Below are 56,588 nucleotides of genomic sequence, written 5' to 3'. Positions count from 1 at the left end.
CACGCGCAGCTGACCGTCCCCGGCCCGCAGATAGCGGAGCTGCCCGCCGCCTCCCGGGACAGCTGGCGGGAGGATTTCGACGGCAGCACGCTTGACCCGGAGCTGCAGACCCTGCGCATTCCGTTCGACGACAGCCTCGGCTCGCTGAGCGTGCGCCCGGGGTATTTGCGGCTTTACGGCAACGACTCGCTCAACTCGACCTTTACCCAGTCGACCGTGGCACGCCGCTGGCAGCACTTCGCCTTCCGGGCAGAGACGCGCATGCAGTTCTCGCCGGTTCACTTCCAGCAGAGCGCCGGGCTGACCTGCTACTACAACAGTAAAAACTGGAGCTACTGCTTTGTGGACTACGAAGAGGGGCAGGGCAGAACGATCAAAGTGATCCAGCTTGACCACAACGTGCCGTCGTGGCCGCTGCATGAACAGCCGATCCCGGTACCGGACAGCGCAGAGAGCATCTGGTTACGGGTTGACGTGGACACCCTGGTTTACCGTTACAGCTACTCGTTTGACGGTGAGACGTGGCACACCGTGCCGGTGACGTATGAAGCGTGGAAACTGTCGGATGACTACATCGGTGGGCGCGGCTTCTTTACCGGCGCGTTTGTCGGCCTGCACTGCGAAGACATCAGCGGTGACGGCTGCCACGCTGACTTTGATTACTTCACCTACGAACCACTCACGAAATAGCGGCTCAGGCCGGGTAACCCAGCGCGCGTGAGAGCTGGAGCCCGGCCTGCTGAAGCTGCTCGCGGAAGCTGGCCAGTTCGGCGTCATCCACCCGCGACGTCAGCGTCGACAGACTCAGGGCGGCAATCACGCGGGATTCATGGTTCCACACCGGTACCGCCACGCAGCGCACGCCCTGCTCGTTCTCTTCGCGGTCGAAGGCATAACCCTGCTCGCGGGTCTTGGCGAGGGCCTCCAGCAACGCGTCGCGGGAGGCAAGGGTGGAAGGGGTATAGGTGGTGTACTGATAGCCCTCAAGCAGGGCGTTCAGCTCGGCCTCGCCAAGCCAGGCAATCAACACCTTGCCGATGGCGGTGGCGTGAACCGGCAGCCGACGACCAATGCGCGAATAGGCGATAGCCGCCAGCTTGCCTTCAATCTTCTCGATATAAACGCCTTCACGACCGTCCAGGATCCCCAGATGGGTGGTCTGCCCGGTACGCTGCGACAGCTCCGTCAGCCAGCCTTTGGCCTTCTGACGTATATCGATTGAGCCCACCACAAAATGGCCGCGCTCCACCAGCTTCATGCCGAGGCGATATTTACCGTTTTCCGGGTTCTGATCGATATAGCCGTGAAGCTGCAGGGTTTTCAGCAGCGAGTGGAGGGTACTTTTGCTCAGCCCCATCAGTTTGCTGATGTCGGTGATCTTAAGCTCGGTGGCCTGCTCGTTAAACAGGTCGAGGATCTGCAACGCACGTTCAACAGACTGAATAATCGGCATAATGCTGGTATGTCCACGCAGGAATTAAGGCGAAAACGTACCTTTTTCAGGCGGAAAAATCAATGAAGTGGCGCCGGTTTACGCCCTCTCCCGGTGGAAGAGGGCCGGGGTGAGGGCACAAGACCGCAGAGGATCACTCCCCAAGCGTCGCCACCATCACCGCCTTAATGGTATGCATCCGGTTTTCCGCCTGGTCAAACACAATGCTCGCCGCCGATTCAAACACCTCGTCCGTCACTTCCATTCCGCCGTGCAGATCGAACTCTTTCGCCATCTGCTTACCCAGCGTGGTCTGGTCGTCATGGAATGCCGGCAGACAGTGCAGGAACTTCACGTCCGGGTTACCGGTCAGCGCCATCATCTGCGCGTTCACCTGATACCCGCGCAGCAGGGCAATCCGCTCGGCCCACTTCTCTTTGGCCTCGCCCATCGATACCCACACATCGGTATAGATGAAGTCCGCCCCTTTCACGCCGGCCGCGACCTCTTCCGTCAGGGTGATCTTCCCGCCATTCTTCTCCGCCAGCGCGCTGCACTCCGCCACCAGGCGCTCTTCCGGCCAGCAGGCTTTCGGTGCCACCAGACGCAGATCCAGCCCGGTTAACGCTGCCGCTTCCAGCATCGAGTTACCCATGTTGTTACGCGCATCGCCCGCATAAACCAGCGTCATCTCGTTAAACGCTTTGCCCGGCAGGTGCTCCTGCATGGTCAGCAGGTCCGCCAGCAGCTGCGTCGGATGGAACTCGTTGGTCAGCCCGTTCCACACCGGCACGCCCGCATACTGCGCCAGCGTTTCGACCACGTCCTGGCCGTGACCGCGATACTGAATGCCATCGTACATCCGCCCGAGTACCCGCGCGGTGTCCTTAATTGATTCTTTATGCCCAATCTGGCTGCCGCTCGGCCCTAAATACGTGACGCGCGCGCCCTGGTCAAATGCGGCAACTTCGAAAGAGCATCGTGTACGGGTTGAGTCTTTTTCGAAGATGAGCGCGATGTTTTTGCCAGTAAGCTTTTGTACTTCCTTACCCTTTTTTTTATCGGCTTTAAGCTGAGCGGCAAGGGTCAGCAGGGAATTGAGCTGTGCAGGGGTAAAATCGAGCAATTTCAGAAAGTGTTTCTTGTACAGATCAGACATTTTATCCTCACATGGCAAACGCCACTTATTGAATTAAAATTCACTTTATATGTCTAATTATTCATTTGCAACCCCGTTTCACAAATCTTTCCAACAAAGGTGGAGGCAAACCCGTCCGTGTGTGAAAATAGAAGTATCTGCCGCACTTTAAAGAGGAATGAGCCATGGCAAACCCGGAACACCTGGAAGAGCAACGCGAAGAGACGCGCCTGATTATCGAAGAACTGCTGGAAGACGGTAGCGATCCGGACGCGCTGTACACCATCGAGCACCATTTCTCTGCTGACGATTTCGACGCGCTGGAAAAACTGGCGGTAGAAGCTTTCAAACTGGGTTACGAAGTGACCGAGCCGGAAGAGCTGGAAGTGGAAGAGGGCGACACCGTCATCTGCTGCGATATTCTGAGCGAAGGCGCGCTGAAAGCAGAACTGATCGACGCTCAGGTCGAACAGCTGATGAACCTGGCCGAGAAGTTTGAAGTGGAATACGACGGCTGGGGAACCTACTTCGAAGATCCGAACGGTGAAGACGGCGAAGAAGGCGACGACGAAGATTTCATCGACGAAGACGACGACGGCGTGCGTCACTAAGCGTTTCAGGCGGTGGCGCGTGCCACCGCTTTTTCAAGGCAGAACCATGGATTACCCGCAGATACTCTCCCCCGTTCTTAACTTCCTCCAGTGCCCGACCCCGCAAGCATGGATTGATAAAGCCCGCGATCCGGCGATGCTGCCGCTGCTGCTCACCGACCACATGGTGTGCGAGCTCAAGGCCGCCCAGACCGCGCTGCTACTGGTGCGCAAATACGTCGCCGACGAAAGCGGTGCCGACGCGCTGCTCGACTGGCTCAAACCCTACGAAGCGTTCACCTTCCGCGAAGGCCCGGAACCGGATTTTGTGGCCCTGCACAAGCAGATTGGCAAAAGCGTCATGCCCAAAACCGACGATCCGTGGGGCCAGGCGCTTATCGACAGCATGGTGCTGCTGATCAAAGAAGAGCTGCACCACTTCTGGCAGGTGCGCGAGGCGATGCTGGCGCGCGACATTCCGTACGTCAAAATCACCGCCAGCCGCTACGCCAAAGGGATGCTGAAAGCGGTGCGCACGCACGAACCGCTGACGCTTATCGACAAGCTTATCTGCGGTGCCTACATCGAAGCCCGCTCCTGCGAGCGTTTCGCCGCGCTGGCCCCGTTCCTCGACGACGACCTGCAGAAATTCTATCTCTCGCTGCTGCGCTCGGAAGCGCGCCACTATCAGGACTACCTGACGCTTGCCCAACAGGTGAGCGACGACGATATCTCACCGCGCATACAGCTTTTTGGCGAAATTGAAGCCACACTTATCTCGACACCGGATAACGAGTTTCGCTTTCACAGCGGCGTGCCGGTGTAAACCGGCATAGCGAAAAGAAAAGGATGCGAGATGAATAAAACGTGGATCCGTATAGTCGTGGTGACTCTCCTGGCCGCCGTCGTGGCGTTCTGGGTCTACTTCGACAAACAACGCCAGCACACCCCCGAACAGCAGCTTGATACCACCCTCAACGCAATGCCCGCCTGGCAGGTGATAAAAGAGCAGGAGCCTGTGCTTCATCAGCGCATTCTTGACCAGATGGCGGCCCTGCAAAAAGCCGGCGAGCCGGAGCAGAAGATTATCGACACCATCCAGCCGCAGATCCTGCATCTGCAGATGTCGCGCCTGCAAAACGCGCCGGACGCTAACGTGGTGAACTATATGACGATCAACATGGAGCAGACCGCCGCCATCCAGAAGGTGAGCGACGACGCCTGTTTCCGCTTCCTCTACCCGGCGGTAAAAGGGGGCGTCAACCCGATGCGCATGCTGGATAAAGACCTGATGACGCGGCGCATGCAGGCCGACGCCGACATGATGCGCGCGGCCTACGGCAAAAATCGCCACACCGTGACCCCGGAAGAACGCGAAGCCGCGGTGACGGATGTCCGCCCGATTATGAAAACGCTGGCCGACAAGTACGGCGAGGACATCCAGCTACTGCAGATGCCGGAGAAGGCGGTGGGCAAAGAGAAGCTCTCCTGCGACATGGTGCAGGAGATGTGGGCGAAGGTGCTGGCGCTGCCAGAGCAGAAGGCGGCAGGCGTGATTCGGCTGGCGGTTTCCGAGGTAGAATGACAGGGCGCTGGTTTTTTGGGCACTTAGCGTAGGTTTAGCGCGTCGCCGCTTGCATGGCGGCGCGCGACAGGTATAATCCACAACGTTTCCGCATCCCCTTCAGTGCCGAAGTGGCGAAATCGGTAGACGCAGTTGATTCAAAATCAACCGTAGAAATACGTGCCGGTTCGAGTCCGGCCTTCGGCACCATCGGAACATCAATAGACGTCAACGGACGTCTTTTTTTGTGCCTGAAATCCGCGCCACGCAAGGCTTTCCGCGATTCTCCTTTCAACAGAAGTCAATCTGAGTCAACCCACATCAAGTCGCTTGTGAGTATAGAACCGAGTATATATGCTGGTTCGATAATGGTTGTGTACTCACAGCGGCACATGGAAGGAGAACTTTTATGGCTCTGACAGATATCAAAGTGCGTTCTGCGAAACCGCAGGAAAAGGAGTACACCCTTGTCGATGGGGATGGCATGTTTTTGCTTATTCACCCTAACGGCTCAAAATACTGGCGGTTCCGTTTTCGCTTTGGTGGTAAGCAGCACCTGATGGCGTTTGGTGTTTATCCTGAAACGTCATTAGCTGATGCTCGTCAAAAGAGGGAAGAGGCCAGAAGGCTTGTTGCTGCTGGAATCGATCCTCGCGAGCATAAGCGGGCTGTAAAAGAGAAGCAGGCAAAAGAGGCCATTACCTTTGAGTCTGTTGCCAGAGAGTGGCATGCAAGTAACAAGAAATGGTCAGAGGAACACAGTCGACGGGTGCTGAAGAGCCTGGAAGATAATTTGTTCCCAGCAATTGGGAAGCGGAGTATTGATAGTTTTAGTACTCGCGATCTCCTTGTTCCTATCAAAGTAGTTGAGGCTACAGGGCGTCTTGAAGTAGCTTCGCGTCTTCAGCAGCGTACCAATGCGATTATGCGTTATGCAGTGCAAAGCGGTTTGATCGATTACAATCCTGCTCAGGAGATGGCTGGGGCAGTTGCTTCAAGTAATCGTGTCCATCGACCAGCACTTGAACTGAAACGCTTACCTGAACTACTCCACCGAATTGATAGCTACAACGGACGGCTTTTAACCCGTCTGGCAGTTGAGCTTACGTTATTAATCTTCATTCGTTCCAGTGAATTGCGCTTTGCGCGTTGGTCTGAAATCGATTTAGAAACGGCAATGTGGACAATACCGGCTGAACGAGAAGCTATAGAAGGTGTTAAGCATTCACAGCGTGGCTCGAAAATGCGTACGCCTCATTTAGTACCGCTGTCTCGTAAGGCATTAGTATTCCTTCAACAGGTCCACAAGATCAGTGGTGATCGTGACTTTGTTTTCGTTGGCGATCATAACCCTCATAAGCCCATGAGTGAAAACACGGTGAACAAGGCACTGCGCGTCATGGGATATGACACGAAGGTTGAAGTTTGTGGGCATGGTTTCAGAACAATGGCCTGTAGCTCGTTGATTGAATCAGGGTTGTGGTCGAGGGATGCTGTAGAGCGGCAAATGAGCCATATGGAACGTAACTCAGTACGTGCGGCTTACATTCATAAGGCCGAGCATTTGGACGAGCGCAGGTTGATGCTGCAATGGTGGGCTGATTTTCTGGATGCGAATCGGGAGAGTGGGATTACGCCATTTGACTATGCGAAGATCAATCGGGGTAATAGTATGTGAGTTATTTACGAATGTACATTTAGGTCTAATATAAAAGCTGCTGAATAATTTAAGCGGGGTGGGGCAGCAGTGTTATCACCGGGTCAATTCTTTGCATTGAGTTGCATCGACGGGAACTCCGCCCCAAGTCAATCAATAAGTAATGCATTAATCAGGTTATTGCGTTGTTGAGCGTAGAAATATGATGCAGTGGTATGCAAATTATATTGGTGAATTGAGGGGGGATTGGGCTGTGGTGGAGGGGATGTTCGAGACGATTTTAATAAATAGCCATTCAGCGGAAAAGGTGGGTGTTTATTATCAGGACTCAGCGAGTTTTTACAGTGATATATTTCATCGCAGCCAGCAAATAGGAAGCTTTGAAAGTCACATCCTGGTAGTCTTTAGCTAACAAACTTTCACTTTCTTCAAACCGCTCAACAAATGCTGCAACTTCACTCGGATTGATGCGACTAATATTGTTTTTCCCATTTCTGACAAACAGCTTTTGCTCTTCAGCATACAGAGTGAAAGGCATTTTTTTCGCACTTGTAAACAGTTCAACTGGTTGAGCGAAATACTCCAACATTAAATGGTAGAAATCTTTATAAACCATGATTACTGCTCTCTCATCACTTTATCTCCCAGGAAGTACAGGGTTATTTGGTTGCTCATTATGAGCCATCAGAATCTCATCACCAGAAAAGCAGTGGAGGGAACCTTGCCACTCGCCTTTTACCAACTCACCCGATTCAAGGTCAAAGGGTACACACCATAGAGATAAGTCTTCGTCGAAACGGAACACTGGCAACGGTGTAGCAAAGTACTGATGACGCGGATAAATCAGCATCATATGGCCTTTCCCATGGAGATACTTTTGCCCATAGGCGAACATCTGATGCAAGTCTGTCTGGCTGATTTCATACTTTCTCAGACTATCATCAGCTCTGCTATCTAATAGTTTCCATTTAGCATCGAGAACCACCGTTTGCCCGCCTGTGATAAGAAAGTCTGGTTTAAGCATGAACCATCGTTGAGATGACTTTTCGCTAACAGGAACATGCTCTAACAAGTACCGGCCCTTAGCCTGTTCTATGAGCAGGTAATCATGATGCAACGCTCCAGCCAGACAGCATCCTACCCAGCCTTCATATAACCTATCCATAGGGAACAACAGAGAAATTCCCTGATGGGATCCATGTTGAAAATCTGGATTCATCTGCTCAAGAATGAGCTGGCACCACGGCTTTATGGCACGATAGCCGAGGAGATATTTGCTGTCACTCCATTGCCTCATTGGTTGTGTTGTACTGCCACAAATAGGCTCTATGCCATCAAGTTGGTGGCTAAGTGAATTTGCCTGTCTCCAGCTCTGTCCTTGTTTGGTCATTTTAAACGCCCAATCCAAAGCCGTCCTTAGCAGGCGGTTTTCGATGCGCTGAGGGGAAAACTCGGCATAGCGCACATGAAAATGTGTGCCTCTGCCCGGAGGCATTCTCATTTGCGCAGTGACATTCAATTGACCACGAATAAACGCACTATGTTCATCCTCACTGAGGTGATAATCGAAACGCAGCCCTTTGCGCACTAAATCAGCAAGATGCTGCAAAAACTCACTGATTATCCATTCATGTAGAGGCTGATCACTCCGTTGCAATACCGCCTGATTCGCCTCACGGGGTGTAATCCCTAAAGATGTGCTTAGCATTCGGCGTAAAAGCTGACGTAGGGGGACTATCTCAGATGGCGCTTCAAATGTGGTTTTTGGCAGAATTTCAATTGACTCGCCATTGGGGGATTGTAGATAACCGACATAGCCTCCCAAACGCAAAAACCGCTTTCCTTCCCGGCTGAGAATTTGAGAGGTACCACTCCACGTTTGTTGCAATTGCTCAAGCCAGGAAAAGGTTGCCTCAGAGACAATTCCCAAATCCATACCGGCTGGTTGAGAGTTATCACAAGTCAGCAGAGCATATTCCCGGACCTGGATCATCATGCGACAATACCCTGATAAGCTTCTGCCGACGTGAAAGCATGTTCATTGATACGGAAACGCCTGTCAGACAAGCTATCCGCAATTTCTTTCGGGAATAGTGCAGAAAATGATGGTAGTTGTGCTGACTGCTGCAACAGAATAAAACGGTTTTCTTTCGCTTTAACCGAATCATTCAACACCCAACCAATGCGTTCATAATCATCAAAGAAATACTCTCTCAGCAATGGAATGATTTTGTCCTGGAAGATGCTGGCAAGACAGGCTTCGCGGTCAGCGTTATTTTCTAATTTCTTTAGCGGCATAAAGTAAGCATGGCCAATCGTATGCTCACTATCCAATAGCGCTTCGATTCGCTGATTAATACACGTTAACAACGTTTCGACATCAACGCCAAACGCAGTGACCCCAGCTAACAACTCTGGTCGTGCAGGCATTTCTTTAAAGTTAAAACGGCGTCTTAACGCAAGGTCCATCTGAATTAACGACTTATCGGCCGTATTCATAGTGCCTATTACATAGACATTCCTGGGTACGGAAAACAGCTGTTTAGAATACGGTAACATTAAGGTGCGGGCATCTTCGGCACCCAATCGTTTATCGGGTTCCAATAGAGTAATCAATTCACCAAAGATGCGGGCAATATTACCACGATTTATTTCATCGATAATGAGTACATGCGGCAATGCTTGATTATCACTTGTTTCAACAGGAGCCAGTAGTTGAGACAGTTTTTCCCTGTCAATTGAGGTGTCTCTCAACTCATATAACGTCATCTGTGAAAGTGCTTTTAAAAATAGCTGTTCTTTCGGTAAACTCGGCGAATAGGTTCGTAGCCAGTTGACTTTACGCATTTGATGATAACCTACGCGTTCATCATTAGGTAGATATTGATAATCGCCAGCGATCTCGGCAATGGCCCTAAACTTATGGTTGCCATCGGAAATAATAACCAGGTCACCATTTCGCATGATATTTTTAAACATATTGACCGCAGTCAACATGTATTCGCTTCGCTCAACCAGGCTATCACTCGCTCCATCTATGCGCAGTCGGACATCAGCCGCTGTCGTGCAGCCACTAAAATCAAGATTATCCCCCCAACCTAATAGAATATAATTGTTCTCAAGGCACTCATCGAAAATATAATCTTCACCGTCAAGAGTATTTCCAAGAGACATTTTCCAGATCCGTCGCCCATTCAAGGACAATGACTGAGTTGAACTACCACGCGTTTTAACTTCAGCATTCAGGCACAGCTGTTTAAAAATACCATCCACAACTTCGTAGCGAAGCGCGCCTGACTTTTCATCAGTCGTCGCGCGAATCCCTTCGATAAAGTCTTCATAGGAGAAGCTCTGGTGGAATGTGGTAAACATAATGCGCTGTTTTTCTACCAACGCCTTATAGCGTTCTTTTACCAACTCCCGTAAGTCATTGCCATGATGTGCGAGCGTAGCCTGTTGGTACCATGCATTATCCGCAATTTTGACCGCCATCTCGGTGGTACTGTAGGTTTTACCCGTGCCTGGTGGCCCAAAGAGAATCTGATTTAATGGATACATTGGCGATTGTTCCTTGTTTTGGTTATCTCTTTTTATTCCGGGTTGGGTGGTAAAAGATGGTTGGCCGCCCAGCAAAGCCACCAGCGCCTGCAACGCTTCAACTGACTCAACATCAGCCGCGAAACCATATTGGGATGTACCGTTATCTTTCGGATAACGGCGGTAACTGGTGCTTTTTACTTTTTCCCAAAGGCAGTGGATACCCTCGATGCGATCAATTTCCGCCTTTAAGGCGAGAGTTTCTGGTGCAAGAACCAATGGGCTCTTATTAACCACGCCGTCCCGGCTGCGTTTGACGTACAGATACTTTCCATTCCCGAGCGCATGTTCGGATGCATAGCTTGGCTCGAATTTTCCCGCCTCAAGCCGGTAACCCAATTCATTCAACGCCTGGTATATCTCGAAAGAATTCAGCATTTCCTACACCACTCCTTGATGAAAAAGCGTTAAGCCCCTTTCAACATATCAAACACCACGCGGGCAAAACCTTTCGCCAGTTCAGGGTTAGAGAGATACTGCACCATCATCTCCTGCTGGGCGTCGTTGCTGTCCATCACGGCATCATCAATGGCTTTCGGGAAATCGCCCAGCATCGCCTGTTCGCGGGTATTGTTCGCAATCTGGGTCATCACCGCCTGGTTTTCTGACAGCTTGTCGCGCACCGCGAAAGCATAATTGATCATGTCTTTATCAGTGAGATTATCGGTAACGAACAGCTCGTTCAGGCGAGCCAGGATATTCGACAGAAACTCTTCTTTCTTATCCTTCGGCTTCGCCGTACCGACATCATTCCCCGGTTTGATTTTATATTCCGCCGCATCTTCCTGTAGCTTCAAATGCTGCTCGTGAAGTTTCGACAGGCGATAATGGCTCATCTCCACGTTGCTTAAATCAATCTCATCTTCTTCGATACGCTGCTCATGCAGCAACGGACGCAGATGGCGGGCAAACAGGCTCAGCTTTTCCAGGTTCTTGTCGTCGTAATCGACGATTTGCGACATAAACTCGTAAAAACGGACAAAGCTGCCGAGATCTTTCTTGAAGATATCCAGCTTACTTTTTTCTTTTTCACACTCTTTGAAGGTGTTTTCCGCATTGGTGATCAGCACAACATCGCCGGTCTTCTTGGTACGTTCGAAGATCGCTTTGGCCTTTACATACTCGTCAATCGCCGAGGTATAGCGTTGCTTCCAGCGCTGCACCGCAGGTTTGCAGATATTGCTAATCGCCGCATTGGATTTGTTTTTGCTGAAGAACGCCTCACAGAATTGCTCCACTTCGTTCCACAGGAAAATACCGCTGGTTCGCAGCTTTTCAAACAGTTCAAAAACCTGTTGCGGGTCGCTGACATCCGTCAGTTCCGCTGTCTGGTAGTACGGCTGGAAAGCACCCAATATCTCGTCCGGCTCGTTATAGAAATCGAGCACAAAGGTGCCGGACTGCGCCTTCCCAGGATAAGTACGGTTCAGGCGAGACAGGGTTTGTACACACTCCACGCCGCCCAGCTTTTTATCCACATACATGGCACAAAGCTTGGGCTGGTCAAAACCAGTCTGGAATTTGTTGGCCACCAGCATCACCTGGTAGTCATCGGTATCAAACGCTTTGCGCATATCCCGGCCTTTCAGGCCTGGGTTCATATTGATCTCGGTGAACTTTTGATTGAGCAGCGCAAGGCTGTTGTGGTCATCTTCATGGAATTCCACTTCACCGGAGAACGCCACCATTGCTCTGATCTTGTCGTATTTTTGCTCGGCGATGTATTTATCGAACGCCAGCTTGTAACGCACCGCAGCCTTACGAGAACTGGTCACCACCATCGCTTTCGCCTGGCCGGCCAGTAAATGCATTACATGCCTACGGAAGTGCTCAACAATCACCTTCACCTTCTGCGACACGTTATGATCGTGCAGTGAGACCCACTGGTTCAGTTTGATCTTCGCTTTTTTGCTGTCTACCTCCCGGTCAGGATCGTCCAGCTTTTGCAGCAGCTTGTACGCCACTTTGTAGTTGGTGTAGTTCTTCAGCACATCAAGAATAAAGCCCTCTTCGATGGCCTGGCGCATGGAGTAAACGTGGAACGCTTCCGGCTTATTGGTTTTTGAAGCTGGTTCCTGCGGATTCGGGCGACGGCCAAATAGCTCCAGGGTTTTGGCTTTCGGCGTAGCGGTAAAGGCGTAATAGTTGAGGTTGTTGCTGCCGTTACGCGCGGCGACGGTGGCATCCAGAATATCTTCTGAAGACATCTCCACCTCGTCATCCGCTTCTTCGGTCATCAGCACTTCTTTCAGCTGACGCGCCGTAGAGCCACTCTGCGAAGAGTGCGCTTCATCGGCAATCACCGCGTATTTACGCTGCTTGAGGCTGACGCTGTTTTCAATCGCCTTCAGGACAAACGGGAAGGTCTGGATGGTGACGATAATGATCGGCTGTGAATTTTCCAGCGCGCTCGCCAGCTTTTCCGATTTTGAACCGTCGCCTTCTTTATTATTGATACGCCCGACCACGCCATCCTGATGCTCAAACTGATAGATGGTGTCCTGCAGCTGGTCGTCAAGCACGGTGCGGTCCGTCACCACTATCACCGAGTGGAACTGCTTCTCGCCATTTTCATCGTACAGGCGGGAAAGCTGATGGGCCGTCCAGGCGATGGAGTTCGATTTACCCGACCCCGCGCTGTGCTGAATCAGGTATTTATTGCCGGTGCCTTCCACCGTGGCGGCGGTGATCAGTTTGTTCACCACGTCCCACTGGTGATAGCGCGGGAAAATCAGGCTCTCACTTTTGTACTTCAGGCCAATGGCATCTTCTTTTTCGACAATTTGCAGATGCACAAAACTGGCAAGAATTTTCAGCAGATTGTCCGGCAACAGCACCTCATTCCACAGGTAGCTGGTGGCGTAGTCGTTGGCATCTTCCGGGATATCGTTCCCCGCACCGCCGTCATGGGTGCCTTTGTTAAACGGCAGGAAGAAGGTTTTATCGCCCTCGAGCCTGGTCGCCATAAACACTTCGTACTGGCTGACGGCAAAGTGCACCAGCGCCCCGCGTTTAAAAGTTAGCAGCGGCTCAGGTTTATTGGTGCCAGGATCTTTCGGCAAACGCGTTTTCTTATATTGCGTGATGGCGTTTTGCACCGCCTGCTTAAATTCAGACTTCAATTCCAGAGTCGCTATCGGCAGGCCATTAACGAACAACACCAGATCGATACGCCATTTCTTGGCCTTGGCACCCATCTCTTCAAATGCGGCATTCGACGCATGCGGGCTGTAAACCAGTTCCGGCACGATGCGGCAGATATTCTGTTTGTAGCGCGCAAGGGTTTCCGGGTTGAGGTTATGCTCCGGCTTAAACTGGCACAGGTAAAAACGCGCGTTGTGGCTTTTAATTCCATGGCGCAGCACGCCGAGCGTGCCGTAAGTGCGCGAAAGCATATCGGTGGCGTTGATATCCGCTTTTTTCAACTGAGCCACCAGCGCATCGAGGAAATGACGCTCGGTCTCAGTAGGATAAATTTTGGCAAACTTCTCCCACTCCTGCGGCTGTGTGGTCTGCACAAAGGTCAGCGCATCCTGTGAGTACAGCGCACGTTCGCGATCGTAGCCGTCGGTTTTGCCACGAATCCAGCCTTTTGCCTCCATCTGAGCGATCATCTCATTCTGGAAAATCAGCTCCTTGGTGCTGTCCATGCTCATGCGGTGGCCTCCTGTTGTTCCTCAACGTCCTGCGTGTTAGGGGCAACCCAGTCGCGGACGTCGATTTTTCCGGTGACAGCAGCGGAGATAAGGGCGGTGCGGCGTTCCTCCAGTAATTGGATTTGGACTACCGCTTTACTTTCTAAGACATCTAGTCTATTCAACTGAGCGTAAATATAGTCTGATATTATCTGTTGTTCGCTCAGTGTTGGAAATATTCCGAATACCTTTTCAAGGTTCTGAATAGATAGGCGCCTTAAAGCTGCTCCTTTTACAAAACTTTCTACCTGTTCTTTTACTAACGAGCTTTGCAGAAGCAAATCCATGAAGGCCGGTAAAGTTTTTTCTTTATCAGCCCGAATGATGATTAAGGATGATGCAACAACAAAGTCAACGTCGTCTGGCACAATTGCTGTTTGGCCTATAGTCCCATCTTTACTGAAGAGTATGTCGCCACTAAATGGTTTGCAGCCAGTTTTTACTAAATACTTATAACTCGCCGAACTGGTAAGTAAGGAGTTATTAAAATCAATTATCCCTTTCTTAATATCCTTAATTGAAACAAAGTAATGTTCACCTTCATTAGTATCAGGAGATATATGAGCACCATCCGTTATTGCGGAGCATTTGTATTTCAACAAACAAATATCCCAATGAGCTGGTACTTCCCCCAACCACTCAACACCAGAATCTTTCATCGGCACATCAGGGTTTAGCCCTTTGGTAACAGCATGACTAATCACTGCCTGACGTTTTTCTTTCAGTAATTCAATCAGTCGTTGTTGCTTCTCAATTAGGTTGTCGATTTTTGCGGTTTCGTGATCGAGGAAAGCTGCGATTACATTTTGTTCCTGAACCGAAGATAATGGTAGGCTGAGAGCACTGAACTGCTCATAGTTAATTGATTTTCCATCTCTTAAGCTATCCGTCGACGATTGTAATGCAGCAATAAAAGGCATGCATTTCAAAAGATAACGATAATAACAATAGCTGATCGGTTTAGAATTTTTCAATACAGTATATGCTGGCGATACACAGCCAGTGTACTGGCTATATTCAATACCGCCCTCAAAGCTACGTAAACTTATAACAAAATTATTAGCTTCTACATGTCTGAATGATTCCGTTCCTTTTAATGCAAGCATCACTTTTGATTCATTTAGTTGCATCATTAAGGATTGGGGAATTACACCATACTTTTGGCTTGCTGCGAGCTGCTCATCACTTTTATATGCCGGTGTACGCACGCTTTGAAACATGCGTTTTGCAGATAAGATTTCCCAATGGCTGGGGACCTCACCCAACCACTCAACCCCAGAATCCTTATACTCCGGATACGTCTTATACTTAGCCATCAGGAATGTACCTCCTGCAGCAGCTTCATAATCTCGGCACTGACCGCATCCAGATCGGCATCAATCTCTTCCAGCGGGCGCGGAGGCTGATAGACGTAGAAATGACGGTTAAACGGAATCTCGTAACCGACAATCCCCACCTCACCATCTTTCGCATCGCGCTTATCGGCGTTGATCCACGCGTCATTCACATGCGGCAGCACTTCAGACTCGAAATAGTTTTCAATCAGGTCACTGGTGGAGACTGCCGGATTCAGCGGCACGTTCTCGTTATCACGCAGCTCACCGTCCTGCTCAAACTCAACAACCTTGCCTTTGTACTCAAATGCTCCGTACAGCGGCTGAGCGGCTTCTTTCAGTACCTTCTTCACCACCGGCTCGGCATCCGGGTTTCTCGTAGTGATAGCATCGATAAACTGCTTGTTCTCTTTTGCATCCAGTTTCACGCCAGCCGCTTTGATGGCCCCTTTCAGGGTCAGCTGGAACTGGTTGAAGTCATTACTCACCAGCGTTTTGCCACCCGCCTGCGTACCCAGAACCGTCTGAATCTGCTGCGCTTTTTCCATCAAGGCGCGCTGCACCTGCCACAGCTTGCTGTCGAGCAGATCTTTAATCTGCTTCTCTTTAAGCTCAGCAAATTCAGCTTTAATGATGGCGCGCGCATCGGCTTCGAGTTCGGAGAAATCACCATAGGTCTCTTCCTGCCATTGGGCTGCGAATTCTTCATACAGACGTTCCATCGGCGCGTTAAACGGCTTCGGCGCAAAGCGCAGCGTCGCAATCGCTTCATCCGTCACTTGTGCAGATAAACGCAGCGGGCGCTCAATGGTCAGGCGACGATAGCCAAAGTCGGTGCTGTTGAAGATTTTGCTGGCGAAGGTTTTTGGCGCTTCGGTTTTAGCCGTGGCCGACTGACGACCACGGTTGGATTTTTGCTCGGCGGCTTTTTCCAGACCCAGTTCTTCCAGGGTTGTGGCATCCACTACTTCAAAATCACCAAAGGTCTGGGTGATCAGCTTGATATCGTCATCACCCATCAGGTTACGCTTGGAACCCAGCGATTTACGCATCTTGCCGCACAGATTAGTGCCATCAATCAGATGTACTTTGCCTTTACGCTCAGGTGCTTTCTTGTTGGAGAGGATCCAGACGTAGGTGGCAATGCCGGTGTTGTAGAACATGTCCGTTGGCAGCGCGACGATCCCCTCCAGCAAATCGGCTTCCAGAATGTAGCGACGGATCTCGCTCTCACCGCTGCCCGCACCACCGGTAAACAGTGGCGAACCGTTAAGGATAATCCCGATACGCCCGCCGTTGCTCACGGTGCCATCCACATTGTGGTTGTCGCGCATTTTGCTGATCAGGTGCATCAGGAACAGCAACGAGCCGTCGGATACACGCGGCAGGCCCGGTCCAAATCGACCGTTAAAGCCTTTCTGCGTATGTTCGTCGTTAATCTCGCCCTCAATCTTCTTCCAGTCGACACCAAACGGCGGGTTAGAGAGCATGTAGTCGAACTGGTCCTGCGGTAACTGGTCGTTAGAGAGGGTGTTACCCAGTTTAATCCGGCTGACGTCCTGACCTTTGATCAGCATATCGGCTTTACAGATAGCGTAAGATTCCGGGTTCAGCTCCTGGCCGAAGGCACGCATGACCGCGTTAGGGTTCAGTTCGTGCACATATTCCATGCCTGAAGAGAGGAAGCCGCCGGTCCCGGCCGTCGGGTCATAAATGGTGCGGATGATACCGGGCTGCGTCAGCGCTTCATCATCTTCCATAAACACCAGCGAGGTGGTCAGACGCACGATATCGCGTGGGGTAAAGTGCTCACCGGCGGTCTCGTTAGAGCTTTCCGCGAAACGACGAATGAGTTCTTCAAACACCAGGCCCATTTCATAGTTGGAAATGGCTTTCGGGCTAAGGTCGGTAGTGGCGAATTTCTTCACCACTTTAAACAGCAGATTGGCATCTTCCAGCAGGCCGACAAACTCGCTGAATTTGAAGTGCTCAAAGATTTCACGTGCGTCCGGGGAAAACGCCTGTACGTAGCTTTCCAGGTTGGCTTTGATGTCGTTCTGCCCCATCTTGCCCAGATCCATCTTCGAGGTGTTGAAGAAGGAGAACGTACTGGCGCGCAGCAGAAACTTCTCTTTGGCATCTTCTGGCAGTGGGCTGGTTTTTAATTCATCATACTTCGCCACCACCGCATCTTTGGTCTCCGCCAACACGCACTCAAGACGGCGCAGCAGCGTAAAGGGCAGGATCACGCGCCCGTACTGCGACTGTTTAAAATCACCGCGCAGCAGATCGGCTACCGACCAGATAAACGCAGCCGTTTGAGAAAAGTTAGTGTTAGTCATGAAGCCCTCGGAAGAGATCGCAGCCCAGGAGCAAAATGCTCGGGCAAAAATTCAGTTTTGGAATGCAATGCGCAAAATAATACCTGCTACAGGGAGTATCGCAACCGATATGGGACAAAGAAATGCTCAGTCTCAGGAGGGTAATCCAATATGTGGCAAAACGTGTAGCAAAAGGCTATTCGGCAATGGATGCGTTGTGCTTTCTCAAGTCTCACATGAAGTTCACTCGTTGGAGTGTAATCATTATCGAAGCCAGCAGTATTCAAGTCATAGATTAGCTCTTACTAGGGAGTCCAACATGGCCAGAAAGGTAGTACAGTTGGCCAAGCTTCTGTCGGATAAATAACCCTGCGTCGAGCATGAGCTGGCTTGGTAAACGCTGAGATAATACGGTAGCGAATCATTTTTCAGTTCGCTGAAAAAGGATGAATTATGAAACGGATCTATAAAGTTATGGATCTGGCCAGTCTGATATCTTCGATTAAACTGAGGTGTTCTACAACCGGGCCCTGTGTCACAGTCATCTCGATGGCGTCAGTCCGAAGGCCTCCGAACAGGCCTCGTCTTGAGGACTGGATATGTCTATGGGGGATGTACACTCTCTGCTCATAGCACGAAACGGACGAGCAAGCTTAGCTTAAGGTCCGCTGAGAGCGAAAATTGACATATTTGTTAAAGTTAATGGTTCGTTTTACGCCAGTACTAACGCAGCTGTTTTTCCATTTCAGGCGCTTAACGCTGAACCTAGCGGTAAATCGTAGAGTGATCGACGTTGACTCCACGTTCAGCCAGTATCTCCTGCAGCTCACGGATGATGTGGATGATGCCCGGCTGGATGAGATCCGTGGTCAGGTAGGCTGAAAAATCGTAGATGATCATCGCCAGTGGAAATAATAGCACGCTGCCATACCTGCCAAGGCGCCCCGAAAATGGCTTCATAAACGGGTTCTCCGTTTTTTGTTATTGAATGGTTATTATCAACTTAGCTCGTGCAGTTCCTTATCCATCGCAGGAGTCAGTCTGAGATCAAGAAATTCTACCTCCAACCCCTTGCGCTGAGGTGTACAACACATGATGCCCGTTTTTACAGGGCCCGTAGGGAAAGGGCATAAGCGAAGTAATGGCCAGTACTGTCCATCTGAGGAGTACTGCAGTCGTAACGCATCTTTTTTACGGGTCAGACGCAGCCAGAATTCCTTCGGATCCCCAGGAAAGAGTCCTGTAGCCCAGTCGGAATTTCTCATCGTGAGTACACTCCCGATTGCAGGTGCTCCATCGTTAAATTCGATGCCAGCTTTGAGCCAGTGCTGTTCTTCAGAGAGCATCATAATTCCGGCCTGGTCATAGAGTGTTGTGAAGTCTGCGCGGATCCTGACCTGAAAAGTAAAATCACCTGTTACATCAGTAGCGTAGATGTGGCCGGTAAAACGCTCAAACCCGTACCAAGTACGGTACCAGAAATCAGTATGCTCATCTGTGATTACCGACAGGGCGTTAACCAGTGTTTAAGATTGCCGTTGCTGTCGCTGCAGTACGCACAATATTTATCACTGGCACCGTGTGCATCGGGTGCCGACATCGGCATTCCGCAGGCCTGGCAGAACAGTTCATGTTGTGACATATGATGCTCCTTATGGTGATATCCTGATTAATAAACATACAGAATATGTATTGTGCAAGTGATGCATCAGATCAAAGCAAAGGCGAAGCTCCCGGTATCTCCGGTCAGAAATACCGGGAACCTGTTGTTACCTGGCGATGAGCGCGAACACGCCCCAGCCAAAGTATTCCCGCGCGTACGTTACGTGGCGTTTCGGCGAGATGTTTAGCTCGGCCCTGACTTCGGCGGCGAAGTCGTCGTCAGGATTGGCTTCCAGCCAGCGGCGCATGTTCAGCCATTTCGCGGCCTCATATCGGTCCCAGCCTTCCTGGTCCGCCAGTACCATTTCCACCACGTCGTAGTCGAGGTCGTCAAACGCGCTGACAAGCCCTGGTAGCGTCAGAAAATCGGTCGTCGAGCTGACGCCACAGGCCTGGGCTATCTCGTCCGTTGGCGGAAGCTGACGCCAGTAAGGTTCACCGATGAGCATGATCCCGCCCGGTTTAAGGCTCTGCGCCAGCAGTTCGACTGTCCCGGCAAAGCCTCCGGCAATCCAGGTCGCGCCGACGCAGGCTGCTACGTCACATTTTTCATTGGCGACGTAACCCGCCGCATCATTATGAATAAAATGTACGCGTTCGCTGACGCCGAGTTCTTCCGCGCGGCGTCTGGCCTGCGAGGTGAAGAGCGAACTCATGTCGATGCCAGTCCCCGTAATGCTATGATCCCGGGCCCAGGTGCAGAGCATCTCGCCCGAGCCGCTGCCGAGGTCCAGAATTCGGGTCTCCGGTTTCATGCGCAGCACGCGACCCAGCGTGGAGTACTTCTCTTCGGTGAACGGGTTGTGGATGCGGTGTTCGCTTTCACTGATGGTAAAAATACGTGGAATATCCATTAGTTAATTCCTGTTATTGGGTTAAGCATTAAAAAGGGCACAACAAGATTGTTATTCACGCCAGTGCTCCGGTTTCATCAGGGCCTGCGCGCACTGGATGTGGCCGGTCACGTTCATGGGCTGAGCGGTGAGTGCTTGCATCATCCAGCAGGCTTTGTGCTCCTCTGGGATGGGATAAGGTGCTGGATAGCCTTTGTCTCCGGCACAGGGTTCGAACTCATGTCGTGGGTAATAGGTAGCGTGACCGAGAACAAAAACCGTCTGGCAGCCCATCGATTTCAGGTGCTCGATGCCAGTGCGTATCAACCGTCCTCCCACGCCCATCCCCTGGTATTCCGGTATGACTGCCAGGGGAGCGAGGATATGCATCAGCGGTGAATCCATTTCCCCTTTGAAGGTTGCCCGGGTAAATAAAATATGCCCGACGGCTTTGCCTTCATGTCGGGCCAGCAGCGATAACGCAGGGCGCGCGCTTTCAACCTCAAGTAAAGAGGCCGTTAAATCGGCTTCTTTGCTGAAGCCCAATGCGCGGGTTTCGACTTCCCGGATATCACTGGCATCACTTTCATCTGTGATTTGAAAAGTGAAGTGGTGTGCTGTCATAGAAACTCTCCTTAGCGATTATCGAGCTGAGCGCGAACGTTATTCAGCCCGGTAGTGTTGATTCGATAGGGCTGACCATTGACGGACTTGATAAGTTTTTTGGTTTTGAGTTTTTTGAAGACGGCGAGCGTGCAGTCGGTCAGCAACAGCCCTTCGCGGCTGTAGCATTCAACGGAGGTGACGCGGCCTGAAGCATCGCGGACGTGCGCAATACGTCCACCTTTGGCGAGAACGTGTAAGGTACGTTGTTCCTGACGGGATAAATTCATACTGGAAAACCTGTTTAATCATCATGTGCAAAACGTGCAAACACACCGCGGTGTCCGCATTCGATTTCGGCGCATTGATAATCAGTCCGGCCTGAAAGGTCGGGGAGCTGATTATCGGATGATTACATTCTCCAGCATCAAAGCCTCGGGTTGAGTTGAGAGGTATTTACGGGGTGAATAATATCACCTGTTTATTTTAAGGGAATGGTCGGGTGGGAAAAGTGTGATCCAGGTGGAAGCTCAGGCAGCGCCATCAACGGATCGTAGAACCGGATGGCGCGATGTAAATCAGCTGAGATCGTGCAGCGCTTTATCCATGGCCGGAGCGAGACTGAAATCACGAAACTCGACGGCTAAGCCGCTGCGTTCGGGCGTGCAGCACATGACACCGACTTTCACTGGCCCCGACGGGAAATGGCATAAACGCAGCAAAGGCCACGACAGCCCGTCTGCTGAGTACTGTAACCGCAACGCGTCTCCCTTACGGGTCAGGCGAAGCCAGAACTCCCGGGGTTACCCGGGAAGATACCGGTTGCCCAGTCGGAGGCCTGTAACGTCAGTACGCTGCCAATGGCCGGCGCGCCATCATTGTATTCAATCCCGGCCTTGAGCCAATGTTGCTCGTCCGACATCAGCATGATTCCCGCCTGGTCATAGAGCGTGCTGAAATCAGCGCGGATTTGAGTCTGAAACGTGAAATCACCCGCCGCGTCAGTCGCGTAGATGTGGCCCGAGAAACGCTCGAATCCGTACCACGTATGGCGCCAGAAATCGGTGTGGTCGTCTGTCACGACCGATAACGTGTTGTTCTCGCTATGCCATTCGGCAGGTTCGTTTATCCAGTAAAATTCGTTTTGCATAATGTCCCCAGGTGACTGTCAAAAGGTCGTCGGTATGCGGCCTCCCTTGCTCAACAGGATTCGCGCCTGAGCCAGGGGCTCTCGACCAGCACCTTATCCCGGTGGGTGTCGCCATTGATAATGTGCAGTGTACTTAAGCGCCCAATCTCATAATGCGGCAGCTGGACCGTGGATAGCGGGGGTAAAAACAAATTTCCGATGCCGACAAGATTATCGTAGCCAAGAACGGCAATATCCTGTGGGATTCGGATACCCTGCGTTAACAGCGTCTGATACACCATGAAGGCAATACGGTCGTTACCACAGATGACTGAATCAAATTGCGGTTTCCCCTGAACGATATGCGCCAGCAGCATCTCCGGAATATCCCGGTAGTGCTCATCGCCGAATTGCATATAGCAGTGCTCAAGCGTATCAGGATCGATACCGGCTTCACGGCAGGCGCGATCAAGCCCCCGACGGCGGCGACGCGTCGCCAGATGGTTGACAGGTAAATGCAGGCAGAGAGGGCGGCTGTATCCCGCCGCCAGCAAGGCCTGTACGGCCGTATACTGGCCTTGTTCATCGTCAGGTATATAGCTGGCAACCGGTTCTCCCGTGTTCTCGCAGTTGGCCAGAACGCAAGGGTGCTCCAGTAGCCGGGGCGGGATGCTCACTTCACGCAGCCCCATGGTGGTGAAAATGATCCCCCCTGGCCGGTGGGCGAGCAGCAGGTCGACAATATCGTCAGGATTATCATCGGTAAACATATTCACCACGAAGCTGTTCCAGCCATACGCCCGTGCGGTTTCTTCGATAGACAGCGTGATTTCTACCGAAAAAGGGGTGGTGACGGTATCCAGCGCCAGCACGCCGATGGTTTTGTTCCGGGAGCCGACACGACGAACCTGCCGGGCTGAGAGGTCAGGCACGTAATTTAACTGCAGGATCGCCTCCTGCACCCGGGACAGAGTTTCAGGCTTTACGCGTTTCGGGTCATTGAGCACCCGGGAAACCGTCATGAGCGATACATTGGCCAGTTTGGCCACATCTTTTAAAGACGCCATAGCTTTCCATTATCTGAATGCATTCGACCCGGTAAGGTGTTGTGAGCCAATGCGAATGTCCTATTCTAGGCACCGACACCCAGGGTTACGCAAGTCACACTCAAAAGTTTGAGCGCGATCTCAACACATTAATGTTAACGTTAACTTTTGTGATTAACATCGAGTATCACATCAAAATCGAGTGTACGCCTGAAATGTTAACGTTACCATCTTAGCATATCCTTCTTGCGAGATTACGTAGATGAAAAAACGGCCTACTCGAAGTTACATGCTGCTCAGCGCTCTGCTGTTCTTTTTCTTTGTGACCTGGTCCTCATCAAGTTCACTTCTCTCAATCTGGCTTCACCAGGAAGTGGGGCTAAAGGCATCGGAAACCGGCATTATTTTTTCCGTTTTATCCGTCTCCGCGCTCTTCGCGCAGGTCTGTTATGGCTTTATCCAGGACCGACTCGGTCTGCGCAAACATCTGTTATGGTTTATCACCGCGTTGTTGATCCTCTCCGGCCCGGCTTACCTGCTTTTTAGCTACTTGCTGAGCGTTAATATTCTGCTGGGCAGCGTATTCGGGGGCTTATTTATCGGGCTGACGTTTAATGGCGGTATCGGCGTTCTGGAGTCCTATACCGAGCGCGTTGCGCGTCAGAGTACGTTTGAGTTTGGGCGGGCACGCATGTGGGGGTCTCTGGGCTGGGCGGTCGCCACGTTTTTTGCCGGGTTACTGTTTAATATCAACCCTGACCTTAACTTCCTGGTGGCGTCATGCTCAGGGTTAATCTTCTTCTGTCTGCTGGCCCGCTTAAAGGTGGCCGCGCCGGCAAGCATGGAGAAACTCGAAATTGGCGCTAAAAAAGTTTCTCTGGAGGACGCCCTGCGTCTGCTGACTATGCCGCGCTTCTGGGCGCTGATATTCTTCGTGGTCGGAACCTGCATTTACGGCGTATACGATCAGCAATTCCCGGTCTATTTCTCGTCACAGTTCCCGACATTACGAGAAGGGAACGAGATGTTTGGCTATTTAAACTCTTTCCAGGTCTTTCTCGAGGCCGCGGGTATGTTTTGTGCGCCATGGCTGGTTAATCGCATAGGCGCTAAAAATGGCCTGATATTCGCAGGTATGGTGATGGCGCTGCGCATGATTGCTTCCGGGCTGGTGGAAGGCCCCTTGCTTATCTCCATTACCAAACTGCTTCACGCGGTCGAACTGCCAATATTGTTAGTCGCCATATTTAAATACAACAGCCTGAATTTCGACAAACGTCTCTCCTCCACCATTTATCTGGTGGGATTTGCCTGCACCAGCTCCGTCATTGGCACCGTCTTGTCCCCGCTGGCAGGCTTTAGCTATGAGAGATTTGGCTTCGCCCAATCCTATCTGATCATGGGCATCATGGTGTTCAGCACCACGTTTATTTCCATTTTCCTTTTGCGCTCAACTAAATCCTCATCTGAGCCATCTTTTCTGCAGCAAAACGCTGTGTAATGTACTGAGAGTAAAGACGATGACATCCTTATTAGAACAGGCTGAACAGGTGCTTGAAAAAGCACAATCCGGGATTAATCCACGCTGGTATCCGCGCTATCACCTCGCCCCTCGCGCAGGCTGGATGAATGATCCTAATGGCCTGGTATGGTTTGACGGCTGGTATCACGCCTTTTATCAACACCATCCCTATTCCCCGAAATGGGGTCCGATGCACTGGGGGCACGCCCGAAGCAAAGATCTGGTGCATTGGGAACATCTGCCCGTCGCGCTAGCGCCGGAAGGCCCGGCGGACAAAGACGGCTGTTTCTCCGGCTCCGCCGTGGTGGACGGCGATACGCTGGCGCTCATCTACACCGGACATAAATTTCACGGCCCGTCGGACACAGACGACAACCTCTACCAGGTGCAGTGTCTGGCGACCAGTCGTGACGGCATCCATTTTGAACGGCACGGCAGGGTGATTGATACACCGCCCGGACTGCATCACTTTCGCGATCCGAAGGTGTGGCGCGAAGGTGAGTTCTGGTACATGGTTGTCGGCTCCCGCGTGGAAAATACCGGCCAGGTGCGCCTGTACCGTTCCACCGATCTCCGCGAATGGCATGACGACGGTATTTTCGCCGAGGCTGATAAAGGCAAGGGCTTTATGTGGGAATGCCCGGATTTCTTCACCCTGGGAGAGAAGCGTGTCCTGATGTTCTCGCCACAGGGCATGGCGGCGGAAGGGTATGACTATCGCAACCTGTTCCAGAGTGGCTATTTACTTGGGGACTGGCAGCCAGGTCAACCGTTCACCCACAGCGGACAATTTACTGAGCTGGACCACGGCCACGACTTTTATGCCCCGCAGAGTTTCGTGACCCCGGATGGCCGACGCATTGTCATCGGGTGGCTCGATATGTGGGAATCACCGATGCCCGAACAGCAGGATGGCTGGGCCGGAATGCTCTCGCTTCCGCGCGAATTAAGCCTTGTCGATGGCCGTGTGAGAATGAAACCGGCTGCCGAAGTGACCGCGCTGCGTGGCAGCTATTATCCCACGCCCGTCCGCTGCCTGAACAATCAGAACGTCCTTGTCGCGGCAGATGCCGACGCGGTCGAAGTTCAGCTGGCATGGGATTTGAGCGCATCGACGGCTGAACAGTTTGGTATCGCGTTGGGCGACGGGCTGAGAATTTACGTCGACGATCAGGCCGGGCGTCTGGTGGTGGAGCGCCGCTATCCGCAATATTCGCTGGAAGGCACGCGCAGTATTCCGCTACCAGCAGACAGCGTTCTGTCACTGCGAATTTTTATCGACCGCTCATCGGTGGAAGTTTTTGTTAACGATGGTGACGCTTGTTTAAGCAGTCGTATTTATCCGCAGCCGGGCAAGCGCGATATTTCATTGTTTGCAAATCAGGGTGTGGCCTCATTATACGATGCGGGATACTGGTCTTTAGATAAATAATCTCCGTTCCGACCTGTTTCTAGCAGGGTGAGTTTTTATTTCTGCCAGTCTCTGGCTGGCATGTTATTGTCTGGAATAATGAGAGAGCAAAATGGATGAAAGCGTAATACCTCAAAATTGCATTACCTTGAAAGATAAAAACATATTTGTTCCAGGAAAACAGACGCTGGCATTAATGGTGACATTAGCGGCATTTCCTGCCATTGCTGACGACGTTACAGGAAACTATCAAAGCTATTTTCAGGATGAATCAGACACCAACGGTACGAGTGTATCATCAGCCAATAACGGTAATGAACAATCGTCCCTTCGTGCTTCGTCTTCTCCGGTTGCTGCAGGCCAAAAACCTGAACTCACGACCTCGTCAAAGCCCGTGACGTTATCGGCGCAAACGGAGAATAAAAAAGCGGAAGTGAAAAAGCGTCCTAAAGGGGATAACCCCGAAGACGTCAGTCTGTTGCGTTTAAGGCAGGAAGATCCGCCGGTTCACTGGAACAGTATCGGTCGTAACATGGAAGTGGGTGGCCTGCATGGAAACATCGGGTCTCAGATAGAAATTGACGATGTTCGCTGGAGCAATAATAAGAAAAACAGCGGCAAGTTTAAACTCGCCACCATTCAGGCCTTTTTAAGGCACGATGAATTGCCTAACTGGTATTTCGGTTTCTGGAATGCCAGAGAAGACAGTTATAAAGGACAGTTCAGTAATCAGGACTATCAAGGCACCAATACCATCAATGAATTTTTTGTGGGCCATATTTTCGAAACCTGGCGAGGGAATATCGGTACGGAAGTTATGGTCGGGTCCGAAACGGCAACGAAACGCTGGAAAAACCGGTTTAAGGTCTGGCAGGACCTGCGACTGTCCAACAAATGGAGCCTGGCCGGATACGCGTATGGCGAATATCAACCTCAGGGTAACGAACCGGGGAATAGCGATCTGGAGCAGTACATTTTCGAAATTGAGCCAGCCATTCAATACCGCGTGAATCCGGATCTCGGACTCTATTTGCGACCCTATTATTATCACAATCGCCAGGAGCGTCAGAGCTGGGGCGATATTGTCGAAGAAGAATGGAAAGTCACGGCCGGACTCTGGCGAAACTGGTATCCATTATTAACCTCCCTGTATGTTGGATTTGGCCAGGACAAAATAGATAACGCCAGCAATGCCAGCGAAGTTTTCTATGACGGTCGGTATAAGTTTATCGGTGGCACGCTGAGTTATCCGGTATTTGGTGAAGTGCGATTATACGGTGAATTCAAAGCACAATTTACGAAAGAAACCGGGCTTTGGACATCGACCGGTCACTCATGGAACCCGTTTACCGTGGTTGGCGTGAATTATAACTTCTGACATTCAGGTGTAGCATGAAAAAATTAATAGTTGCGGCATCTGTCGCGCTGCTTGCGCTTTCACTCGGCAATAATCCTGCCTGGGCGCAGCCTTCGAAAGAAACATTACAGAATAAAAGTATCACCCATATTAATGGCTTTTTCCCGCGGGTTGACGGTTCATTTGTGGGCGACCCTATGCCCGTGTTTAACGATGGCAAATTTGATATTTATTATCTTAATGATGTCCGCGGCGGCAGCGATCTGGGGGTACATGCTTTTCATCTCTTGTCGAGTGCCAACTTGTATGATTATCAGAACCATTCCGAAGTGATCCCCTACGTTAACGACGTTGACGATCCTGAACTGTTATTGGGAACCGGTTCGATTATTAAAGTCGGCGATACCTGGCATGCCTGGTACACCGCGCACAATGAAAATGTGTTCCCGGTTGAGTCTATTATGCACGCGACCAGCAAGGACCGCCTTCACTGGGTGAAACACCCGCAGGACACCATTTTACCCGGCGGTAACTATCGGGGTAATGATTTCCGGGACCCTCACGTCGTTTGGATTGAGGAAAAGAAAGAATACTGGATGTTAATTACTACGCGCAGTAACGGTCGTGGGGTTATTGCCCGGTACAGTTCAACGGATTTAACGCACTGGGAAGATCGCGGCGTATTTTTTGATAACGACACCATCACCAGCAATGCCAACCTCGAATGCCCGACACTGGTTTACTTCAACGGACGCTGGTATCTCAGCTTTAGCGACCAATGGCCGTTACGCCTGACACAATACCGTGTTGCGGATAATCCTGAGGGGCCGTGGCGGAAACTGGGCAATTATGTGGTCGACGGCTCGGGTTTTTACGCGGGTAAACTGGTACTCAAAAACGATCGGCTGTTTGTTTTCGGCTGGATCCCGACGAAAGCCGGTAACCGTGACAGCGGCAACATTGACTGGGCAGGGAATCTGGTAGCTCATGAGCTCACCGCAGATGATCAGGGCCAACTCAACAGCATCCTGCCCCAGGAGCTTCAGAAGGTCATCAGTGAGAATCCTGGTCCGGTGACCACCTTAACGAGCACTAAAACGCTTAAAACGGCCACGTCGTTCGGCCCCTTACAGTCGGCGCTGTACCCGGCCTTGCCTGAACGCGGTGAGTTGAGCGCAACCATCGATGTTCCTTCTGCCGGAATGGTGATGAGCTTTGGTCTGACCGACGACAGAGTCAGTGATGCGATGCTGAACGTTGTATTCAATAAGAGCAAAGGAAAAGTCTATTTTTTCAACGCGCCGCTCGCGTCGATTCATCAGGCTAACGCGGAATCCTGGGTAGATGTTCCGATCGGGGAAAAAATTGAGTTACGCGTTCTCATTCAAAACTCAATTGCTGTCTTTTATATAAACAATAAAGCGGCATTCAGTACCCGGATGTATTCCATGCAGGAGAAGCCATGGAGTATTAGCCTGCCTCAAAACGACCATTTTCACGCGACGTTAAAAATAAAAGAAATGATTTAACGGGATATTATTATGAAAAACTATCATGCCCTGTCTGTTATTTTTGCTCTTCTGTTTCCCGCGCTGGCCAATGCGAGCATGAGCATCATGAAGGACCCCTCGGGAAAGGTTGTTGCCGTGGACCCGTGGTCCTATCTGGATGAAGAGGTTATGTGGACCTCAGCCCGCTCCTCCAATCCTGCCGGTGGCCGCGTTCATGGCCAACTGAAGATGAAATATGCCATTGAGGACAATAACTGGCGTAACAGCCATTTCCACAACGGGAATGATTCACTGACGTTTGTACAAGGCGTGATGCGACACGATGCGTTACCCGGTTGGTATCTGGCTTTTTCTGAGGGCAGAACCACCCACTATAACGGGACGTGGGAGGATCAGTCTTACCTTAGCCAAAACCAGTGGACTCAGTTGATCATCGGCCATGAATATTTTTATAAACGTCTGCGCTATGGCTGGGATGTCATGGGGGGAAGCGCTTCAATCGAGGACCGCTGGCAAGGCCGCGTTAAGTTCTTTACCGATCTTCGGGTTACGGACAATTTCTCATTCTTTAACTATTTGTATCAGCAGATCGATCACTGCCGCAGCGGTGGATCGCAAAATGACCGCGACGTGCGTTCATTTCAGATTGAGCCTGGCGTGCAATATATTATTAATAACACCACCGGCGTCTGGTTCCGCCAGCAATTTGCCTCTGCCATTTTAGACAGGGCGCAATGGGGCGATATTGACGAAAAAAGCTGGACCACGTCTGTCGGCGTCTGGCGCAACTGGGGGAAATTATCTACAACGCTCAGCGGCGGGTATGGCCATTATAAGAAATACAATGCGCAGCCTGAAGATGGCGAAGTCTTCCAGAATACCCGCAACCGCTTCCTGAAGGTATCGGCGAATTATCCGTTGACCTCTCGCTTTACCGTGTCCGGAGAAGTTACTGGCTCGTTGATAAAACAGGACGGAAGCTGGGTGACCCACGGTGAGGCTATTACCACCGAATATAAGCTGATGCTGGATTATAACTTTTAAACCGTATGCCTGGATAATCCATGGCACCTGTTCACGCTTAAGCACTATTAAAAAACTGACCTTCCCGCAGGTCACATTTAAAAAGTTAATTATTATTGAGGAAATGTCATGAATATCTGGACTCTTGGCGATGCAGTGGTGGATCTTCTACCGCTTTCAGACATGCAATATCAGGCCTGCGCAGGAGGAGCCCCGTTCAATGTGGCAATTGGCGCTGCGCGTCTGGGCTGCCAGAGTGGTTTTATTGGCCGGGTCGGTGAGAATGACTTTGGTTATTTTCTGAAGAAAACGCTGTCTGACGCAGGCGTTTCAACCGAAAGTCTGCAGTTGGATAATCAGCACAGAACCAGCACGGTATTGGTCTCTCTGGGCCGCGCTGGCGAGCGTGGATTTACGTTTTTAACCAACCCTTCCGCGGATCAATTTTTAACGCCCGATGCGCTGCCCGGTTTTAGCAACGATATTCTGCACTTCTGTTCTCTGGCCCTGGTCGCCGAAACGTGTCGTCATACGCTCGTCACCGCCATCAGCCATGTAAAACAACGTGGGGGATTACTGAGTTTCGACGTGAATTTACGAGAGCAAATGTGGCCCGATAAGCATGAAATGCTCGAGACGGTGCGTCATTTCGCCGCCCAGGCCGACATTCTTAAACTCTCGGAAGAAGAGTGGCACTGGATGACAGGCTCTCACGATTTTTCCCATGCGCTTAATGCCCTCAACGCTCTGCCCGCGCAACTCAAAGTCGTGACCTACGGTGAGCAAGGTGCCATGGTGCTGTGGCGCGACAGCGTTATTCATTTCGACGGTTATACCGTCAACAGTGTTGATACAACCGGGGCTGGCGACGCGTTTGTCGCAGGGTTGCTGGCCTGGATTGCACATCGCGGGATGCCGCAGAATGTTGAACAACTCCACCAGTCCATTGCTCAGGCCAGCGCCTGCGGTGCCCTCGCGACAACGCGCAAAGGGGCGCTGACCGCGCTACCTGATACCAACGCGCTCAATACCTTTATCACTCGATTCTCGCTACCGGATTACGAGGTGAAAAAGGGCTAAACAGGGTGAGAACATGTTTGGCTGGCGCGCGCATTTTCGTGCAGACGTGTACTCAAGTCATTTCAAACTTAGCAGTGAAGATGACAATGGCCGAATACGGGGGGGCAAACAGGTCGCTGCAAAACTTCAGCTCCCCGCTTGCTGGTTCAGCCATGCGGATAATCCCTGCTTCGTGTTTACACCAGGTTCGCTTCTGGCATACCTCTCCCTGAGAAAAGGAATGCATTTCACAGGGAGCCACGGTGATGCCGCAGACGGTGCCGCTGTATGATCTTACTGAACTTTCACGGCTTTTCCGTCTACCCAGACACGGCTGATGTTATTTCGCCTGGCGTTAAAGATGATTTTTTGCAGTTTATCTTCAGGCTGGTCTTCAGCAGGATGAATATAAATATCGCTTCCTGCAGCCCGGGTATCGATAACGATGGCATCGAACTGGTATCCGACCTCCAGCTTTCCTACAGGCAGCTCAAGCACGCCACCCGCACCGGCTGTCGCCAACCAGAATGCTTCCTTGAAGCTGACTGCCGAGCCTGGTCTGCCGCGGTGTTCCGGTTTGATACGGGCATCGACGCCATCATTCAGGGCTTTACTGGCGGTGATGGTATGGCGGCAGGCATCAAATACCGAGGGGCTATGGCCACCGGCAATATCGGTGCCTAACCCGACGTTCAGTCCACGGTCCAGCATTGCTCGCAGAGGGAATACTGCATTGGCAAAATAGAAATTTGAAAGGGGGCAGTGCGCGACGCCAGCCCCGGTTTTCTTAATCAGGTCAGCATCGTCATCTTCAATGTGGTTTGAATGCGCGAGGATGGTTTTTGGGGTCAACAGGCCAAAATCACGCAGCGCCACGGTGTCCGTTTTCCCCAGGCGTTCTTTGACGTAACCATGTTCCCAGTCACTTTCTGAGCAATGGGTTTGCACGTGGCAGCCTGTTTCTTTCGCCACCGTGCCCAGTCTTTTCAGCAGGTCATCCGTGCAGGAGGGAATAAACCGCGGGGTGATAACCGGGAGCACACGTTTTGCCGTATTGCCGGGTAACTCTGCGACAGCGCGAATAAATGCACGCGTTTCCGCCTCGGCCGATGCCGCCGTTTCGTCCCGATAATAGTCAGGGCACTGGGAGGGATCGTCCATCGCGACGCGGCCCACCAGGGCGCGCTGCCCCTGGGCCAGGCATATGCGGGCCAACTCGACGCTGCTTTCAGTGTGCAGGGTGGCGAAGTAGACGGCGGTGGTTGTGCCGTTCGCCAACAACGCGCTGACCAGTTCCGTATAATTTCGGCGGGCAAAATCGACGTCGGCGTATCGGGCTTCCAGCGGGAACGTGTAGTCATTCAGCCACTTCTCAAGCGGTTTATCCAGCGCCTTGCCCATCTGAGGCCACTGCGGGGCGTGGACATGCAAATCGATCAGGCCGGGCAGAAGATATTGGTCAGAAGAGAGTTCAGTGAGCTTACCCGCTTTACGGGCGGCGTCACGTACGTGCCGGAACGCGTCATCGTTATGTTGAATAATATCCACAATGGTACCGCTACCGTCGATACAGAACAGCGTGTCGGTAAAGTGGGTCACATTTTCCTTTGATTCCGCCGTATAGCCCTGCGCGCTAACAACCCGTTGCCAGGGGAATGCGTGGTAGGTGTTCATCTGTTTGTCCTTTTTCACGATTATGCTGAAGGGAAAATATCCCGGATGGCAGTAGGATTTTTTCAGGTCGCAGGATCCTGAACTATCCAGACCCCCGTGTTCTGCCTGATATCCGGTTTAATGGCGCCCTGGCGCTGGTTGTAGACAAAGGTGCCGGTGCTGTCGCTAAGGCAGACGAGCGTGAGGGTAAACAGCGTCGTCTGGCCCTGAAAATCCTCCTCCGCTTCCAGAACGCCTACGCTGTGTGCCAGGCCTGTTTGGCTTTTAAAAACTTCATAACGGTATTTCCCTTGCACCTTATCGCCTGTGCGCAAGATATGGCTGGTATACGTATCGTCAGTGAACTCCAGCCGGAGCAGGCTATCGGCATTGGGGTTTTGCACAGACCATAGCGGACCCGTTTTATTGATAAAGATTTTGCCGGAGAGCGTCTCCGGTACGTTGCAGGTCGCCTGAGCAAATAGCGGAAGCGCCAGCAGTACTGAAAGTAATGTTATCCTGAGTTTCATCTTATTTGTCCATATTTTTGCCGGAGGAGAGGTAGGGTATCTTCCGTGCATTCATTTTTATTCGTTAAAAATCCTGGCACAAAAATGAAATACATCAATAAATCGAAAGGTTAATAAGATGGCGAAAGTTGAGGCTATTAAAGAGATAGCAATGATTTATTCCGCTGGACATGCTTTATAAGCCGAAGGGTGAATACGGTAGTGTGTCTGGCAGCGCATGATTAAGCAAAATGGCGAAATGACTGTTGTCTTATTGTCGGTTTGAATAGCTTTTTTATCGCGGGATTTTTCATATACTTCGTGTTGTGGTGAATCCCCCTGTGCGGTGGGGCATAATTTATAGGTTAACGTCATTATGCGGGCTTTGCTCACCGGGAGGCACCCGGCACCACACTGTTCTATTAAATGTTTTTAAAAGAAGGTAGATATAACATCGCCACGACCCATATGAATAAGCCAGGAATTTTCAAAGGCCACGGCTCAAGGATAGCTATGCAAGCAAATGCACCTACCACGAGCACAGGGCCTGATAACACGTTCAGGATCCCACCTAAAGTAAGTATCTTTCCTGGCAGTAATCTATTGAGTACTAATGAAATAATGTAAGCACTCATAGTAATGATGGAAAAGGCGATTGTTTTATCATGCCATGTGTCGAATTCAATCCAGCAAAGACTATAGGCAAAAATTAAATATGAGCAAAGAAGCAGGTTTATAATTGGGATGATAAACTTACTCATATGACCCTGCCGTAGTGTTTGTTTTTGGTTTTTCTATTGTTATTTTCTCAGCTTTGCATGTATATCGTGTGTTCGTGTCAAAGATGCCATAAACCCGATATCCATAATCTAGCGGTACAGATAGTCCTCCATTTATAAGTCCAGTCACGGTATCAGGCGAGGAGATTATATTGCATAATCTCCTCGCTATATCTTCTATGTCAGCCATAGTATCTCTTTAAATCTGTTATAAAGAGTAATGTCAATGTGATATTAATGCAATTAAAGCAATTTATATAATCTACACGAGAAATTAAGAATTATTAGGGGCATTAATATTATCTTAAATGAGACAATAAGCGGTTTCATGCCAATCCCACGCACTCCACCGCTCAAACTAACTTAACTAAACACCGGCACCCCCAGCCCAACCTTCACTTCCCTCAGCGTCCCCTGCGTCACCCCCTGCGCCCGTTCCGTGCCGCGCTTCAGCATCGCCATCAATTCCCCTTTATCCTGCATGTACATCGCTCTGCGTTCCCGCATCGGTGCAATCAGCTCCTGCAGGCACGCCCCCAGCTCGTTCTTGCATGCCCGGTCACCCAGTCCGCCCGCCTGATAATGCGCCTTCATCGCTGCCACTTTCGCTTTGTCCGGATGAAACGCGTCGAGGTAGGTAAACACCACGTTTCCCTCAATCTGCCCCGGGTCGCTCACCTTCAGGTGGTTCGGGTCGGTGTACATGGCGCTGACCGCACGGTGAATCGTCTCTTCACTGGCGGAAAGGTGCAGGGTGTTGCCCAGCGATTTTGACATCTTGGCGCTGCCGTCGATGCCGGGCAGGCGGCCGGTGTCGCTGAGCATCGCTTTGCAGTGGCGCAGCACCGGGGCAGGCAAGAGGCTGTTCATCTTGTGCACAATCTCATTGGTCTGCTCAATCATCGGCAGTTGGTCGTCGCCGACGGGGACGCACTCGGCTTTGAACGCAGTGATGTCCGCCGCCTGGCTGATGGGGTAGGCCATAAAACCGACCGGCAGCGAGCGGGCAAAGCCTTTCTGCGCAATCTCATTTTTCACCGTCGGGTTACGCTCGACGCGGGCGACGGTGACGATGTTCATATACAACATTGTCAGCTCGGCGAGAGCGGGCAGGGCGGACTGCAGGCAGAGTGTCGTCAGGTTCGGGTCGATGCCGGCGGCGAGGTAGTCGGCGAGCACTTCAGGGATGTTGTCGCGGATTTTTTGCGGGTTGCTGCCGTTGTCGGTCAGCCCCTGCAGGTCGGCAATCAAGACATACTGGTTATGCGTCTGCTGTAGCGCCACGCGCTGGCGCAGCGAACCGACGAAATGACCCAGGTGCAGCGGGCCGGTTGGGCGGTCGCCGGTGAGGATGGTTTGAACGTTCATAAAGACTCCTTAATGTGCAAGTGCCGAAAGGGGTCTTAGAAATGTGAAAGCCGCCTTTCGGCGGCTATCTGAAAATGGGGAAAACTACTCCGTGCCGCCTTTAAGAAGGCAGCCACCAGCGGTTTACGGTGAGCACGGCGTGGTTTATGTTCATGAAGTTACCGTACCACGTCTGGCGCAAAAAACAAAAGGGCACGTCATGCTGCAATCACTCAACCATCTGACCCTCGCGGTCAGCGACCTGCAAAAAAGCGTCACCTTCTGGCACGAGCTGCTGGGGCTGACGCTGCACGCCCGCTGGAATACCGGGGCCTATCTCACCTGCGGCGATCTGTGGGTCTGCCTGTCGTACGACGAGGCGCGCCAGTATGTGCCGCCGCAGGAGAGCGACTATACCCATTACGCGTTTACCGTTGCGGCGGAAGATTTTGAGCCGTTCTCGCACAAGCTGGAGCAGGCGGGCGTTACCGTCTGGAAGCAAAACAAAAGCGAGGGGGCATCGTTCTATTTTCTCGACCCGGACGGGCACAAGCTGGAACTGCACGTGGGCAGCCTCGCCGCGCGGCTGGCGGCGTGCCGGGAGAAACCCTATGCCGGAATGGTCTTCACCTCAGACGAGGCTTGATGTCCGTATCTTCAGCCTGCCCGCCAGCGTCACGTGTGTGGCGGCATCTTCCTGATTGCACAGGTACTCCACCGCCAGCCGTCCCAGCTCGCTGTAGGGAAGCTGGATACTGGTCAGCGGTGGGGTGAGTTGCTCGGAGATCTTCTGGTCGTCGTAGCCCGCCAGCAGCATATCCTGCGGGATGCGCACGCCGTTTACCGCCAGCGCCTGATAGCAGCCGATCGCCAGCCAGTCGCTGGCGCAGAAGATGGCGTCCGGGCGTTTGTCCAGCGCCAGCAGAGAGGTGGTGGCGGTAAAGGATTCGCTGAACTGCCAGTTGGTCTGGCGCACCAGACTCTCGTCACAGGCTAAACCGGCCTGCTGTAAGGCGGCCTGATAGCCGGCCAGCCGCTGGCGGGAGGCCTCCATCCAGCTCTCGCCGGTGATGTGGGCGATACGCGTTGCACCGCAGGCGATCAGGTGTTTGGTCACCTGGAAGGCGTTGGCGTAGTCGTCCGGAATAAACGACGGCAGCAGCGGCGAGCCGGGATCGCGCTGATTGAGCAGCACCAGTGGAATGCGGGTGCAGTCCTGAAAAGCGGTCATGTCGACAAGCGTGGTAACGGGGGAGGCGAGGATAATCCCCACGCAGTTGCGCTTCTCCAGCTGGCGGATAATGTTCAGCGCCAGCTCTACGTCATCACCGTAGTCGTACACCGTCAGCAGCGCTTCGTTGCGCCATGCGGCTTCCCGCGCCTGGCTGATGGCATCGATAAAGGGATCAAAGCTTTGCAGGGAACTGACCAGCAGGGCGATTTCCTCCTGGTTGCGCGGGGCGTGAATGGCAGGCAGGCGGTCGTAGCCGAGCTCGGTCGCCACGCCGATCACCCGCTGGCGGGTCTCGTCACTGAGCTTGATGTTACGGGACTGGTTGAGCACCAGCGATACCGTCGCCTGCGACACCCCCGCCGCCCGCGCAATATCGTTCATCGTGACTTTTGTTTTTCGCATCATCCGTCCTCTCCCTCTCGCGACACCGCATCATACCCTAACTGTTCGCTTACGCGCCGTCGATCACGTTTCTTATTCGCGCCTGCATGAACTTTGTGAAGGCTGTCGCTTTTCGGAGCGTCATGAATTGCGCATTTATCCCGCAACTAATATTTATTAGCTAAATATTATCAGTAAGAGGACGCGTAATGAAAGAGCAGTGGAGCAGGGAGCAGGCGCAGGCGTGGTATCAGCAAAAAGGCTGGCTATGTGGGTTTAACTATTTACCGTCGACGGCGGTGAACTGGACCGATATCTGGCAGGAAGAGACCTTCGATGCCGATACCATTGACCGCGAACTGGGCTGGGCGGCGGAGGCGGGCTACAACACCCTGCGCATCAACCTGCCATTTATTGTCTGGGAACACGACCGCGACGGCCTGATGGCGCGCATCGACGCGTTTCTGGCGATGGCCGACAGCCACGGGTTCAGCACCATGCTGACCCTGATGGACGACTGCGGTTTCTCCGGCGATGAACCGTATCTGGGGCCGCAAAAACCGCCGGTGCCGGGCAAGCACAACAGCCAGGCGGCAGCGAGCCCGGGGCGCGATAAAGTCTGCAATCCCGACTGCTGGCCGCAGATTGAGCGCTATATCCGCGACGTTATCCGCCAGTTCCGCGACGATGAGCGCGTACTGCTGTGGGATCTGTATAACGAGCCGGGCAACCGCGGCATTTTTGCGACCGGTACGCAGGAGGTGCAGTACGACGCGAAGCTGGAGACCTGCGCGCATGAGCTGATGAAGCTGGCGTTCCGGTGGGTGCGTGAAGAGGATCCTACTCAGCCGCTCACCGTCTGCGCGTGGCGTCTGCCGGCGGAAGAGGAGGACGAGACGTTTTATCAGCATCCGCTGGATCAAAGCGCGCTGGCGCTATCCGACGTGGTGAGCTTCCACGCTTACACCAACACCGGACGCATGACCGCGATTATCCAGCAGTTGCAGGCGCTTGGGCGGCCAATCTTCTGCACCGAATGGCTGGCCCGCCACGTGGGCAGCACCCTCGAGGAGCAGCTCCCGCTGATGTACACGGCGAAGGTCGCGCCGTATCAGTGGGGGCTGGTGCGCGGTAAAACCCAGACGTGGCTGCCGTGGCCGGTGGTGATGAAGGAGTCTACGGACTACTGCCGCCTCTGGTTCCACGACGTCTTTGAGGAGAACGGTATCCCGTTCTCGCGCAGTGAAATGGCCTTAATGAAGAAGCTCCGTAAGATCGCCCCGAAAGCGCAGGACTAATAATATCGACCCGGCGGCCTGCCGCCGGGCAACCAGGTACGCACTATGGCAATGACAATGAAAATACCGTCTCGCGAGTTGTGGTCTTATTTTGGTTATGGATTAGGTCAGTGTTTTAGCTTTGGTTTAGTGGGTTCGTTTATTAACTATTTTTACACCGACGTGCTGGGGATTTCGGCGCTGGCGGCGAGTACCATCTTCCTGATTGCCCGCGCGTGGGATGCGGTTCACGACCCGCTATTTGCCAGCATAATGGACACCATTAACACCCGGTTTGGCAAGTTTCGCCACTTTTTGCTGATCGCCCCGTTACTCATTACCGGCGTCACGCTGCTGTCGTTCTATAAAATCGAAGCGGACATGACCACCAAAATTCTCTACGCCGGGGTGACGTACATTCTGTGGGGAACGCTGTACGCCATCTCTGATATCCCGTTCTGGTCGATGTCGTCGGTGATGACTAACGACTCCGGGCAGCGCACCCGCGCGGTGACGGCGGCCATGCTGGGGGTTAACGCCGGGATCGCCTGCGCCAATATTTTCTTCCCAAAACTGGCGGCGTTCTTCGCCCAGTACAGCAACGACAAAGGCTATTTTATGGCGGCGCTGGTGATGATGCTGGTCGGCCTGCCGCTGATGCTCAACGGCTTTATGCAGATTAAGGAGCGTGTGCCGCCGAGTCCGGAAAAGGTGACGATACGTGACACCTTCCATAACCTGCGCCAGAACAAGCCGCTGTTTATCGTTCTGCTGTCGTTCTTCTTCTGCGTGTTCCATAACGTGGCCGGCGGCCTCTACATCTACTTCTTTATCAACAATATGGGTGACGGCAGCCTGCAGATGGCGATCGGCGTGATGGGGATTATGGCGGCGGTGGTGTGTCTCGTCGCCCCGACGCTGACGCGCAGGATGCAGAAGCGGAAGCTGTTTATGATCCTCTGCGGGCTGGATGTCGCGGTACGCGTGGTGATGTGGTTTGTGGGCTATCAGCAGACGGCGATGCTGTTTATCCTGCTTGGCCTGAGTACGCTGTTTGTGATGATGTCCAACATCCTCACCTCGTCGATGATTGCCGACACCATTGAGTATGCGGAGTACCACACCCACAAGCGCTGTGCGGCGATCACCTTCTCCGGACAGACCTTTACCGGCAAGATGTCGGTGGCGGTCGGCGGTGGGTTAATCGGCGTGTTTCTGACGATGATCGGCTATGTCCCGCAGGCACAAACCCAGAGTGACGGCGTGCTGTCGGGGCTGTTCTTTGGTATCTGTCTGCTGCCCGCCATTGGCTCGCTGATCCGGCTTGGGTTTATGTCGCGCTTTACCTTTACCGAGGAGAAGCATGCGGAGATTTGCCGGTTGCTGGCGGAACGTCAGCACGAGAAAGCGCAGCAACGTGAGGGCGAGGAAAATCTGGCGCGCCCGGCCACGGTGAATTAAATATTAACGCCTGCATAGCAGGCGTTATGTCTTTTACTCTCCTGTGAGCTCAATCCGGTTGCCGTCCGGGTCCGCAATCACCGCTTCATAAAACCCATCCCCGGTCATGCGGGGGGCGCTGAGCAGGGTGCCGTTTGATTGCGCCTGCGCCGCCATACGGTCCACCTCAGCCTGGCTGCCGACGTGAATGGCGATATGCGCCCAGCCAATAAACTCCGGATGAGCCGGGGCGTCGGGCAGGTCCGGAACCGTCATCAGTTCAAGGGTTGGCCCGCCATCCAGGGTAATAAAATGTGACGCAAAGCCCGGGCGATTTTTACTGAGGTAGCGTTCATTACGGCGTCCGCCAAAAACCGTTTCCCAGAACTGTACCTGTGCATCAAGGTGTCGGGTCCAGAGTGCAACATGGGCAATGTTCATTGTTATCCTCGCGGTGAGTGCTGATTGACAGAGCACGCGCAGTGCAACATTATGCGCTTTGATGCTCGGTTTTGTTATTTTAAAGGACTTATAATGCTCGATTATGCTGCTTTTCCGGAGCAACGACAAGCGCTGATCCGTCAGATCCTTCAGGAGAGTGGAAGGGTGGTGTGCACCGAACTGGCGACACAAATGAAGGTCTCCGAGCACACCATTCGCCGTGATTTACATGAGCTTAGCAAAGAGGGCTTCTGTAAAAAGGTCTACGGTGGCGCGGTACTTCAGCTGCCGGATGCGGGGACATTTAGCCGCCGCGAGCAGGAAAACAGTGCACAAAAAGCCACAATCGCGCAGAAAGCGGCAACGCTGATCAAAGCAGGTGGCTGTATCTTTATGGATACGGGCACCACCAACCTGGCGCTGGCGAAAGCCCTTCCTGCCGAACTCAGCGTGACGGTGGTGACCAACTCCCCGGCCATCGCGACCGCGCTGCTGCAACATCCGCTGTGCGAGGTGATCATCACCGGCGGGCAGATCCAGCGGGCGTCCGGCGCGACGGTGGGTGCCACGGCTGCAAGCCATCTTGAGGGGATCATCTTTGATCAGGCCTTTATCGGTGGCTGTGCGATGGATCCTGAGATGGGGCTGACCGGTTTTGATTTTGCCGATTGTGCGTTCAAAAAAGCGGTGATCGCCCAGAGCAACCAGACCATCGTGGCGTTGACTGCTGACAAGCTTCCCGGCGTGGCGCGCTTTGTCGTGGCAAAGAGCCGCGACATTGATGTGCTGGTGGTGGACGCGAATATTAAACAGGACGTTATCGACGCGTTTGCGGCGCAGGATGTTCGCATTGTGCGCGCCTGAGGACTTTGACCGGTAAAACAGGCTACACTCTGGTTTTGAGCGCTAAATGCTGAGGACATAACAATGCACTACACACTGAAAGAAGGCGATAAGGATAAAGCGGAAGGGTCAAACGGCGCGGGCGCGCTGCAGCAAAAACTGCTCGAGTCCCGCTCGATTGTTATCTCCGGTGAGATCAACCAGGAACTGGCGCAAAAAGTCATTACCCAGCTGATCCTGCTGCAAAGCGTGAGCAACGATCCGATCAAGCTGTACATCAACAGCCAGGGTGGCCACGTGGAAGCGGGTGATACCATCCATGACTTCATCAAGTTCATCCGTCCGGACGTACACATCATCGGTACCGGCTGGGTGGCGAGCGCCGGGATCACCATCTTCCTGGCGGCGAAAAAAGAGCACCGCTACTCTCTGCCCAACACCCGCTTTATGATCCACCAGCCGCTGGGTGGCGTGCGTGGTCAGGCGACGGATATTGAGATTGAAGCGCGCGAGATCATCCGCATGCTGGATCGCGTGAACAAGCTGATCGCTGACGCCACCGGCCAGCCGCTGGAAAAAGTGAAAAAAGACACCGACCGCAACTTCTGGATGTCTCCGGCAGAAGCGCTGGACTACGGCATTGTGGGTAAACTGATTACGCATTATGACGATCTGAAGCTGGATTGATCCCTCAGGGCCGGACGTTTGCGCCGGCCTTCTCCTCTCGTTTGACCCATGACAAGTTCCCCCTTGACCGTCTCCCCTATAATCGCGCCTGTTTACCCTCTCACTGGTGCTACCCATGGCGTATCAACTGAACCTGAACTGGCCGGAATTTCTTGAAAAATACTGGCAGAAACAACCCGTAGTGCTGAAAAATGCCTTCCCTGATTTTGTCGACCCGATTACCCCGGACGAACTGGCAGGGCTGGCGATGGAGCCTGAAGTCGATAGCCGTCTGGTCAGCCATTCCAACGGTAAATGGCAGGCCAGCAATGGTCCGTTTGAGCACTTCGATGGCCTGGGCGAAACCGGCTGGTCGCTGCTGGCGCAGGCGGTAAACCACTGGCACATGCCTGCAGCGGAGCTGGTGCGCCCGTTCCGCGTCTTGCCAGACTGGCGTCTGGATGACCTGATGATCTCCTTCTCTGTCCCTGGCGGCGGCGTGGGCCCGCATATCGATCAGTACGATGTGTTTATCATTCAGGGGATGGGAAGCCGCCGCTGGCGCGTGGGTGACAAGCTGCCAATGCGCCAGTTCTGCCCGCATCCGGCTCTGCTGCACGTTGATCCGTTTGAGCCGATCATCGACGAAGATCTGGCCCCGGGCGATATCCTTTACATTCCACCAGGCTTCCCGCACGACGGCTTTACCCACGAAACGGCGCTCAACTACTCCGTCGGTTTCCGCGGGCCGAACGGCCGTGATCTGATCAGCAGCTTTGCCGATTACGCGCTGGAAAACGATCTGGGCGGCGAGCACTACAGCGATCCGGATCTGACCTGCCGCGAACACCCTGGACGCGTGGAACAGTACGAGCTGGATCGTATTCGCCAGATGATGATCGACATGATCAGCAAGCCTGATGATTTCACGAAATGGTTCGGTAGCTTTGTCTCGACGCCGCGCCATGAGCTGGATATTGCCACCGCGGAACCGCCGTACACGGCAGAAGAAGTGCGTGATGCATTGCAGGGCGGCGAAACGCTGTCTCGCCTGAGTGGTCTGCGCGTGTTGAATATCAACGGCAGCGTCTTCATCAACAGCGAACTGCTGGAAACGGTAGATGCGAAGGCCGCGGACGTGCTGTGTCGCTACACGGAACTCGGCCAGGCTGAGCTGGGCGAGGCGCTGAACAATCCGGCGTTTATTGACGAACTGACCGGACTGATTAACCAGGGCTACTGGTTCTTCGACGAGTAACGGCTGGCGGCGTTTAGCCAGGCTAAACGCCGCCTCGTTCAGACCAGCATATTACAGGCTTTCCAGTAATTCAGGAGCCGCTCATCGTCGCGCTCCTTCTCTGCTTTTGTTTTCATCGCCTGCGCCAGATTTTCACGCGACAGCTCGTGGCCTTTTTGTACAATGTCTAAAACCGCTTCACCAAGAGCCAGTGAAATTTCTGTACGATTATTACGAATATTACGAATCGTCATTAATGCCTCCTCGTTGGTTGCGATAATGTAATTATGAAATAAAAAATAAATTGCGAGAATAATTCATCTTATTCTTATTTTTTCATTATGCTTCGCTATGCCTCGTGGTAGCCATAATATCCTGTTGTGTCAATGATGTTTCAAAATGCTAATAAGCGCCCGTAAGCCAAATTTATGCGCTACAGTTAATTCCGTGCAACGGCTAAATAACCAAAACGGGAGAATTATTATGGTAGATAAAAACGCAATTATGGATCACGCTCAGGTTGTCGCCAGCTGCGGAACACACGTCGGTGTTGTGGACCATCTGGATGGTGAGCGCATCAAGCTTGCGAAAAGCGATCCGGAATCCGGTGGGAAGCACCACTTTATACCGCTCGGCTGGGTGGACAAAGTGGATGATAATAAAGTTGTCCTGACCAAAAACCATAAAGAGGTTTTTGCTGAGTGGCAGCAAGCATAAATATATCTCTTTAACTGAAATATATTTCTTCGCTCCGGCTCAGACCGGAGCGTAATACGTTTTATGCCCAGTGATTGCTGCCACCACCAATGAATGGTACTGTTTCGTTTGTCCTTTCCCCGATGCAGGCACCGTCATATGCTCCAGCGTGAAAATAGATCAGCGAAACGCCTGTTTTTTGTTGAGGATTTTCAGATATTCGGTGAGCGCTACGGCATCGACTACCGGTTCCCGCAGTTAAAAGATGCGCAGGTCAACAACCGCGCCGTGCTGCAGGGGAATGTGGAAGAGATGACGCTTTCATCCGGCATTTCACTGACCCACTCCAACGTTCGCGTTTTACAACCTTACGAAACCACCTCTCGCCATAGCAGCCCACTCTATATGCTGGTGGTGCTGGAAGGGGGCGTCACGATCGCGCTCAATGGCGTTGAATATGTCGTACGATCCGGCATGGCCTTCAGCTCCCGCCTGAGTGAAGAGCAGATAATGTGCGCGCGTCACGATGCCGACAGCACGCTGAAAACGCTCTCGTTTGGTCTGTTCCCACACGATGCCAGGCGTGAGGCCCTGCTTGAGTCGCTGCTCCAGGAATGGCAAAGCCTGAATGCGCCCACCCTGGTCTGGCACGTTCCTGAGTTTATCCTTGCGGGGATCCAGCATGCTCAGCAGCAGGGTCTAAGCGCATTATCCCGTCAGCTGTTGCTGGAAGGGCTGATGTATCAGCTTCTGGGACAGGGTTTGGCGCAGCGCCAGCAATCCTTCCCGTGCCGGCCTGAACATGCGCGTCTTGAACGCGTGCGCAGCAGGCTGGAACAGTCTCCGGAGCAGGATCATACTCTTGCGCAGCTGGCCGCCCTCGCCGCCATGAGCCCGAGCAGCCTGCGCAGCAAGTTTCGTCAACGCTACGGCTGCACCCTTTTCGATTACCTGCGTGAATGTCGGCTCGCGCTGGCGCGTCGCTATCTGCTTGAAGGCTATAGCGTGCAACAGGCGGCGTGGATGTGTGGCTATCAGCACGCCACCAATTTCGCTACCGCGTTTCGTCGCCATTACGGTATTGCACCGGGCGACGTGCGCAAACGCCGCTAACCTACTTTCTCTCTTCGCGCGAACGCAACCCGTGCGGTTTAGCACCGCGCATACGTATCCTGGCGGCGCGCATAGCTGTTTGCTCTCTCAAAAAGGTAATAATTCTTATTAACAATAAGAAATACCTTTGGAGAGGGTTATGTTTGCTAAGTCACGTCTGGCACTGCTGGTGGGATGGGTTACCGGTAGCGTCGCTTTTCCTTTACTGGCGCAGGATGCCCAAAAAACGGACACCGTTGTGGTCACGTCGCAGATGCAATCTGCTGCCACTAAGCTTGAAACGCCGGATATAGAGACTCCGCAGTCGGTCTCTATCGTTACCCGCGAGCAGTTTGAAGAGCAGGGCGCGACCAGCGTGCGCCAGGCGGTGAGTTACACGCCGGGGGTTTACAGCAACCAGATTGGCGCGTCAAACCGCTTCGACTACATGGTGCTGCGCGGTTTCTCCGACGGCAGTCTGGATAACGTCTACCTCGACGGCCTGAAGATGATGGGAGACACCAACTCTCACAGCTCGCTGGTGGTGGATCCCTGGTTCCTCGACAATATCGAGGTGGTGCGTGGCCCGGCCTCCGTGCTGTACGGCCGTTCATCGCCGGGCGGTATCGTGGCGCTGACCTCCCGCAAGCCGTCGTTCGATCCGGGCGGGGAGATTAAGCTATTTGCCGGGAACAATAACCAGCGCGGGGCGATGTTCGACGTTACCGGTCCGGTCGATGATAACGACCGCGTGGCGGTGCGCCTCAGCGGGATGACCCGCTATGCCGATTCCCAGTTTGATCCGCTGAAGGAAGAGCGCTACGCGCTGATGCCGAGCCTGACCTGGCGCATCACTGATAACACGCGTCTGGATCTGATGGCCTATCTGCACCGCGATCCGGAAGGGGGGAGCCACTCCGGCCTGCCTTATGACGGCACCGTGGTGCCGCATAACGGTAAGAAAATCACCAACACCTTCTTTGAAGGTGAGGATGATTACGACAAGTACGATCGTCGGGAAAACATGGTGGGCTACAACATTGAGCATATGTTCGACAGCGGCTGGACGGTGCGCCAGAAGCTGCGCTATCTGCACACTAAAGTGGAGCTGAATCAGGTATATGCCGCGGGCTGGCTGAACGATACCGAGCTCAACCGCGGCTATTCCGGTTCTGACGAGAAGATGAATGCCATCACGCTGGATAACCAGGTCGACGGCAGTTTCGATACCGGGGCAGTTAACCACCGCGTGCTGATCGGCCTGGATTATCAGGACCGTACCAATAACGTGACCGGCTACTACGGCGGTTTCCCGCCCATCGACGCGTTCCACCCGGTTTACGGTGCGAAACCGGATTACATCACCCAGTACAGCAAGGAAAAACATAAGCTGCGCCAGACCGGATACTACCTGCAGGATCAGATGTCCATTGACCGCTGGCGCCTGACGCTGGGCGGGCGCTATGACCAGGTAAGCGTGTCGAACGTTGATAACGTTAACCATACCCGCAGCGACCTGGATAAGAACAACGTCAGCAGCCGCGCGGCGTTGCTGTATCTGTTTGATAACGGTGTCGCGCCGTACGTCAGCTACTCCACGGCCTTTACGCCGACCAGCTTCGCCGATGAGCAGGGCAACATTCTGGACCCGATGAAAGGCAAGCAGTGGGAAGCGGGCGTGAAGTATGAACCCGAGGGGATGAATAGCCAGTTCAGCGCCTCGGTGTTCCGCATCAACCAGAAGAATATCGCCACCAAAGAGGAGCCGACCGATCCGTACCGTTCCATCGGTGAGATCGAGTCCGAGGGCGTTGAGCTGGAAGCGGTGGGTCAACTGACCGACAGCCTGCGCATGCAGGCGGCGTACACCTATACCGACATTCGCTACAAGAAGAGCAGCCCGGAAGAGGAGGGCAAGCGCGCCGTCTATGCGCCGCGGAATATGGCCAGTGCCTGGCTCAGCTACGACGTGAAAACGGGCCCGCTGGACGGCCTGACCGTCGGCTCCGGCGTTCGTTACGTCAACGGCATTACCAGCGATCGCCAGAACACCCATACGCTGCCGTCGTATACGCTGGTGGATATGGTGGTGGGGTATGACCTGTCGAAGGTGGGGCTCACGGGTATGAGCGCGCAGCTGAACGTCAATAATCTGACCGATAAACGCTATGTGGCGGCGTGTAACTCGCTCTCCTACTGCTATTTCGGAGCGGAACGCAGTATCGTTGGCAGCGTTTCATGGACGTTTTGAGTCGGTGACAGTGCCGGGCGGCGGTGACGCCTTGCCCGGCCTGGTGGAGGAGGGCATCAGGCCGCACTACTCCTCCATCGCAATCACAATTGCCTCACCCATCTTCTTCAGCGCCTCGCGATGCTTCTCCGTTGGCGGTAACGCAACGTTGATCCGCAGGCAGTTGCGGTACTTGCCGGACGCAGAGAACAGCGACCCGGCTGCCGCCTGGATCTTCAGCCGGCACAGCTGCTTGCTGACGCACACCATGTCGACGTTTTCCGGTAACTCCACCCACAGCAAAAAACTGCCCTGCGGACGCGTCACGCAGATCTCCGCCGGGAAGTACTGCCGCACCCAGCAGGTATAGGTTTCCATATTCTGCTGATAAATCTGGCGCATACGGCGAACGTGACGATGATAATGGCCGTCGCGAATAAACGCCGCCACCGCCATCTGCGTTCCCGGCACGTTAAAGCCGCCTGCGGCGTATTTCATGTGCATCACCCGGTCGTAATAGCGCCCCGGCACAATCCAGCCGACGCGCAGGCCCGGGGCCACGGTCTTGGTAAACGAGCTGCACAGGAGCACGCGGCCATCAATGTCCATGGAGTGAATGGTGCGCGGGCGCGGGTATTCCGCCGCCAGCTCGCCGTAAATATCATCCTCCACGATCACGATATCGTGCCGCTGGGCAAGAGCCAGCACCTGCTTCTTCCGCGCTTCCGGCATGATAAAACCCAGCGGGTTATTGCAGTTGGGCACCAGGATCACCGCTTTAATGGGCCACTGCTCCAGCGCCAGCTCTAACGCTTCAATGCTGATCCCGGTTTCGGGATCGGTGGGAATTTCGATGGCTTTGATGTTGAACCCGCGCAGCATCTGCATGGTGCCGTGAAACGACGGGGATTCCACGGCCACAATATCGCCTGGTTTGCATATCGAGAGCAGGGCAATCGACAGCGCGCCGTGGCAGCCATTGGTGATGACAATCTCATTCGCGGCCACGGTAGAGCCGCCGTCCAGCATTAGCCGTGCGATCTGCTCGCGCAGCTCGAGCCGACCGTCGAGCACGTCATAGCTCAGCATCTCGCCCGGATTGTGCTGCGCGATGCGGCTCATTTCACGCCACAGCGGTTTCAGGCTCGGTTGATTGACGTCCGGCGAGCCGCCGCCAAAGGAGATCATCTCTTTGTCGGCACGGGCATCCAGCAGCATCATCACTTCATCCCACTGGGTGACGTCTACCGGACGCTGCACCGGACGCGTCATTGCCGGTACGGGCGGCATGGCCTTACGTTGCGAGACAAAATAGCCGGATCGTGGCTGAGGCGTGATCAGCTGCAGATTTTCGAGGATCTGGTAGGCCTGCTGTATGGTGCTGATGCTAACGCCATGCTCCTGGCTCAGCGCGCGCACCGACGGCAGGCGTTCACCGCTGCGATACAGCCCTTGTTGAATGCGTTCCGCCAGAAGGTTGGCGAGATGTTGGTAGCGCGTCATGCTGTATCCTTTGTTTTCACCATACAGATTGTAAAACCAGTACAGATTGCCGCAACAAACGGCATGCAGATACACTTTTAGCGGATCTGTATGTTAAACAAAAGATGTTTTTGAATCTGTATTGTACGACCTGAATTCCACGATGATAACGCTACTGGCACAGTGAGGAGAGCATCATGGAATTTTACGAGAACCGTTCAAAACGTCCGTTTATTGTTTTTGTCTGGATCGGCAAAACGCTACGCAATTGGTACCGTATTCACCGCACACGTCGCATCCTGAGCAAGATGAGTGACGAGCAGCTTAAGGATGTCGGGTTGTCGCGCTATGATGTGTAAGCAGGCAGGGTCGGCGCTGGCCGGGTAAGGAGAAACCCCTACCCGGTGCAACGGAGAGATTATTCGACTGATTTCACCGCGGTGTTTTCAGCGATGCGGCGCAGATATTCGTTATTCTTAAATGCGACCATGATCAGTTCGAACGTCACGCGACAGCCGATCAGGCTGAAAATCATCCCGATAAATCCGGTGATCAGATGATCGGTAAACATGGAATACACGCCGGCAATCAAAATCACCAGCATGACGATCCAGTAGAAGAAGACCAGCACGCGTGGCGTTAATAAGTAGTCAAATCCCAGAATGGCTTTCATTTTCTTTTCCTTAGAAATATAAAAAAGGCTCAAGATTGTATCTTTATCACGTTCTTTTATGGCGTGGATAGCTATCTGATTTCAGAGTAGTAATTCCAGCGTTTCTTGTTTTGGCCTTTCAAGTAGTGCCACCGCCTCCTGATACGTGCGCACGTTGTTATAGCCCATCACCAGTCCGTAACGCTTGCCGGAGCCGCGATACCACTCCGAGAGCGCGTTAACCTGTAGCTGCTGCGCTTGCCAGCAGTGCGCGATTTCCCGGTCACAACTCCCCTTCGAAAGGAATGCCACGATGTGCATCCCACCGTCGTTTTGCTCGGTGAAAAACAGGTCGCCATACACCTCCTGTAAAGCCTTAATCATCCACTCCCGCCGGGTCTGATACAGGGCCCGCATCTTCTTAAGATGTCGGAAAAAATGGCCTTCGTTGAGAAAGGCGGTGAGGATCTTTTGCGTCAGCACCGGCTGGCCGCTGGTGACGATGTCCGCGCAGTCGGTAAAGGCCCCGAGGGTGCTGGCGGGCATCACCACGTAGCCCATGCGCAGCGACGGCATAATGGTTTTGCTGAAGGTGCCCATAAAAATGACCCGGTCGTGCCGGTCGAGGCTTTTTAGCGACGGCAGCACCTTGCGGGTGTAGTGAAATTCCCCGTCGTAGTCATCCTCAATAATCCAGGCCTCGTTCTGACTCGCCCAGTCGAGAAGCTGTTGTTTACGCGGCAGAGAGAGGGTGACCGCCAGCGGGCTCTGGTGCGACGGGGTGACAATGGCGAAGCGGGCATCGCGATGGTGGCGCAGCAGGTATTCCGTATCGATCCCGGCGCGATCGACCGGCACGGTGTGCAGGCGCGGCACGATCCGCTTGAGCAACTGCTGGCCCATAAAGTAGCCCGGATCTTCAAACACCACCTTGTCGCTGCGGCTGGCCAGCGTATCGAGGATCAGGCGCAGGCTACCGCTGTAGCCGCTGGTGATCAGCACCTGCTCGGCAGTGCAGGCGAGCCCGCGTGAAATATTTAGGTAGCTGGCAATCGCCTGGCGCAGCGGATACCAGCCCAGCACGGGCGGATTCAGCATCTCTTCCTGGCGCATGGCGCGCGTCGCCTGGCCTGAAAGCAGCAGCCATTTTTTATAGGGAAAGCTGTCGAGGGAGGGAATGCCGGGGCGCAGAAAACCTGCCCGTTCGCGCTGGCCGATCAGCGAGGCCGGAAGCGTGCCGGTGGTCTGCTCCGCAGGGGCGTGCTGCGCGGGCAGTAACAGGTCCGGATTGACCCGCGTGCCGCGTGCCCCCTGGCTTACCAGATACCCTTCGCCCGTCAGGATGGCGTAGGCGGTTTCAACGGTTTTGCGCGCCACCTTCAGCTCTTCCGCCAGCACGCGAATGGCGGGGACTTTGTCGCCAGGCTTTAGCACGCCACGCGTGATGTTGTCGCGATAGCGGGTATAAATAGCGTGATAGCCCGGCTTCATGTCCTACCTCGTTTGACGGTTTTTGTATCTTTTTACTATGTCATTATCCGCGTAGATTGTCCTCATCGCATGACATATGCCGCACAAAAAAGAGGAAAGACAATGAGCACTCGCGTCAACCACCATAAGATTACACCTGCCCTCGCCAACGCGCTGTCCAACCTGAGCATGGAAGTGGCGAAAACCTCTCTCGACCCGGCGCTGAAGCACCTGATCGACATTCGTGTCTCACAGCTGAACGGCTGTACCTTCTGCCTGGATATGCACTCGAAAGAGGCCAAAATCGCCGGAGAGCGCGAGCTGCGTCTGTACCATCTCGCGGCATGGCGCGAGTCCCCGCTGTTCAGCGCCCGTGAGAAAGCGGCGCTGGCCTTCGCCGAAGCGCTGACGCAAATTAGCGTGCATGGCGTGAGCGATGCGCTCTACCGCAGCGTGGCGGAGCACTTCTCGGACGTGGAGATTTCAGAGCTGAACTTTGCCATTGTGGCGATCAACGCCTGGAACCGTCTGGGGATCACGTCCCGCATGGCGCCGGGCTCGCTGGACGCGGCTTACGGGCTGAATAAAGCTAACCTCGAATAACCCCGCGCTCACGGATCATCGCCACCAGCGCCCGTAACCCTGGCGGGACGTGGCGATGCCCCGGATAGTACAAACGCAGCCCGGCAAACGGCTGCGTCCAGTCGTTTAACACGCTCACCAGTTCCCCGCTTTCAAGCTCTTCCCGGATATACAGTTCCGGTAAAAACCCTATCCCTAATCCCGCCTTCATGGCCCGGATCGAGGCGAAAAGATCGGATGTGGCAAAGCGCGGCGGTACCGCCAGGGCGTAGTGTTCCCCGTGACGCGCCAGCTCCCAGCGGTAGATCCCACCGTGCGCCATGCGCATACCGATCCCCTGATGTAAGAGCAGATCCTCCGGCGTGTGCGGCGTGCCGTGGCGGGCAAAGTAATCCGGCGTGGCGGTGACAAGCTGGCGGATCTCACCGGTCAGCGGCACGGCGATCATGTCCTGCGGCACGGATTCTTCAAGACGGATCCCGGCGTCGTAACCTTCCGCGACGATGTCGATCATTCGTGCTTCGCTTAGCGTCTCGACGCGCATTTTCGGGTAGCGGATCATAAAGTCGATCAGCAATTGATCCAGAAAGAGCGCACCGATATGGTTCGGTACGTTTAAGCGCAGGGTGCCGGCAGGTTCGCCGGTATCACTGTGGATCTCTTCGCTGGCCTGGCGTATCGCCTCCAGTGCCGGGCCGATACGCGCCACGTAGCGCTGCCCGGCGTCGGTAAGCGCCACGCTGCGGGTCGTGCGGTTAAACAGGCGCGTCTCCAGGCGGCTCTCCAGCCCGGCGATAGCGTTACTTACCGCCGTGGCGGACATGCCCAGCTCCTGTGCCGCACCGCGAAAACTGCCGCGCCGCACCACCGCCATGACCACTTCCAGCTCTGTCAGACCTGAACGATGCATAGATTATCCTGAAAATCGAAACAACCCTTGCAGCATAGCGTGGATTATCGCAACGGAGAAGCCGTGCCAGACTGTGTCCATACAGCCTGAGGAGGTTTATATGCACAACATCGAACAGATCTTTATCAACGGCGAATTTGTTACCCCGCACGGCACTGAACGTTTTGATTTATACAATCCGGCGACGGCGCGGGTGATTGGCCAGGTTCGCCTGGCCGATGAGGTAGACGCTGAGCATGCCATCGCGGCCGCGAAAGCGGCATTTCCGGCGTGGTCGCAAACCCCCCGACAGGAACGTATTGCCGCGCTGAAACGCATGCATGCCGCCGTGGCCGCCCGTCATGACGCGCTGCTGGACGCGGTGATTGAAGAGTACGGCGCGCCAGCCTCGCGCTCGGCGTGGATGGCCCGCTACCCGGCAGATGTCATTGCCCAGGCCATCGAAGCGCTGGAAGCCTTTGAGTTTGTGACCACGGCGGGGGCGGCAACGGTGCAGATGACGCCGCTTGGTGTCGCCGGGCTTATTACCCCGTGGAACAGCGACGCGGGGTTTATCTGCGGCAAACTGGCGGCTGCGCTCGCGGCGGGCTGCACGGCGGTGATTAAACCGAGCGAGATGAGCGCGCTGCAAACCCGCATTGTCACCGAGGCGCTGCGCGATGCCGGGTTACCGCCGGGCGTGTTTAACATTGTCACCGGACGGGGCGATACGGTCGGTGAGACCCTCAGCCGCCATCCGGACGTGGCGAAAATTTCGTTTACCGGTTCGACCGTTACCGGCAAAGCGATACTGCGCAACGCGGCGGAGAGTGTTAAGCGAGTGACGCTGGAGTTAGGCGGTAAATCGCCGACGATCCTGCTTGATGATGTCGATTTGGCGCAGGCTATCCCGCTGGTGGTGCAGGCCGGGTTTATGAACAGCGGGCAGGCGTGCGTGGCCGGAACGCGCATTCTGGTACCGCAGTCGCGTAAGGCGGAAATCGAAACTGCGCTGGCGCAGGCCGTCGCGGCCGTGAAATCCGGCGATCCGCGGGATAACGCGACAGAAATTGGCCCGATGGTCAGTGAAAAACAGTGGCTGCGGGTGCAGGGCTATATCCGTAAAGGTCTCGACGAGGGGGCAAACCTGCTGGTGGGGGGCGAAGGGCGTCCGGAAGGGACGCAGGACGGCTGGTTTGTGCGCCCGACGCTGTTTGCTGACGTCACAAATCAGATGGCGATTGCCCGGGAAGAGATCTTCGGCCCGGTACTGTGTGTGATCCCTTATCAGGACGAGGCCGAAGCCGTCGCCATTGCCAACGACACCGAGTATGGCCTGAGTGCGATGGTGCTGGGCAGGGATGTCGAACGTGCGCGTCGCGTGGCGCAGCAGATTGTCGCGGGCCGCGTGCTGGTGAACACGCTGGCCCATGAGCCTAAAGCGCCGTTTGGCGGGTTCAGGCACTCCGGCGTGGGGCGTGAGATGGGCGAGTGGGGGATCCGCGCGTTTATGGAGCCGAAGTCGATTCTGGGATAACCGTTTGTCGCCCTCCCGGGAAGCGGGCGACAATACTTCGCCCTTCACCGAAGCATCCGCATTTTCTTTCCTGCATGCTCTCCGCACCCTCACAACGGAGAGACAACCATGATTGCAGTCCTTTTCGAAGCCCAGGCCGCGCCTGCCCACCAGGCGCGTTACCTGCAGCTCGCCGCCGAACTCAACCCCCTGCTGGCGGATATCGACGGGTTTATTGATATCGAGCGTTTTCAGAGCCTGACCACCGACGGCAAAATTCTCTCCCTCTCCTGGTGGCGGGACGAAGAAGCGGTCCGCCACTGGAAGCAGAACGTCTTTCATCAGGCGGCGCAGAGGGAGGGGCGGGAGGCCATCTTTACCTACTACCGCATCCGGGTGGCACAGGTGGTGCGGGAATACGCCTCAGAAACCGGAGGGCATGCGGATGTATGACGTTCATGTGATTTTCGACGCTACGCCAGGGGAACTGGCGCGATTTGGCCAGCTGCTGGGGCGCAATGGTGTGGGGCTGGAGGGCGGCGGCGTGTTTGGTACCGAAGCCCATTTCCTGGTGGAAGAGGGCGAAAAAGCCCGTCGCGTGCTGCTTGAGGGCGGGTTTAACGTCCGGTCAGTCCGTAAACCGCTGATCAGAAAACTGCAGCAGGCGCGTCCCGGTGAGCTGGGTGAGATTGCCGCGGCGTTAGCGGCTCACGGTGTGTCTGTACTGACCCAGTACAGCGACCATGCGAATCACCTCATTCTGCTGACGGATAATGATAAGCTGGCGGCAGAGATCACCAGACCATGGGCAGTCAATGCTTAAGACCCGTTTACCCCCTGACAACAGCGCGCTGCTGGAGCAGGCCATGGCGGCAGTGGCCGCCGCCATGGCGGATCCGTCGCGTGTGAAAATGCTCTGTGCGCTGATGGATGGCCGGGCATGGACCGCCACCGAGCTGAGCGCGGCGGCGGATGTCGCCCCCTCCACTGCCAGCGGGCACCTGACCCGTCTGCTGGACGGCAAGCTGATTACCTGCCTGTCACAGGGGCGGCATCGCTATTACCGCCTGGCAGGACACGACGTGGCGGAGCTGGTCGAGCAGATGATGGGGCTGTCGTGGAGCCGCATCACCCCGCCGGAAACCACCGCCCCGAAAGCCCTGCGTGAAGCCCGCACCTGTTACGACCATCTGGCAGGGACGGTGGCCGTTCAAATCTATGATTTTATGCAGGCGCAGGGCTGGCTGGAGACGGACGGGTCAGCCCTGACCGTGTATGGACGCGAACAGTTCCTGACGCTCGGTATTTCATTAAGCGCCAATCCGCGCCGTAAGGCCTGCTGTGCCTGTCTTGACTGGAGCGAGCGGCGGTTTCACCTTGGGGGCGAGGCGGGCGCGGCGCTCCTCGCGTATCTGGACAGCAACGGCTGGATCCAGCGGGTGGCGGGATATCGGGACGTGGTGGTCACCGCGTCGGGAAGCGTTGCCATTAAAAAACGTTTTAGCCGCTAAAGTCTCCGCGGTCTGATGCCCTTTCCCACCGGGAGAGGGCATTCGTCTTTCGCAATTCCTGCTCTTTTGTCTCTCGTTTCTTGATACTTATCCTGGTAACTATTATCTTGACCGCGTGTTACGAGAGGAAATCCCATGCGTGAAGAAGAACTGTTTAGCCGCAGACCGATGGGGATGCGGATGGCCATGATCGTGCGTCAGTGGCGCGCCGTGATTGACGACGCCATTCTCGAGACCGGGTTAACCCAGTCGAGCTGGACGGTGATGATGCAGCTTCAACAGCTTGGGGATAACGTCTCGGTGAGTGAACTGGCGGAGGTGCAGGGTATTGAACTGCCGCCGCTGATGCGCACGCTGACACAGCTGGAAAAACAGGGTTACCTGTTACGCACCGTATCGCCTTATGACAAGCGTATCCGGCTACTCACGCTGACGCCGGAGGGGAACGCCGTACTCAGGACGCTCTCCCGGGTGATCGAGACATTTCAGGCGCGCGTATCGCAAAACATCGCGCCGGAACATCTCGATATTTTCAGCGCCACATTGAATCAAATCGCCTGCAATTTGCGGAAAATCCGCGAAGAAGATAACAAGACCGAAAAATAATGACTCCTGAACAAAAGTTTGCCCGCTGGGTAAGGGTAAGTATTGCCTCTTTCCTGCTGATGTTTGTCTACTTTGTCGTCGCGGACATCTGGATCCCGCTGACGCCGGACTCCACCGTCATGCGCGTGGTGACACCGGTTTCTCCGCGCGTTTCCGGCTACGTGGCGGCTGTCCATGTACACAACAACAGCCAGGTGAAGCGAGGCGACCTGCTGTTTGAACTGGATGACACGCCGTTTCGCAATAAAGTGGAAGCAGCGCAAATCGCGCTGGAGCAGGCGCGACTTTCTAACGAACAGCTGGATGCGCAGATCGCGGCCGCACAGGCCAGCCTGAAAACCGCCGTGCTGACCGCGCGTAACGACAAGGTGACCTACGATCGTTATCAGAAACTCAGCACGCTGCAGAACGTGTCGCAGGCGGATCTGGATAAAGTCCGGACCACCTGGCAGAGCAGCGAGCAGTCCGTCAGTTCGCTGCAGGCGAACATCCGTAACCTGCGCATTCAGCGCGGTGAGCGGGAAGAACACCGCAACGTCACCCTGCAGAAATACCGCAACGCGCTGGATGAAGCGGAACTGAATCTTGGCTGGACGAAGGTTTACGCCCAGGCGGACGGCACGGTCAGTAACCTGCAGCTCAGCCCTGGCTATTACGCCTCCTCCGGCTCGGCCGCGCTGGCGCTGGTGAATAATCAGGCCGATATCGTGGCCGACTTCCGCGAGAAGAGCCTGCGCCATACCCATCAGGGAACCGATGCCGCCGTGGTGTTTGACGCCTTCCCGGGACATGTCTTCCGTGCGCATGTGACCAGCAGCGATGCGGGGATCCTCGCCGGACAGGAGGCGGTGAACGGCGAGCTGTCCGAGCCAGAAACCTCCAACCGGTGGGTTCGTGATGCCCAGCGTATGCGAATCCACGTGGCGCTGGACGAGGCGCTGCCGAAGCAACTTCCGACCGGTGCGCGTGCCACCGTGCAGCTCTATAACAGCGAAGGGCCGTTTGCGCGCTTCTTCTCCGGGATGCAGATCCACCTGGTGAGCCTGCTGCACTATGTCTATTAACACTCTGGCGCGGGTGTTTACCCCGCACGGCAACATCGTCTATACGGCAAACGACTTTCGCCAGACCCTGCGCATTGTCTTTGCCGGCATGATTGCGCTGAGCATTTCGAGTTTTTACAACACTCACTACGGCGTGTTTTTCGTGGTCTACCCCATCATGCTGCTGTCGCTGGTACCGGTCTTTAATCGTCACGTGGCGAAGCAATTTATCTTTAGCGCCTCGCTTAACTGCGTTGAAATGGTCATTATCATCGGCTATCTGTCGCAATGGCCGGTGATCATGACGTTAGTCGTGTTCGCCCTGTACGTCATGCGTTTTCGCTTTATGAGTAAGGGACCGCTGTTTCTGTTTGGTTCGATGGGCGTGGTCTGCCAGAGCGTGATGCTCAACTTTATGAGCTATCCCACCACCGACTGGCATACGTTGCTGTTTTCCAATATCGAAGCGAGCGTTATGGCGGTATGCCTGAGCGCGCTGATGAATTACCTGCTGCCGGACGTGGAGCC

53 protein-coding genes, 1 tRNA gene and 6 pseudogenes (2 of these 60 only partly in view) are annotated in these 56,588 nt (G+C 53.9%); 31 read left to right on the top strand and 29 right to left on the bottom strand.

Annotation, left to right across the window (positions count from 1 at the left end):
• Positions 1 to 690: the final stretch of a glycoside hydrolase family 43 protein gene (locus QMG44_RS13765; protein ID WP_086533183.1), read on the top strand. Its footprint begins 930 nt before the window's first position; only the last 690 of its 1,620 coding nucleotides appear in the window; the start codon falls outside the window, past its left edge; the stop codon is at positions 688 to 690.
• A gap of 4 nt (positions 691 to 694) precedes the next feature.
• Here the strand turns inward: QMG44_RS13765 and xynR are convergent, their stop codons facing one another.
• The 3 genes from xynR to argL form a co-directional block, all read right to left on the bottom strand.
• Positions 695 to 1,453, bottom strand: a complete 759-nt coding sequence (xynR, locus tag QMG44_RS13760; protein WP_025205733.1) for a DNA-binding transcriptional repressor XynR — start codon at positions 1,451 to 1,453, stop codon at positions 695 to 697.
• A gap of 133 nt (positions 1,454 to 1,586) precedes the next feature.
• Positions 1,587 to 2,591: an ornithine carbamoyltransferase gene (argF, locus tag QMG44_RS13755; RefSeq protein WP_032679528.1), complete on the bottom strand. Its 1,005-nt coding sequence runs from the start codon at positions 2,589 to 2,591 to the stop codon at positions 1,587 to 1,589.
• Positions 2,561 to 2,635: a putative translational regulatory protein ArgL gene (gene argL / locus QMG44_RS13750; protein WP_223399268.1), complete on the bottom strand. Its 75-nt coding sequence runs from the start codon at positions 2,633 to 2,635 to the stop codon at positions 2,561 to 2,563. The genes argF and argL overlap by 31 nt, the downstream gene beginning before the upstream one ends.
• A 120-nt stretch (positions 2,636 to 2,755) precedes the next feature.
• Here argL and rraB point away from each other — a divergent pair, with 120 nt between their 5' ends.
• From rraB to QMG44_RS13725, 5 genes are all read left to right on the top strand, one after another.
• Entirely contained in the window at positions 2,756 to 3,181 is a 426-nt protein-coding gene (rraB, locus tag QMG44_RS13745; RefSeq protein ID WP_014168417.1) for a ribonuclease E inhibitor RraB, read from the top strand.
• A 46-nt stretch (positions 3,182 to 3,227) separates the two neighbouring features.
• On the top strand, positions 3,228 to 3,986 hold the full coding sequence (gene miaE, locus QMG44_RS13740) for a tRNA isopentenyl-2-thiomethyl-A-37 hydroxylase MiaE (protein ID WP_086533184.1): 759 nt from the start codon (positions 3,228 to 3,230) through the stop codon (positions 3,984 to 3,986).
• A 30-nt stretch (positions 3,987 to 4,016) separates the two neighbouring features.
• On the top strand, positions 4,017 to 4,745 hold the full coding sequence (locus QMG44_RS13735) for a hypothetical protein (RefSeq protein ID WP_020885380.1): 729 nt from the start codon (positions 4,017 to 4,019) through the stop codon (positions 4,743 to 4,745).
• A 104-nt stretch (positions 4,746 to 4,849) separates the two neighbouring features.
• A tRNA-Leu gene (locus tag QMG44_RS13730) sits at positions 4,850 to 4,934 on the top strand.
• Positions 4,935 to 5,133: 199 nt separating this feature from the next.
• Complete coding sequence (locus QMG44_RS13725) at positions 5,134 to 6,402, top strand: integrase arm-type DNA-binding domain-containing protein (protein ID WP_086533185.1); 1,269 nt, start codon at positions 5,134 to 5,136, stop codon at positions 6,400 to 6,402.
• Positions 6,403 to 6,709: 307 nt separating this feature from the next.
• Here QMG44_RS13725 and QMG44_RS13720 read toward each other — a convergent pair whose 3' ends face one another.
• Genes QMG44_RS13720 through QMG44_RS13695 form a run of 6 tightly spaced genes read right to left on the bottom strand, consistent with a single transcriptional unit; the run spans position 6,710 to position 17,349 of the window.
• Entirely contained in the window at positions 6,710 to 6,997 is a 288-nt protein-coding gene (locus tag QMG44_RS13720; RefSeq protein ID WP_232937794.1) for a hypothetical protein, read from the bottom strand.
• Between the two features lie 21 nt (positions 6,998 to 7,018).
• Positions 7,019 to 8,377, bottom strand: coding sequence for an McrC family protein (locus QMG44_RS13715; RefSeq protein WP_086533186.1), 1,359 nt, complete (start codon positions 8,375 to 8,377; stop codon positions 7,019 to 7,021).
• The gene (locus tag QMG44_RS13710) at positions 8,374 to 10,356 is read right to left on the bottom strand and encodes an AAA family ATPase (protein WP_086533187.1); all 1,983 of its coding nucleotides are present in this window, start codon (positions 10,354 to 10,356) and stop codon (positions 8,374 to 8,376) included. The genes QMG44_RS13715 and QMG44_RS13710 overlap by 4 nt, the downstream gene beginning before the upstream one ends.
• 29 nt (positions 10,357 to 10,385) lie before the next feature.
• Positions 10,386 to 13,634, bottom strand: coding sequence for a type I restriction endonuclease subunit R (locus QMG44_RS13705; RefSeq protein ID WP_086533188.1), 3,249 nt, complete (start codon positions 13,632 to 13,634; stop codon positions 10,386 to 10,388).
• On the bottom strand, positions 13,631 to 14,989 hold the full coding sequence (locus QMG44_RS13700) for a restriction endonuclease subunit S (RefSeq protein ID WP_086533189.1): 1,359 nt from the start codon (positions 14,987 to 14,989) through the stop codon (positions 13,631 to 13,633). The genes QMG44_RS13705 and QMG44_RS13700 overlap by 4 nt, the downstream gene beginning before the upstream one ends.
• The gene (locus QMG44_RS13695; RefSeq protein ID WP_086533190.1) at positions 14,989 to 17,349 is read right to left on the bottom strand and encodes a class I SAM-dependent DNA methyltransferase; all 2,361 of its coding nucleotides are present in this window, start codon (positions 17,347 to 17,349) and stop codon (positions 14,989 to 14,991) included. The genes QMG44_RS13700 and QMG44_RS13695 overlap by 1 nt, the downstream gene beginning before the upstream one ends.
• Positions 17,350 to 17,669: 320 nt before the next feature.
• Between QMG44_RS13695 and QMG44_RS13690 the strand changes: the two are divergent.
• Positions 17,670 to 17,918, top strand: a pseudogene (locus QMG44_RS13690) (IS3 family transposase); the annotation flags it as partial.
• A gap of 229 nt (positions 17,919 to 18,147) precedes the next feature.
• Here the strand turns inward: QMG44_RS13690 and QMG44_RS13685 are convergent.
• The 8 genes and pseudogenes from QMG44_RS13685 to QMG44_RS13650 all read right to left on the bottom strand — a co-directional run.
• Positions 18,148 to 18,288 (bottom strand): annotated as a pseudogene (locus tag QMG44_RS13685) (MFS transporter); the annotation flags it as partial.
• 38 nt (positions 18,289 to 18,326) lie between these two features.
• Positions 18,327 to 18,851 carry a DUF1349 domain-containing protein gene (locus QMG44_RS13680; RefSeq protein ID WP_086533192.1) on the bottom strand — a complete coding sequence of 175 codons (525 nt, stop codon included), beginning with the start codon at positions 18,849 to 18,851 and terminating at the stop codon, positions 18,327 to 18,329.
• A pseudogene (locus QMG44_RS13675) lies at positions 18,848 to 18,970 on the bottom strand (zinc ribbon domain-containing protein); the annotation flags it as partial. The pseudogene QMG44_RS13675 and the gene QMG44_RS13680, both read right to left, overlap by 4 nt.
• Positions 18,971 to 19,097: 127 nt before the next feature.
• A complete protein-coding gene (locus tag QMG44_RS13670; protein WP_086533193.1) occupies positions 19,098 to 19,844 on the bottom strand; it encodes a cyclopropane-fatty-acyl-phospholipid synthase family protein in 747 nt (248 codons plus the stop codon).
• Between the two features lie 55 nt (positions 19,845 to 19,899).
• Positions 19,900 to 20,447 (bottom strand): annotated as a pseudogene (locus QMG44_RS13665) (GNAT family N-acetyltransferase).
• A gap of 11 nt (positions 20,448 to 20,458) precedes the next feature.
• A complete protein-coding gene (locus QMG44_RS13660; RefSeq protein ID WP_014882342.1) occupies positions 20,459 to 20,716 on the bottom strand; it encodes a YjhX family toxin in 258 nt (85 codons plus the stop codon).
• 288 nt (positions 20,717 to 21,004) lie between these two features.
• Positions 21,005 to 21,576, bottom strand: a pseudogene (locus QMG44_RS13655) (DUF1349 domain-containing protein).
• A 50-nt stretch (positions 21,577 to 21,626) separates the two neighbouring features.
• On the bottom strand, positions 21,627 to 22,622 hold the full coding sequence (locus QMG44_RS13650) for a LacI family DNA-binding transcriptional regulator (RefSeq protein WP_014168435.1): 996 nt from the start codon (positions 22,620 to 22,622) through the stop codon (positions 21,627 to 21,629).
• Positions 22,623 to 22,863: 241 nt separating this feature from the next.
• On the opposite strand from QMG44_RS13650, the gene QMG44_RS13645 reads away from it, so the two are divergent.
• From QMG44_RS13645 to QMG44_RS13620, 6 genes are all read left to right on the top strand, one after another.
• The gene (locus tag QMG44_RS13645; protein ID WP_086533194.1) at positions 22,864 to 24,102 is read left to right on the top strand and encodes an MFS transporter; all 1,239 of its coding nucleotides are present in this window, start codon (positions 22,864 to 22,866) and stop codon (positions 24,100 to 24,102) included.
• 19 nt (positions 24,103 to 24,121) lie between these two features.
• Entirely contained in the window at positions 24,122 to 25,555 is a 1,434-nt protein-coding gene (locus tag QMG44_RS13640; protein WP_086533195.1) for a glycoside hydrolase family 32 protein, read from the top strand.
• Between the two features lie 91 nt (positions 25,556 to 25,646).
• Positions 25,647 to 26,912 carry an OmpG porin family protein gene (locus QMG44_RS13635; RefSeq protein ID WP_086533196.1) on the top strand — a complete coding sequence of 422 codons (1,266 nt, stop codon included), beginning with the start codon at positions 25,647 to 25,649 and terminating at the stop codon, positions 26,910 to 26,912.
• Between the two features lie 14 nt (positions 26,913 to 26,926).
• Entirely contained in the window at positions 26,927 to 28,420 is a 1,494-nt protein-coding gene (locus tag QMG44_RS13630; RefSeq protein ID WP_086533197.1) for a glycoside hydrolase family 32 protein, read from the top strand.
• Between the two features lie 12 nt (positions 28,421 to 28,432).
• On the top strand, positions 28,433 to 29,446 hold the full coding sequence (locus QMG44_RS13625) for an OmpG porin family protein (protein WP_086533198.1): 1,014 nt from the start codon (positions 28,433 to 28,435) through the stop codon (positions 29,444 to 29,446).
• A gap of 108 nt (positions 29,447 to 29,554) precedes the next feature.
• On the top strand, positions 29,555 to 30,505 hold the full coding sequence (locus tag QMG44_RS13620; protein ID WP_086533199.1) for an aminoimidazole riboside kinase: 951 nt from the start codon (positions 29,555 to 29,557) through the stop codon (positions 30,503 to 30,505).
• 273 nt (positions 30,506 to 30,778) lie between these two features.
• Here QMG44_RS13620 and guaD read toward each other — a convergent pair whose 3' ends face one another.
• The 5 genes and pseudogenes from guaD to trpS all read right to left on the bottom strand — a co-directional run bounded on the left by guaD (position 30,779) and on the right by trpS (position 34,793).
• Positions 30,779 to 32,158 (bottom strand): guanine deaminase, encoded by a 1,380-nt coding sequence (guaD, locus tag QMG44_RS13615; RefSeq protein WP_165764069.1) that lies wholly within the window; start codon positions 32,156 to 32,158, stop codon positions 30,779 to 30,781.
• Positions 32,159 to 32,220: 62 nt separating this feature from the next.
• Positions 32,221 to 32,667 carry a hypothetical protein gene (locus QMG44_RS13610; RefSeq protein ID WP_044858805.1) on the bottom strand — a complete coding sequence of 149 codons (447 nt, stop codon included), beginning with the start codon at positions 32,665 to 32,667 and terminating at the stop codon, positions 32,221 to 32,223.
• A gap of 401 nt (positions 32,668 to 33,068) precedes the next feature.
• Entirely contained in the window at positions 33,069 to 33,407 is a 339-nt protein-coding gene (locus QMG44_RS13605; protein ID WP_086533202.1) for a hypothetical protein, read from the bottom strand.
• A 40-nt stretch (positions 33,408 to 33,447) separates the two neighbouring features.
• Positions 33,448 to 33,615 (bottom strand): annotated as a pseudogene (locus QMG44_RS13600) (hypothetical protein); the annotation flags it as partial.
• 173 nt (positions 33,616 to 33,788) lie between these two features.
• Positions 33,789 to 34,793, bottom strand: coding sequence for a tryptophan--tRNA ligase (gene trpS, locus QMG44_RS13595; RefSeq protein ID WP_281853107.1), 1,005 nt, complete (start codon positions 34,791 to 34,793; stop codon positions 33,789 to 33,791).
• Positions 34,794 to 34,992: 199 nt separating this feature from the next.
• On the opposite strand from trpS, the gene fosA reads away from it, so the two are divergent.
• Complete coding sequence (gene fosA, locus QMG44_RS13590) at positions 34,993 to 35,418, top strand: FosA/FosA2 family fosfomycin resistance glutathione transferase (protein WP_047743480.1); 426 nt, start codon at positions 34,993 to 34,995, stop codon at positions 35,416 to 35,418.
• On the opposite strand, the gene QMG44_RS13585 is transcribed toward fosA, so the two are convergent.
• Positions 35,404 to 36,411, bottom strand: coding sequence for a LacI family DNA-binding transcriptional regulator (locus tag QMG44_RS13585; protein WP_281853106.1), 1,008 nt, complete (start codon positions 36,409 to 36,411; stop codon positions 35,404 to 35,406). The two genes, fosA and QMG44_RS13585, sit on opposite strands and share 15 nt — an antisense overlap.
• 185 nt (positions 36,412 to 36,596) lie before the next feature.
• On the opposite strand from QMG44_RS13585, the gene QMG44_RS13580 reads away from it, so the two are divergent.
• On the top strand, positions 36,597 to 37,685 hold the full coding sequence (locus QMG44_RS13580; protein ID WP_086533206.1) for a cellulase family glycosylhydrolase: 1,089 nt from the start codon (positions 36,597 to 36,599) through the stop codon (positions 37,683 to 37,685).
• 45 nt (positions 37,686 to 37,730) lie between these two features.
• The gene (locus QMG44_RS13575) at positions 37,731 to 39,125 is read left to right on the top strand and encodes an MFS transporter (RefSeq protein WP_086533207.1); all 1,395 of its coding nucleotides are present in this window, start codon (positions 37,731 to 37,733) and stop codon (positions 39,123 to 39,125) included.
• A 33-nt stretch (positions 39,126 to 39,158) separates the two neighbouring features.
• Here the strand turns inward: QMG44_RS13575 and QMG44_RS13570 are convergent, their stop codons facing one another.
• On the bottom strand, positions 39,159 to 39,545 hold the full coding sequence (locus QMG44_RS13570) for a VOC family protein (RefSeq protein WP_032681743.1): 387 nt from the start codon (positions 39,543 to 39,545) through the stop codon (positions 39,159 to 39,161).
• 93 nt (positions 39,546 to 39,638) lie between these two features.
• Between QMG44_RS13570 and QMG44_RS13565 the strand changes: the two genes are divergently transcribed.
• From QMG44_RS13565 to QMG44_RS13555, 3 genes are all read left to right on the top strand, one after another.
• The gene (locus QMG44_RS13565) at positions 39,639 to 40,409 is read left to right on the top strand and encodes a DeoR/GlpR family DNA-binding transcription regulator (protein WP_086533208.1); all 771 of its coding nucleotides are present in this window, start codon (positions 39,639 to 39,641) and stop codon (positions 40,407 to 40,409) included.
• Between the two features lie 63 nt (positions 40,410 to 40,472).
• On the top strand, positions 40,473 to 41,075 hold the full coding sequence (locus tag QMG44_RS13560; RefSeq protein WP_014168451.1) for an ATP-dependent Clp protease proteolytic subunit: 603 nt from the start codon (positions 40,473 to 40,475) through the stop codon (positions 41,073 to 41,075).
• A 115-nt stretch (positions 41,076 to 41,190) separates the two neighbouring features.
• A complete protein-coding gene (locus QMG44_RS13555) occupies positions 41,191 to 42,312 on the top strand; it encodes a cupin domain-containing protein (protein WP_040018535.1) in 1,122 nt (373 codons plus the stop codon).
• A 38-nt stretch (positions 42,313 to 42,350) separates the two neighbouring features.
• On the opposite strand, the gene QMG44_RS13550 is transcribed toward QMG44_RS13555, so the two are convergent.
• On the bottom strand, positions 42,351 to 42,545 hold the full coding sequence (locus QMG44_RS13550; RefSeq protein ID WP_020885335.1) for a DUF2767 family protein: 195 nt from the start codon (positions 42,543 to 42,545) through the stop codon (positions 42,351 to 42,353).
• 229 nt (positions 42,546 to 42,774) lie between these two features.
• Between QMG44_RS13550 and QMG44_RS13545 the strand changes: the two genes are divergently transcribed.
• The 3 genes from QMG44_RS13545 to foxA all read left to right on the top strand — a co-directional run bounded on the left by QMG44_RS13545 (position 42,775) and on the right by foxA (position 46,330).
• A complete protein-coding gene (locus tag QMG44_RS13545) occupies positions 42,775 to 43,008 on the top strand; it encodes a DUF2171 domain-containing protein (protein WP_020885334.1) in 234 nt (77 codons plus the stop codon).
• A 138-nt stretch (positions 43,009 to 43,146) separates the two neighbouring features.
• Positions 43,147 to 44,100, top strand: a complete 954-nt coding sequence (locus tag QMG44_RS13540; protein ID WP_086533209.1) for an AraC family transcriptional regulator — start codon at positions 43,147 to 43,149, stop codon at positions 44,098 to 44,100.
• A 121-nt stretch (positions 44,101 to 44,221) separates the two neighbouring features.
• The gene (foxA, locus tag QMG44_RS13535; RefSeq protein WP_108647525.1) at positions 44,222 to 46,330 is read left to right on the top strand and encodes a ferrioxamine B receptor FoxA; all 2,109 of its coding nucleotides are present in this window, start codon (positions 44,222 to 44,224) and stop codon (positions 46,328 to 46,330) included.
• Between the two features lie 66 nt (positions 46,331 to 46,396).
• Here foxA and QMG44_RS13530 read toward each other — a convergent pair whose 3' ends face one another.
• The gene (locus QMG44_RS13530; RefSeq protein WP_014168456.1) at positions 46,397 to 47,812 is read right to left on the bottom strand and encodes a PLP-dependent aminotransferase family protein; all 1,416 of its coding nucleotides are present in this window, start codon (positions 47,810 to 47,812) and stop codon (positions 46,397 to 46,399) included.
• A gap of 176 nt (positions 47,813 to 47,988) precedes the next feature.
• Between QMG44_RS13530 and QMG44_RS13525 the strand changes: the two genes are divergently transcribed.
• The gene (locus tag QMG44_RS13525) at positions 47,989 to 48,150 is read left to right on the top strand and encodes a DUF1127 domain-containing protein (RefSeq protein ID WP_014168457.1); all 162 of its coding nucleotides are present in this window, start codon (positions 47,989 to 47,991) and stop codon (positions 48,148 to 48,150) included.
• A 59-nt stretch (positions 48,151 to 48,209) separates the two neighbouring features.
• Here the strand turns inward: QMG44_RS13525 and QMG44_RS13520 are convergent, their stop codons facing one another.
• The gene (locus QMG44_RS13520) at positions 48,210 to 48,464 is read right to left on the bottom strand and encodes a DUF4282 domain-containing protein (protein WP_020885330.1); all 255 of its coding nucleotides are present in this window, start codon (positions 48,462 to 48,464) and stop codon (positions 48,210 to 48,212) included.
• A gap of 81 nt (positions 48,465 to 48,545) precedes the next feature.
• Positions 48,546 to 49,934 (bottom strand): PLP-dependent aminotransferase family protein, encoded by a 1,389-nt coding sequence (locus QMG44_RS13515; protein WP_014168459.1) that lies wholly within the window; start codon positions 49,932 to 49,934, stop codon positions 48,546 to 48,548.
• A 102-nt stretch (positions 49,935 to 50,036) separates the two neighbouring features.
• Between QMG44_RS13515 and QMG44_RS13510 the strand changes: the two genes are divergently transcribed.
• Positions 50,037 to 50,516 carry a carboxymuconolactone decarboxylase family protein gene (locus tag QMG44_RS13510; protein WP_032679560.1) on the top strand — a complete coding sequence of 160 codons (480 nt, stop codon included), beginning with the start codon at positions 50,037 to 50,039 and terminating at the stop codon, positions 50,514 to 50,516.
• Here the strand turns inward: QMG44_RS13510 and QMG44_RS13505 are convergent.
• Positions 50,503 to 51,405, bottom strand: coding sequence for a LysR family transcriptional regulator (locus QMG44_RS13505; protein ID WP_281853104.1), 903 nt, complete (start codon positions 51,403 to 51,405; stop codon positions 50,503 to 50,505). The two genes, QMG44_RS13510 and QMG44_RS13505, sit on opposite strands and share 14 nt — an antisense overlap.
• A gap of 100 nt (positions 51,406 to 51,505) precedes the next feature.
• Here QMG44_RS13505 and QMG44_RS13500 point away from each other — a divergent pair, with 100 nt between their 5' ends.
• The 7 genes from QMG44_RS13500 to QMG44_RS13470 all read left to right on the top strand — a co-directional run.
• Positions 51,506 to 52,921, top strand: a complete 1,416-nt coding sequence (locus tag QMG44_RS13500; protein WP_086533211.1) for an aldehyde dehydrogenase family protein — start codon at positions 51,506 to 51,508, stop codon at positions 52,919 to 52,921.
• Positions 52,922 to 53,029: 108 nt separating this feature from the next.
• Positions 53,030 to 53,353, top strand: a complete 324-nt coding sequence (locus QMG44_RS13495) for an antibiotic biosynthesis monooxygenase (RefSeq protein ID WP_086533212.1) — start codon at positions 53,030 to 53,032, stop codon at positions 53,351 to 53,353.
• A complete protein-coding gene (locus tag QMG44_RS13490) occupies positions 53,346 to 53,723 on the top strand; it encodes a hypothetical protein (protein ID WP_041162412.1) in 378 nt (125 codons plus the stop codon). Before QMG44_RS13495 ends, QMG44_RS13490 begins: the two co-directional genes overlap by 8 nt.
• Complete coding sequence (locus tag QMG44_RS13485; protein WP_050737539.1) at positions 53,716 to 54,411, top strand: helix-turn-helix transcriptional regulator; 696 nt, start codon at positions 53,716 to 53,718, stop codon at positions 54,409 to 54,411. Before QMG44_RS13490 ends, QMG44_RS13485 begins: the two co-directional genes overlap by 8 nt.
• Positions 54,412 to 54,546: 135 nt before the next feature.
• The gene (locus QMG44_RS13480; RefSeq protein ID WP_025205651.1) at positions 54,547 to 55,017 is read left to right on the top strand and encodes a MarR family winged helix-turn-helix transcriptional regulator; all 471 of its coding nucleotides are present in this window, start codon (positions 54,547 to 54,549) and stop codon (positions 55,015 to 55,017) included.
• The gene (locus tag QMG44_RS13475) at positions 55,014 to 56,081 is read left to right on the top strand and encodes an HlyD family secretion protein (RefSeq protein ID WP_086533213.1); all 1,068 of its coding nucleotides are present in this window, start codon (positions 55,014 to 55,016) and stop codon (positions 56,079 to 56,081) included. The genes QMG44_RS13480 and QMG44_RS13475 overlap by 4 nt, the downstream gene beginning before the upstream one ends.
• Positions 56,071 to 56,588, top strand: partial view of a DUF2955 domain-containing protein gene (locus QMG44_RS13470; RefSeq protein WP_014168468.1) — the beginning only. The gene runs 559 nt beyond the window's last position; only the first 518 of its 1,077 coding nucleotides appear in the window; its start codon is at positions 56,071 to 56,073; the stop codon falls past the right edge of the window. Before QMG44_RS13475 ends, QMG44_RS13470 begins: the two co-directional genes overlap by 11 nt.

This window comes from Enterobacter sp. 200527-13 (assembly GCF_027924865.1).
Lineage (GTDB): Bacteria > Pseudomonadota > Gammaproteobacteria > Enterobacterales > Enterobacteriaceae > Enterobacter > Enterobacter ludwigii.
This window is presented reverse-complemented; position numbering and strand designations above follow the sequence as displayed.

Bases quoted from the DNA above. Each gene is read 5' to 3' on its own strand.
- xynR (WP_025205733.1), bottom strand. From the start codon at position 1,453: ATGCCGATTATTCAGTCTGTTGAACGTGCGTTGCAGATCCTCGACCTG.
- argF (WP_032679528.1), bottom strand. From the start codon at position 2,591: ATGTCTGATCTGTACAAGAAACACTTTCTGAAATTGCTCGATTTTACC.
- rraB (WP_014168417.1), top strand. From the start codon at position 2,756: ATGGCAAACCCGGAACACCTGGAAGAGCAACGCGAAGAGACGCGCCTG.
- miaE (WP_086533184.1), top strand. From the start codon at position 3,228: ATGGATTACCCGCAGATACTCTCCCCCGTTCTTAACTTCCTCCAGTGC.
- QMG44_RS13735 (WP_020885380.1), top strand. From the start codon at position 4,017: ATGAATAAAACGTGGATCCGTATAGTCGTGGTGACTCTCCTGGCCGCC.
- QMG44_RS13725 (WP_086533185.1), top strand. From the start codon at position 5,134: ATGGCTCTGACAGATATCAAAGTGCGTTCTGCGAAACCGCAGGAAAAG.
- QMG44_RS13720 (WP_232937794.1), bottom strand. From the start codon at position 6,997: ATGGTTTATAAAGATTTCTACCATTTAATGTTGGAGTATTTCGCTCAA.
- QMG44_RS13715 (WP_086533186.1), bottom strand. From the start codon at position 8,377: ATGATGATCCAGGTCCGGGAATATGCTCTGCTGACTTGTGATAACTCT.
- QMG44_RS13710 (WP_086533187.1), bottom strand. From the start codon at position 10,356: ATGCTGAATTCTTTCGAGATATACCAGGCGTTGAATGAATTGGGTTAC.
- QMG44_RS13705 (WP_086533188.1), bottom strand. From the start codon at position 13,634: ATGAGCATGGACAGCACCAAGGAGCTGATTTTCCAGAATGAGATGATC.
- QMG44_RS13700 (WP_086533189.1), bottom strand. From the start codon at position 14,989: ATGGCTAAGTATAAGACGTATCCGGAGTATAAGGATTCTGGGGTTGAG.
- QMG44_RS13695 (WP_086533190.1), bottom strand. From the start codon at position 17,349: ATGACTAACACTAACTTTTCTCAAACGGCTGCGTTTATCTGGTCGGTA.
- QMG44_RS13670 (WP_086533193.1), bottom strand. From the start codon at position 19,844: ATGGATATTCCACGTATTTTTACCATCAGTGAAAGCGAACACCGCATC.
- QMG44_RS13660 (WP_014882342.1), bottom strand. From the start codon at position 20,716: ATGAATTTATCCCGTCAGGAACAACGTACCTTACACGTTCTCGCCAAA.
- QMG44_RS13650 (WP_014168435.1), bottom strand. From the start codon at position 22,622: ATGGCGTCTTTAAAAGATGTGGCCAAACTGGCCAATGTATCGCTCATG.
- QMG44_RS13645 (WP_086533194.1), top strand. From the start codon at position 22,864: ATGAAAAAACGGCCTACTCGAAGTTACATGCTGCTCAGCGCTCTGCTG.
- QMG44_RS13640 (WP_086533195.1), top strand. From the start codon at position 24,122: ATGACATCCTTATTAGAACAGGCTGAACAGGTGCTTGAAAAAGCACAA.
- QMG44_RS13635 (WP_086533196.1), top strand. From the start codon at position 25,647: ATGGATGAAAGCGTAATACCTCAAAATTGCATTACCTTGAAAGATAAA.
- QMG44_RS13630 (WP_086533197.1), top strand. From the start codon at position 26,927: ATGAAAAAATTAATAGTTGCGGCATCTGTCGCGCTGCTTGCGCTTTCA.
- QMG44_RS13625 (WP_086533198.1), top strand. From the start codon at position 28,433: ATGAAAAACTATCATGCCCTGTCTGTTATTTTTGCTCTTCTGTTTCCC.
- QMG44_RS13620 (WP_086533199.1), top strand. From the start codon at position 29,555: ATGAATATCTGGACTCTTGGCGATGCAGTGGTGGATCTTCTACCGCTT.
- guaD (WP_165764069.1), bottom strand. From the start codon at position 32,158: ATGAACACCTACCACGCATTCCCCTGGCAACGGGTTGTTAGCGCGCAG.
- QMG44_RS13610 (WP_044858805.1), bottom strand. From the start codon at position 32,667: ATGAAACTCAGGATAACATTACTTTCAGTACTGCTGGCGCTTCCGCTA.
- QMG44_RS13605 (WP_086533202.1), bottom strand. From the start codon at position 33,407: ATGAGTAAGTTTATCATCCCAATTATAAACCTGCTTCTTTGCTCATAT.
- trpS (WP_281853107.1), bottom strand. From the start codon at position 34,793: ATGAACGTTCAAACCATCCTCACCGGCGACCGCCCAACCGGCCCGCTG.
- fosA (WP_047743480.1), top strand. From the start codon at position 34,993: ATGCTGCAATCACTCAACCATCTGACCCTCGCGGTCAGCGACCTGCAA.
- QMG44_RS13585 (WP_281853106.1), bottom strand. From the start codon at position 36,411: ATGATGCGAAAAACAAAAGTCACGATGAACGATATTGCGCGGGCGGCG.
- QMG44_RS13580 (WP_086533206.1), top strand. From the start codon at position 36,597: ATGAAAGAGCAGTGGAGCAGGGAGCAGGCGCAGGCGTGGTATCAGCAA.
- QMG44_RS13575 (WP_086533207.1), top strand. From the start codon at position 37,731: ATGGCAATGACAATGAAAATACCGTCTCGCGAGTTGTGGTCTTATTTT.
- QMG44_RS13570 (WP_032681743.1), bottom strand. From the start codon at position 39,545: ATGAACATTGCCCATGTTGCACTCTGGACCCGACACCTTGATGCACAG.
- QMG44_RS13565 (WP_086533208.1), top strand. From the start codon at position 39,639: ATGCTCGATTATGCTGCTTTTCCGGAGCAACGACAAGCGCTGATCCGT.
- QMG44_RS13560 (WP_014168451.1), top strand. From the start codon at position 40,473: ATGCACTACACACTGAAAGAAGGCGATAAGGATAAAGCGGAAGGGTCA.
- QMG44_RS13555 (WP_040018535.1), top strand. From the start codon at position 41,191: ATGGCGTATCAACTGAACCTGAACTGGCCGGAATTTCTTGAAAAATAC.
- QMG44_RS13550 (WP_020885335.1), bottom strand. From the start codon at position 42,545: ATGACGATTCGTAATATTCGTAATAATCGTACAGAAATTTCACTGGCT.
- QMG44_RS13545 (WP_020885334.1), top strand. From the start codon at position 42,775: ATGGTAGATAAAAACGCAATTATGGATCACGCTCAGGTTGTCGCCAGC.
- QMG44_RS13540 (WP_086533209.1), top strand. From the start codon at position 43,147: ATGCTCCAGCGTGAAAATAGATCAGCGAAACGCCTGTTTTTTGTTGAG.
- QMG44_RS13530 (WP_014168456.1), bottom strand. From the start codon at position 47,812: ATGACGCGCTACCAACATCTCGCCAACCTTCTGGCGGAACGCATTCAA.
- QMG44_RS13525 (WP_014168457.1), top strand. From the start codon at position 47,989: ATGGAATTTTACGAGAACCGTTCAAAACGTCCGTTTATTGTTTTTGTC.
- QMG44_RS13520 (WP_020885330.1), bottom strand. From the start codon at position 48,464: ATGAAAGCCATTCTGGGATTTGACTACTTATTAACGCCACGCGTGCTG.
- QMG44_RS13515 (WP_014168459.1), bottom strand. From the start codon at position 49,934: ATGAAGCCGGGCTATCACGCTATTTATACCCGCTATCGCGACAACATC.
- QMG44_RS13510 (WP_032679560.1), top strand. From the start codon at position 50,037: ATGAGCACTCGCGTCAACCACCATAAGATTACACCTGCCCTCGCCAAC.
- QMG44_RS13505 (WP_281853104.1), bottom strand. From the start codon at position 51,405: ATGCATCGTTCAGGTCTGACAGAGCTGGAAGTGGTCATGGCGGTGGTG.
- QMG44_RS13500 (WP_086533211.1), top strand. From the start codon at position 51,506: ATGCACAACATCGAACAGATCTTTATCAACGGCGAATTTGTTACCCCG.
- QMG44_RS13495 (WP_086533212.1), top strand. From the start codon at position 53,030: ATGATTGCAGTCCTTTTCGAAGCCCAGGCCGCGCCTGCCCACCAGGCG.
- QMG44_RS13490 (WP_041162412.1), top strand. From the start codon at position 53,346: ATGTATGACGTTCATGTGATTTTCGACGCTACGCCAGGGGAACTGGCG.
- QMG44_RS13485 (WP_050737539.1), top strand. From the start codon at position 53,716: ATGCTTAAGACCCGTTTACCCCCTGACAACAGCGCGCTGCTGGAGCAG.
- QMG44_RS13480 (WP_025205651.1), top strand. From the start codon at position 54,547: ATGCGTGAAGAAGAACTGTTTAGCCGCAGACCGATGGGGATGCGGATG.